The organism is Micromonospora sp. DT68, from assembly GCF_049847245.1.
Taxonomy (GTDB): domain Bacteria; phylum Actinomycetota; class Actinomycetes; order Mycobacteriales; family Micromonosporaceae; genus Micromonospora; species Micromonospora profundi.
The window spans coordinates 1-57156 of the sequence record NZ_JBNCNZ010000010.1; the positions used below are offsets into that span (position 1 = coordinate 1).

A 57156-nucleotide genomic window follows, 5' to 3' on the forward strand; every position below is an offset into this window, starting at 1 on the left:
CTTGTCGGCCTGCACGACCGCGACGGGCTTGCCATCCACCGGCGCGGCGGAGTGGGCGGCGATGGGGCCGGCGAAGATGCCACCGGCGAAGGCGAGACCGGCAACGGACAGCATGCTCTTACGGATGATCGTGTTCATGGGGGTAGCTCCTTCAGGGGTAGGAAACACCCGCCAACCCAAAAGGGGGATGGGCGCGCGGGTGTGAGCACCTCGTCCGGCGCTGCACAAAAACAAAGGGGGGAAGGTCGTTCACGGCGGCTGGGCGCGGGGGGCGCCTCTGGCGGCCGGTCCATGTGTAACCACCCGGGGGTCGGGGTCATTCCCGGGGCGGCCTATCCATTGGCTACCGCGTCGAGCCGGCTCCACGGTCCAGGCAGCGTCCCCGCGAGAGGGGGGCCTGCGGCCGGTGGTACTGCGACCGTCAGGGGTATGTAACCCGGCCGGGGCCGCCGCGATTCCGGCCTGGGGATGCCACCGGTCACACCCAGAAACCCCCGCCAATGGACATACCGCCCACATGTCCGCCGCAAGGCGTCGCCGAATCGGTCAGCCGGGCGGTGATCGACTCGGGTTCCTTGAAACCGGGGCATCCCTCGCAGTCGGACACACCGGTTTCAAGGAAGACGAGTTGACCATGCTGGCGAGGCTGTTCCAGCTGTCCTGCAAGCGCTGGCGCGGTCAATCCGCATGCTCGCGTCGACCGTGGGTGGCCAGCGAGCCGGTGGGCTGGGGTCGCGGGAGCGGCCGGACCCCGACGGCGAGGCAGAAGCCGCCGGGGGTCGGAGGCGACCCGTCGGCCGTTCGAGGACGTGTCGGAACCGCTGTGCGGCGGCGGCCTGGGCAAAGTGACCCGGGCGCCCGGCGCGAGCGACGGGGCGCTCTGCGGCGCTGATCTCGGGGCTTCCTCAAGGCGGGTAAATCGGTTGATTCGGCGGCGTTGGGGCCGGCACGCTGGGTGCTCAGCCACCCACAGCCGGAGGAACTCCGATGCGTCTGCTCCGTGATCTGTGGGGCACCTCTGCACGCCGTATGACGATGGTGGCGGTCCTGATCGTGCTCGGTGCCGCAGGTCAAGCTGGCGCGTCGGCGCTCGCGGGCGCGGTGCTCGTGCATCGCTCGGCCGGCTTCTTCACGGTGCTGGCCGCAGCGCTCGTCGCCGTGGTGATCAGCGACCTCGCGGTGAGCCTGCTGATGGCCGGTCTGACCGCCGACTGGTCCGCTGACGTGCGCCGCCGGCTCTGCCGGGTCGCCCTCGGGCAGGACCTGCCCACCCTGGAGACCACTCCGGTGGGCGAGTTGCTCGACCGCATCGACGGGGACGTCTACCAGGTGGCGTCGGCGGTCCGTAACCAGGGGACGCGGCTCGCCCAGGGGCTCTGCGTCGGCCTGCTGTCGATGGTCGTCGCGGTGGTCGTATGGTGGCCGGCCGGGCTCGCGATGCTGCTGCTCACTGTGGTGCTCGCGGTCGGACTGCGCCGGCCCACTGCGAAGATCGGCCCGGCCCGGATGGCCGAGGAGGAGGCCTGGTCGGATCTGGCAGCGGTGATGGAGGAGGCGGTGCACGGCCAGGACGACGTACGGACGAGTCTGGCCCGGCCGTACGTGCTCCGGCTGTACGCCCGGCGGGCCGCCGCAGTGCTGTCCCGGGGCCGTGTGGTCTGGGTGTTGTCCGCCCGGGTGGCCACGGCCGCCACCGCGACGATCCGGGCCGGCATCGGAGTGGTGGTGCTCGGCGGGGCGTGGGCGTTGGCCACCGGCCGGGTCGACGCCGCCCGGCTCACCGCCATCTGGCTGCTCGCCCTGGCGTTCGGCGCCACTGCGGAGCACGTCAGTCGCATGGTGCCGGAGATCCAGGAGGCCCTCGGCGCGTGGGCGCGGGTGCAACTGCTCCAGAAGGCCCGGCAGGAGCCCGTCGGCGGGGCCGCCCCGACCGAGGGTGACCTGCGGATCCGTGACCTGACATTCCGGTACGACGTGAGCGGTGAGGAGACGGGCCGGGGGGCCGCACTGCGGGGGCTCAGCCTCACCTTCGCGCGTGGCCGTTCGTACGCGCTGATCGGGCGTACCGGCTCGGGTAAGTCGACACTGGCGAAGGTGCTCACCAGGGCTGTCGACGTGCCGCCGGGAACGGTGTTCCTCGGCGGCACCGACCTGTGCGACCTCGATGTGGAGCAGTTGCGTCGCTGGGTGGCGCTCGTACCGCAGCGCACCGAGATCCTGGCCGGCACGCTCGTCGAGAACGTCGCGCTCTTCGACCCTGCGCTGCTCGACGCCGCCGCTCGGGCACTCGACGAGCTGGGTCTGGCCGGCTGGATCGCCGAGCTGCCGGACGGGCTGGCGACCCGGCTGGGGGAGGGCGGGCACGTGCTCTCCGCCGGTCAGGAGCAGTTGGTGGCGTTCGCCCGGATCCTGGTCCGGGAGCCGCACGTGGTGGTCCTCGACGAGGCCACCGCACGGCTGGACCCGGTCACCGAGGCACGGGTGCAGCGGGCCACCGAACGGCTGCTGCGCGACCGGATCGGGATCGTCATCGCGCACCGCCTCTCGTCAGTACGCCGCTGCGACGAGGTGGTGGTGCTTTCCGACGGCGCCGTGGTCGAGGCCGGCCCGCTGGAGACGTCGACGCATTTCGCCGAACTGCTGGCGACCAGTCACGCCGCCGCCTATGCGGCGGCGGCGCCGGCTGGCCGCAGCGGCGCCGGCACCGACCTGCTGGTCGGCCCCAACCCTGCTGATGCCTGGCCGACCGAGCCGGCGCTCGCACCGGCCGAGCAGGACGCGCCGCCTCGCGCCGATCCGCCGCCTTTGCCGCCCATGCCACCGGCGCGGACGCTTCGCGAGATCGCCCGGCTCTGCACGAACGATCCCCGGTACGGGCTGGCCGCGGTCGGGCTGTTCCTCGTGGTCACCCTGCTGGGGTTGGACGGCCCCGTGCTGCCCTGGCTCTGGGCCGATGTTGTCGACGGGACGGGCAGCCCGTACCTACCGGCGTTGGGGATCATGGCCGGGCTGCTGGTGACGCTGCCGGTGCCGTACTACACCCACGTCTGGTTCCCCGGGTGGTGGGTGCGGCAGATGTTGCGGATCGGCCTTCGTCTGGTCCACGGCCAGACCGGGGCGCGTCGGGTCAGCTCACATACCCCGGCCGAGGTGGTGGCGCAGGGTGGCGACACCGAGCGGGTGGTCCAGCTCGCCGACAACGTGCTGGACCAGGCCGTCGCGCTGGTGATGGTGGTCGCCATGACGGCTGTCACCGGCAGCGTCGTACCCGCGTTGTTCTTCCTCGGCACGATGGTGGTTTCCGGGCTTGCCGCGACGCTGTTCGGCCCGAAGCTGGAGCGCGCGGCCCGGGCGACTGTGGCGGCGCGGGCCTCCTTCGCCACCGCGCTGGTCTCCGCGCTGTCCGCGGCGCGGACGGTGAAGCTCGCCGGTGCGACCGCCGCGGTGCTGCGTCACCTGGCGGACCTGGACGTGCTGCGCAGTGACAGGCAGCGGCGGGAGATCTCGGTGCAGGTGTGGTCGCGCTCCACGCCGTCGGTGGCCAGTGGGCTGTTGCCGATCGGCGCGTGGGCGCTCTACCTGAGCGGCGGGCTCTCCGCCGGGGCGGTGCTGGTCGCCGTCTCCACACTGGGTGCGGCCCGCTGGTTCGCCTGGACGACAGCGTCGCTGATCTCCCAGATGCCCTCGGCGCGGGTCTGGACCCGACGGACGGTGGCGATGACCGGGACGAACGTGTACTCCGCGGGGGTCCCGGCGGTCGACCTGGCCGCCGGGACCGCGCCCGCGCCGACCATGCCGCCCCGGCATCCGCTGCGCCGGCTGGAGCTGCGCGGCTTCGGGGTGGTGCATTCCGACGGTACGGTCGCAGTCCGCAACGTGGACCTGACCGTGCAGCGTGGGCAGTTGGTGCTGGTCGTGGGGCCTGTCGGCGCGGGAAAGTCGTCGCTGTTGCGGGCGTTGGCCGGGATCGTGCACCACACCGGTGAGCTGACCTGGAACGGCGACCCGGTCACCGAGCCGGAGCTGTTCCTGCGCCCCAACCAGGTCGGCTACGTCGGCCAGCTGCCCCGGGTGCTGTCCGGCACGGTGGCCGACAACATCGCGCTCGGGCACCAGGTGGACGCTGCCGGGGCTGTCACCACCGCGCAGCTCGACCACGACCTGGCCGCAGCTGGTGGAGGGCTGGGGCTGCTCATCGGGCACAAGGGCACCCGGCTCTCCGGTGGGCAGTTGCAGCGGTTGGCGTTGGCTCGGGCGCTGGCACCGCGTACCGAATTGCTGGTGGCCGACGACGTGTCGTCGGCGCTTGACGTCACGACGGAGCTGGCGCTGTGGCAGGCGCTGCGGGCGCACGGGGTGACAGTGGTGGGGTCGACCGCGAAGCGGGCCGCGCTGGTCCGGGCCGACCACGTGGTGGTCCTGCAAGCCGGCACTGTGGCGGCCCAGGGCACCTGGCGGGACCTGGAGGGCGACTGGTCGCACCTGGCTGGCTGAACGGCCGGGTGGCTGCCGAACAACGGCAGCCACCCGGCCGGCGCAGCTCACGAGCCAGCGGGGTTCAGGGGGCGCCGGGTTCAGGAGGCGCGGGCGTACTGCGCCGGTCCGGTGTACGCGACGCCGAGCTTCGCGGCGGCCCGGCGGGGCCAGTACGGGTCACGCAGCAGCTCCCGGCCGAGCAGCACGAGATCCGCCTCGCCGCTGGCGATGATCTGCTCGGCGTGCTCGGGCTCCACGATGAGTCCGACAGCGCCTGTCGGTACGCCGGCCTCGCGGCGGATCTGGGCGGCCAGCGGCACCTGGTAGCCGGGGCCGACCGGGATGCGCTGGTCCACGCTGACGCCGCCGGAGGACGCGTCGACGAGGTCCACGCCGACACCTGCCAACTCGCCGGCGAGCACCACGCTGTCCTCGATCGTCCAGCCGCCGTCGACCCAGTCGGTGGCGGAGATGCGGGTGAGCACCGGCACGCTCTCGCCGACCGCTGCGCGTACCGCGCGGGCCACCTCAACTGTGAGCCGCATCCGGGCGGCCCGGTCACCGCCGTAGGCGTCGGTGCGGTGGTTGCTCAGCGGCGACAGGAACTCGTGCAGCAGGTAGCCGTGCGCGGCGTGGATCTCCACGGCGGCGAACCCGGCGGCGAGGGCCCGCTCGGCGGCTGCGGCGAATGCCTCGATGACCCCGGCGATGCCTGCCGCGTCGAGGGCTGTCGGCGTCCGGTAGTCGGCGGCGAACGGCTCCGATCCGGGGCCGACGGGCGTCCAGCCGCCCTCGACGTCCGGTACGCCGCCGCGCTCCGGTGCCCACGGCCGGTACGTGGAGGCCTTGAACCCGGCGTGCGCGAGCTGGACGGCCGGCACCGCGCCGTGGGCGGCCACGAACGCTGTCACGGGACGCCACGCGTCGACGTGCGCGCCGGACCACAACCCGGTGTCCTGCGGGCTGATCCGACCCTCGGGCAGCACTGCCGTCGCCTCGCTCAGCACCAGCCCGACCCCGCCGACCGCGCGGGTGCCGAGGTGGATGAGGTGCCAGTCGGTGGGCAGACCGTCGGGACCGGCGGAGTACTGGCACATCGGGGCCATGGCGATCCGGTTGGCCAGAGTGACCGCGCGCAGGGCCAGGGGAGTGAACAGGGAACTCATGAACTCATCCTCTCCGACACGACGACAAGCCCTCGGGGTGAGGGCCTGTCGCCGTGCGGGTGTGTCGGTCAGGCGGGGGCGGGGGCGGGGCTCAGATCGGGGCGCGTCTGCGCGACCGGCTCCGGGTCGGTCAGGTCCCGCCGGCCGGCGGCGTCGTACGCGGCCCTGTCGAGGGTGCCTTCGCGGGCGGCCACGACCGTCGGCACGAGCGCCTGCCCGGCCACGTTGGTGGCGGTCCGGATCATGTCCAGGATCGGGTCGATGGCCAGCAGCAGGCCGGCGCCGGCAAGCGGCAGACCCAGCGTGCTCAGGGTGAGGGTGAGCATCACGATCGCCCCGGTAAGGCCGGCGGTGGCTGCCGAGCCGACCACCGATACGAAGGCGATGAGCAGGTAGTCGGTGACGCCGAGGTGCACGCCGAACACCTGGGCCACGAAGATCGCGGCGAGTGCCGGGTAGATGGCGGCGCAGCCGTCCATCTTCGTGGTGGCGCCGAAGGGCACCGCGAACGAGGCGTACTCGCGGGGGACGCCGAGGCGCTCGACGGAGCGTTGGGTCACCGGCATGGTGCCGACCGAGGAGCGGGATACGAATGCCAGCTCGATCGCCGGCCAGGCGCCGGCGAAGAAGCGCAGCGGGTTGAGGCGGCCGGCGAGGACCAGCACCAGTGGGTAGACCACGAACAGCACGAGGGCGCAGCCGACGTAGACGGCTGTGGTGAACTTCGCGAGGGGGGCCAGCAGGTCCCAGCCGTACGAGGCGACGGCGTTTCCGATCAGGCCGAGGGTGCCGATCGGCGCGAGCCGGATGACCCACCAGAGCGCCTTCTGGACGATCTCCAGCAGGGAGCGGTTCAGTGCCACGAACGGCTCGGCGGCGTCACCGACCAGCAGCGCCGCGGCGCCGACCACGAGGGCGAGGAAGACGATCTGGAGGACGTTGCCCTCGACGAACGCGCCGACCGGGTTGGTCGGCACGATGCCGGTGAGGAAGTCGGTCCAGGAGCCGGTGTTCTTCGGCGGGGCTGCCGCACCGACGTCGAGGGTGACGCCCCTGCCCGGGTTGACGAGCAGGCCGAGGCCGATGCCGATGCTCACCGCGATCAGCGCGGTGATGCCGAACCACATGAGGGTCTTCACGGCGAGCCGGGCGGCGTTCGCCACGCCGCGCAGGCTGACCACGCTGACCACGATCGCGGTGAAGACGAGTGGCGGTACGGCCAGCTTGAGCAGCTGGACGAAGAGGCTGCCGACGGTGTGCAGGGTGCTCGTGAGCCAGCTCAGGTCATTGCTCCGGGCAACGAAACCGAATGCGACGCCGAGTGCCAGGCCAAGAAGTATCTGCACGGAGAAGGGAATCTTGCGCAGGCCAAAAGACATGAGAATGATCCAATTGTCGGGTCTGGTCGGGGTAGGCGCGGGAAGCGGCTACGCCGGACAGATGCCGCTGGCCTGTAGTCGGAGATCGACGTACAGGCGGACGGTGAGGCCCCAGACATTGGTCATCGATGACTGACAGTACGCCGATGGCGAGCCGCCGCAAGGAGCGCTGACCGTGACGCTCCCTACGGGCGTGAAGACCCGAACGGCGGAATAAACCTGCCCACTGCCAGCACGGTGGCGGTGACCATCGCCCACAGCACCGCGAGCGCGAGGACCAGCCGTTCCAGCACGCCCACAAGCGTTCCCCGGCCGACGACAAGCATGGCCAGCCCGATCGCCGCGCACAGCGGGAAGGCGAGCATCGCCGCGCGAGCCGCCAACCGGCGCACCGCCGACCCCGCCTGCTCGGACACGGCAAGCACCGCCATGGTGAGGACCACCGCCCCGGTCGCCACGATGCTCGCGCCACCATGCACCAGGTCGGCCACCGTGGCCCGCTCGAACGGCGGCAACGGACAGCCCTCCGAGCAGGTCACCGCCCCGGACACGGCGGTGGACACCGCGCCGGTGGCCAGCAGCGCCGGGGCCGCCACCCGCACCCCGGGCGGCAACGCCACGGCGAGCAGCAGCAACGCGCCGGCCAACGCCAGGATCCCGATCCGGTACGTCGAGGCGTACGCGCTGCCGGCGATGCCCGCCTCGCTCACGTACCCGGCGAGGCCCGGACCTGGACCGGCGACCACCGCTACCGTCACCGCTACCGCACCGGCAAGCGCGCCTCCGGCAGATGCCGACGCGGCGAGCCTGCGGGCGACGTCCGAGCGCGCGGGGGCGGCCTCGACGCTGGCCCGCGCCCGGTCAGCCACGGCCGTGCGGGGTGGTCCAACCGGACTCGTCAGGCCCCAACGGCACGATGCCGCTCGGGTTGATCGCCCCGTGGGTGCCGTAGTAGTGCCGCTTGATGTGGTCGAAGTCCACAGTCTCGCCGAAGCCAGGGGTCTGGAACAGGTCGCGGGCGTACGCCCAGAGCACCGGCATCTCGGTCAACTTGTTGCGGTTGCACTTGAAGTGCCCGTGGTAGGCGGCGTCGAAGCGGACCAGTGTGGTGAACAGCCGTACGTCGGCCTCGGTGATCGCGTCGCCCATCAGGTAACGCCTGTCGGTGAGCCGCTGCGACAGCGCGTCCAACCTGGCGAAGAGCGCCCGGAACGCCTCGTCGTACGCCTCCTGGGAGGTGGCGAACCCGCACCGGTAGACGCCGTTGTTGACGTCGGTGTGGATCTCGGCCATCAGCGCGTCCATCTCGGGGCGCAGTTCGACCGGGTAGAGGTCCGGTGCGTCGGGGGCGTGCAGTCGTCGCCACTCGGTGGAGAAGTCGAGCGTGAGCTGCGGATAGTCGTTAGTCACCACCCGGCCCGTGAGCGTGTCGACAAGCGCCGGCACTGTCACCCGGCCGGTGTAGTCCGGGTCGGTCGCCAGGTACGCCTCGGAGAGGAAACCCACGCCGAGGACCGGGTCGAAGCCGTCCGGGTCGAGGGCGAACGCCCAACCCCGCTCGTCACGGATCGGGTCGACGGTGCCCAGCGAGATCGCGTCGTCAAGCCCGAGCAACCCGCGCACGATCCTCGCCCGGTGCGCCCACGGACAGGCACGGCACCAGATGAGCCGATAACGACCGGCCTCCAGTGGCCAGCGGCCCTGGTCGTCGGGACCGCCGCCGGGCGGGGATGTCGACTCCGGGGTGACCCGACCGGTGAACCGGTTGGGCTGGCGGACGAACGCGCCGCCGCCGCTGGTCTCTGCGCTGAACTGGGGCCGGGCCATGCCGCAAACCTATCCGCTGCGAGCGCGGATATCCTGGCGGCCGGCAGCCCTCGCGACCCGGTGGGTGTGCCCCGCCCCCGCCGTCTGCACCCCCGAAGGACTCGCGATGACCGTGGCATACCTGGTGGCCGGTGTCCGTACCCCGATCGGCCGGTACGCCGGCGCGCTGGCCGGCGTCCGCCCTGACGACCTGGCCGCGCACGTGATCCGTGAGCTTGTGGCCCGCCACCCGTCGGTGGACTGGGCCCGCGTCGACGACGTCGTGCTCGGCTGCGCCAACCAGGCCGGCGAGGACAACCGCAACGTGGCCCGGATGGCGGCGCTGCTTGCCGGTCTGCCCGAGGAGGTGCCGGGCAGCACGGTCAACCGGCTCTGCGGTTCGGGGCTTGACGCTCTCGCCACCGCCGCCCGGTCCATCGTCGCGGGTGACGCGGAGATTGTGGTCGCCGGTGGGGTCGAGAGCATGAGCCGGGCGCCGTTCGTGATGCCCAAGGCCACGTCGGCGTACTCCCGCTCGGCCGAGGTGCACGACACCACACTTGGCTGGCGGCTCGTCAACCCGCTGATGCGTAACGGCTGGGGGGTCGACTCGATGCCGGAGACGGCGGAGAACGTGGCCGCCGAGTACGGCGTCGGCCGGGCCGAGCAGGACGCCTTCGCGTACCGCTCGCAGCAGCGCGCGGCACTGGCGCAGGCCGCCGGCCGGTTCGCCGAAGAGATCGTGCCGGTCACAGTGCCGGCGGGTCGTCGGGAGACCCGGCTGGTCGAGGTCGACGAGCACCCGCGGGAGACGTCGCTGGAGAAGCTCGCCGCGCTGCCGACACCGTTCCGCGACGGCGGCACTGTGACCGCCGGCAACTCGTCGGGCGTCAACGACGGCGCTGTCGCGCTGCTGGTGGCGAGCGAGGCCGCGGTGGCCCGCTACGGCCTGACCCCGCTGGCCCGCATCGGCGGCGCGGCGGCGGCCGGCGTGCCGCCCCGGATCATGGGGATCGGCCCGGTGCCGGCCACCCGCAAACTGCTCGACCGGGTCGGCGTCGAGTTGGGCGCAGTGGATGTGGTCGAGCTGAACGAGGCGTTCGCGGCGCAGTCCGTGGCGGTGCTGCGGGAGTTGGGCCTGCCGGTGGACGCCGAACACGTCAACCCGAACGGCGGGGCCATCGCGCTCGGGCACCCGCTGGGCGCCAGCGGTGCCCGGCTGGCGTTGACCGCCGCCCTGGAGTTGCGCCGTCGCGGCGGCCGGTGGGCGCTTGCCACAATGTGCATCGGCGTCGGTCAAGGTATCTCGCTGTTGCTGGAGTCGGCCGGCTGAGCGCGGAAAGAGCGTGAGGGGATCTCCCGAACGCGGGAGTCGGCGGCCTAGAGTGGTCCACACCACACAAAACGCGGGGTCGGCCGGTGGTCGCAGGGGCAGCCGGCGCCGAGCCGCCTCGCCCGCGGCGCTGAACTGGGGAGCACGCTGATGCCGGACGGACTGCCGACCGAGATTGACCTGACCAGGCCGAGCGCGGCCCGGGTGTACGACTACTTCCTGGGCGGGGCACACAACTTCGAGATCGACAGGCAGTTGGCCGAGCAGATCGCCAGCATGACCCCGAATCTCGCCGCCACCATGCGCTCCGGCCGGGAGTTCCTGCGCCGGGCCGTCCGGGCGCTGCTCGACGTCGGTATCGACCAGTTCCTCGACATCGGCTCCGGAATTCCCACCGTGGGCAACGTGCACGAGGTGGCCCAGGCCGCGAACCCGAAGGCCCGGGTGGTGTACGTCGACATCGACCCGGTGGCCGTCGCGCACAGCCGGGAACTGCTCGCCGGCAACGACCTGACCGGTGTGATCCACGCCGACCTGCGGGAGCCGGCGCGCATCCTCGAAGAGACCCGGCGGCTCGGGCTCATCGACTTCAGTCGACCGATGGGCATCCTGCTGGCCGGGGTGGTGCACTTCATCCCGGACGCCGACCGCCCCGAGGACATCCTGGCCACGCTGCGGGCCGCCGCCGCGCCCGGCAGCTTCCTTGTCATCTCGCACTCCACATTCGAGGACCAGCCGCAGGAGATGCTCGACGCCCAGCGCCTCTCCTCCCGGACCGACACCGAGATCACCCTGCGCTCCCGCGCTCAGGTCACCGGCTTCTTCGGCGACTGGACGGTGCTCGAACCGGGCGTGGTGCACATGCCGCTCTGGCGCCCCGACTCGCCGGCCGACGTGGACGAGCACCCGGAGCGGTTCGGTGCCTTCGGGGGCGTGGCCCGGTACGACCAGTCCGTCGGCTGATCCCGTGGCCGCCGTCCCGGACCCCACCGGGGTCGACGTCGGCCGGGCCGACGCCCAGGGGTACGCCGCCGACTGGGCCCGCGCGGTACGCCGCCTCGGTTTCGTGCCGCTCAGCGCGGCCGAGACCGAGCGGCTGCTGCTCGTACACACAGTGCGGCTGGCCCAGGCCGTGCAGGCCGAGCCGTTCTCGGTCCGTCCCGCCGAGGAGGTCGGGCGGGCGCTGGTGGAGGCCCACCTGACCGAGCCCCGGGCGCTGGAGTGGTCACTCACCGCCCTCGGTGACGACTTTCCCCGTCGGGTGTTGGCGGCCGACGACCGACCGGCCGACCTGAGGCGGAGGATCGCCGCGGTGCAGGGCGGGGTGGCCGCCGGGTTCGCCCGCGCGTTGCGCGACCGCACGTTCACCCAGCAGGAGCGGATCGCCCGGTCGGCGTGGCAGGCACGCGACGAGGTCGAGCAGGCGCTTCGCGACAGCGAGGCGCGGTTCCGTGCGGTCTTCACCGGCGCGGTCATCGGCATCGGCATCGCCGGGGTCGACGGTCAGATCCTCGACGTCAACCAGGCGTTCGCCGACATGCTCGGCTACTCCATCGAGGAGTTGTGCCAGACCAACGTGGCGTCGCTGGCCTACGCCGACGACGCAGCCGGCATGTGGGAGATCTACAAGGAGCTGATCGAGGGAAAGCGCGACTCGGCGCGGGTCGAGAAGCGCTACTACCGCAAGGACGGCAGCGTCGTCTGGACGGACCTTGCCGTCTCGTTGATCCGCTACGACGACGGTCGTCCCCGCTTCACCGTCGCCATGGTCGAGGACATCACCGAGCGGTACGAACTCCAGCAGCGGCTGCGTTTCCAGGCGTTGCACGACCCGCTGACCGGCCTGCCCAACCGGACGTTGTTCTTCGAGACGCTGGGTCGGGTCCTCGACACCGCGCGGCCCCGTCAGCGGGTCGGTGTGTGTTTCCTCGACCTGGACGGCTTCAAGGCGATCAACGACAGCCTCGGCCACGACCTCGGTGACCGGCTGCTTGTGGTGATCGGCCGGCGGCTGGCCGAGTGCGTGGCCGACCGCGGTCACCTCGTGGCCCGGATGGGCGGCGACGAGTTCGTCATCCTTGTCGACGGCGGGGACGGCAACGGCGACGCCGACGCGGTGGCCGTGGCGGAGGCGGCGCTTGTCGCCGTCGCCGCCCCGGTGCACGTCGGCGACCAGCAGTTGGCGGTCTCCGCCAGCGTGGGCATCGTCGAGTGCCCGGCCGCGGAGACCACCGCCTCGGAGCTGATGAAGGCCGCCGACACCACGCTCTACTGGGCCAAGGCCGCAGGCCGGGGCCGCTGGGCGGTGTACGACCCCGAGCGCAGCGCCCGCGACATCGCCCGGTCGGCACTTGTCGCAGGGCTGCCGGCGGCACTCGACAGGGGCGAGTTCGTGGTGCACTACCAGCCGATCGTGGCGCTGCTGGAGGGCACCATGCTCGCGGTGGAGGCGCTTGTCCGCTGGGAGCACCCGGAGCTGGGCCTGATCGGCCCGGACCGGTTCATCGGCCTGGCCGAGGAGACCGGCCTGATCGTCTCGCTCGGCGAGTGGGTGCTGCGGCGGGCCTGCCACGACGCCGAGCGGTGGCGGCGGGAATTCCCCGAGGCCCAGCTTGTGGTGAGCGTCAACCTGGCCGCCCGGCAGGCCGACGACCCGGCGATCGTCTCGACGGTGGCGGACGCGCTTGCCACCAGCGGACTGCCGGCCGAGCTGCTCCAGCTGGAGTTGACCGAGAGCGCGGTGATGGGCAGCGCCGGAGAGCCGCTGCGCAGCCTGCACCAGCTCGCGGCGCTCGGCGTCCGGCTGGCCGTGGACGATTTCGGCACCGGCTACTCCAACCTTGCGTACCTGCGCCGGCTGCCGATCCACTGTCTGAAACTGGCCGGCCCGTTCGTCGAGGGCATCCGCGCCGACGGGACGGACGTCGCGGCCGACCATCGGGACGAGCGGATCGTCGACGCGCTCGTCCGGCTCGCGCACGCCCTGGAGCTGTGGGTGACCGCCGAGGCGGTGGAAACCGCGGTGCAGGCCGAACGGCTGCGGGCGCTGCGCTGCGACACAGGTCAGGGGCGATACTTCGGCGCACCAGCGCCGGCCGACTCGATCACCGCGCGGCTGCGCGCCCGGGAGGTGACGCGGTGAGCGTGACGGACGCCTCCGCAGCGGTCACTGTGCTCGCAGGGTTGGCCATTCTGGCCGGGTTGGCGGGCGTTGTGGTGCCCGGCCTGCCGGCGTTGCCGCTGTGCTGGGGCGGCGTGCTGGTCTGGGCGATCTTCGGGGGCGCCGGCCCGGGTGGCTGGGCGGTGTTCGCCGCCGCGACGCTCGTCGCCGTCACTGGCACCGTGGTCAAGTACGCCTGGCCGGGGCGGAACCTCAAACGCACCGGTGTGCCCACGATGACGCTGCTCGCGGGCGGGCTGCTCGGGATCATCGGGTTCTTCGTGGTGCCGATCGTGGGCCTGGTGCTCGGGTTCGTCGGCGGGGTGTGGGCCGCCGAGCGGCTGCGTCTCGGTGACTCGCGGCTGGCCTGGCCGTCCACGAAACAGGCGGTCAAGGCCGCCGGCCTGTCCATGCTCGTCGAGTTCGCCGCCTGCACTGCCGTCGCCGCGCTATGGCTGGCCGGCCTCCTGGTGACCTGACCCTTGGGGGAAACGCCGGCATCGTATTGACCACAGTTGATCGGCGGGATGACACTTTGCCCACTCGCACGCGGAACCACCTCAGGGAGGTGTGCAGTGGCCACGACGCCCGTGCCGACCGCCGAGCAACCGATGGACGAGGATGCCCGCCGGCTCGCCGAACTCGGCTACAAACAGGAGTTGCGCCGCAAGTGGAGCGGCTTCTCCAACTTCGCCATCTCGTTCTCCATCATCTCGATCCTGGCCGGCTGCTTCACCACGTTCGGCCAGGCGTGGAACAACGGCGGGCCGGTGGCCATCTCCTGGGGCTGGCCGCTGATCTCCCTGTTCATCCTGATCATCGGCTTCTGCATGGCCGAGCTGGTGTCCGCGTACCCGACGGCCGGCGGCATCTACTGGTGGGCGGCCACAATGGGTCGTCCGGTGCACGGCTGGTTCACCGGCTGGCTGAACCTCATCGGGCTTGTCGCGGTCACCGCCTCGGTCGACTACGGCTGCGCGACGTTTCTCAACCTCACCCTGTCGGCGCTCTTCGACGGTTGGGCCGGCACGCTGCGCCAGGCGTTCATCCTCTTCGTGATCATCCTGGCGCTGCACGGGCTGATCAACGTCTTCGGGCACCGGATCATCGACGTACTCCAGAATGTCTCGGTCTGGTGGCACGTTGCCGGCGCGGCCGCCGTGGTGGCCATCCTGGTCTTCGTTCCGGACAACCACCAGAGCTTCCAGTTCGTGTTCACCGAGCGGTTCAACAACTCAGGCTTCGGTGACGGGGACGTCGGCGGGCTGACGTTCTGGTTCTACGTGCTGCCGTTGGGTTTCCTGCTCACGCAGTACACGATCACCGGCTTCGACGCCTGCGCGCACGTCTCGGAGGAGACCCGCGGCGCCTCGCAGGCCGCCGCGCGAGGGCTCTGGCAGTCGATCTTCTATTCGGCCATCGGTGGTTGGATCCTGCTGCTGGCGTTCCTCTTCGCGGCCACCGACGTGGAGGCGGTGAACGCGGCCGGCGGCTTCTCCGGCGCCATCTTCGAATCCGCCCTGACCCCGGTGTTCTTCAAGATCGTCATCATCATCTCCACGATCGGGCAGTTCTTCTGCGGCATGAGCTGCGTGACATCGATGAGCCGCATGACGTACGCGTTCAGCCGTGACCGGGCCGTGCCCGGCTGGCGGCTGTGGTCCAAGGTGGACCGCAACGGCACCCCGGCCAACGCGATCATCGGCGCCACACTTGCCGGGCTGGTGCTCACCCTCCCCGCGCTCTACGAGAGCCCCGCCGGCATTCCGATCGCCTTCTACGCCGTGGTGTCCGTCGCGGTGCTCGGGCTCTACCTGTCCTTCCTCATCCCGATCGCGCTGCGCCTGCGGATGGGGGACCGTTTCACCCCCGGCCCGTGGACGCTGGGGCGGAAGTACAAGGTGCTCGGCTGGATCGCTGTCATCGAGATCGCTGTCATCGCCGTCTACTTCGTGCTGCCGATCGTGCCCGCCGGGGTGCCCGGCAACGACGACTTCGCCTGGTCCGCGGTGAACTACGCGCCGCTGGCCGTGGGCGGGGTACTGCTGCTCGTCGCCGTCTGGTGGTACGCCTCGGCCCGGAAGTGGTTCACCGGCCCCGTGCGTACCGTCGAGGCGTCGCCCTCGCCGACGCGGGAGCAGCCCACTGTCGGTACCGAGGGCGGCTGACGGGTCGTCGGCCGGGCGGGGGTTGTCATACCCGTGTGCGAGTCTGCGGCACATGGCGACTTTCGTGCTCATCCACGGCGGCGGTGGCAGTGCGTGGGACTGGCATCTGGTGGTCCCCGAGTTGGTCGATCGGGGGCACGACGTGGTGGTGCCGGAGCTTCCGATCGACGACAGTTCGGCCGGGTTCGCCGAGTTCGTCGACACGGTCGTGGACGCGGTCGGTGACCGTGGCGACCTCGTGGTCGTGGGCCAGTCGTACGGGGGGTTCACCGCGCCGCTGATCGCCGCCCGGCTGCCGGTGCGACTGCTGGTCCTGCTCACCCCGATGATCCCGCGTCCCGGTGAGCGGCCCGGCGACTGGTGGGACAACACCGGTTACCGCAGCCCGCAAGGGCTCAGCGAGGAGGAGCAGTTCTACAGCGGGGTGCCGGCCGAGGTCGTCGCGGCGGCCCCGGCGCACGTCCGCGAGCAGGTAAGCGCGGAGTGGAACGAGCCGTGGCCGCTGGACGCCTGGCCGGCCGTGCCGACGAAGGTGCTCATCGCCCGCGAGGACAGGTTCTTCCCGGCGGCCTTCCTACGCAAGGTGGCCGCCGATCGTCTCGGCGTCGTCCCGGACGAGGTCGACGGTTGTCACGCCGTGGCGCTCAGCCACCCACGGCAGCTCGCCGACCGACTGACCGACTATCTGACCGGCGGGTCATGAGCTTGGAGTAGCCGCGGCGGGGGTCGCGAACCGGCGGCCCCCGTGTGAGGCGATCAGGGCGTCGGCCACGGTCGCGGCGTCCGCCGCGGCGACGTCGGCGGGGTATTCCGGCAGGAGGTCGTCCCAGACGGGCAGCCAGGAGCCGAAGAGCTGGGCCTGGCCCTCGGGTCGGGCGAAGAACCAGATGTGCAGGTGGGCCGCGCCGTCGCCGAAGCGGTAGACGTGCGCGCGGGAGATGTACGGCAGTGCCTGCACGTGGCGGGCGATGCGGGTGGTCAGCAGGCCCAGTTCGGCGGCGAGCTCGTCGGGGAGGTCGGTGAGGTCGTGATGGTCGCGCGGCCACAGCATCAGCACCAGCGGCACGCCCACGCCCGCGACCTGGGCCAGCCGCCAGTGGTCGTTGAACCAGATGCCCTCGTCGCGTTCCCGGCACGGCTGGCAGTCCGCCGGGTCCTCGCCGTGCCGAGCGGGCTCGGGCAGGACCGGTGGGCGCAGCGGCGCGACCCGCAGAGTGTCCTCTTCGAACGGGCTGATGTCCCACCCCGTCATACGCGCCAGGGGAAGCCGCCGCTCGTCGTCGGCAACGGCCAGCGCATGGTCGTGAAACTGATCCGGACTCAAGGCCATGGCGTGCAGGCTAGTACGACCAAGATCCTTTCGTTGCCCGCGAAGCGGGTCCCTCTCGAACGAAGCGACTACCGCGTTTGCCGGGGTGCCGGCCGGGGGCATTGACGGTGGTCCGGTTTGCCAGTAGACCTTGGTGATGGAGGGCCCGCCAATGAGGAAAGCTCCGCTCACGCTGGAACAACTGCGGGTCGCCGTCGCCGAGGGTGAAATCGACACCGTGGTGCTGGCCCTTGTCGACATGCAGGGCCGGTTGCAGGGCAAACGCTTCCACGCGCCCTACTTCCTCGACCAGGTGGTGGAGGGTGGCAGCGAGGGCTGCAACTATCTGCTCGCAGTCGACGTCGACATGAACACCGTCGACGGGTACGCGATGTCGAGCTGGGAGCGTGGTTACGGCGACTTCGCAATGGTGCCGGACTTCGCGACCCTGCGCCGGACGCCCTGGCAGCCCGGCTCCGCGCTGCTGCTCGCCGACCTGGCCTGGCTGGACGGCTCCGGCGACGTGGTCGCCTCACCTCGGCAGATCCTGCGCCGGCAACTGGCCCGGCTGGCCGAGCACGGGCTGACCGCGTACGCCGGCACCGAGCTGGAGTTCGTGCTGTTCCGCGACTCGTACGAGGAGGCGTGGCGGCGCGGCTACCGCGACCTCACCCCGGCGAACCAGTACAACGTGGACTACTCGCTGCTCGGCACCGCCCGGGTGGAGCCGCTGCTGCGCCGCATCCGCACCGAGATGGCCGGCGCCGGGCTGACCCCGGAGAGCGCCAAGGGCGAGTGCAACCTCGGCCAGCACGAGATCGCCTTCCGGTACGACGAGGCAGTGGCGTGCGCCGACCACCACGTGATCTACAAGAACGGGGCCAAGGAGATCGCCGCCCAGGAGGGCATGTCGATCACCTTCATGGCCAAGCCGAACGAGCGGGAGGGCAACTCCTGCCACATCCACTTCTCGCTGCGGGACTCCGGCGGCTCGTCGGCGATGCTCGGCGACGGGCCTGCCCACCTGTCGCAGACCGGTCAGCGGGTGCTCGCCGGGCTGCTCGCCACGATGCGGGAGTTCAGTCTGCTCTTCGCCCCGAACATCAACTCCTACAAGCGGTACCAGCCTGGGTCGTTCGCCCCGACGGCGCTGCGCTGGGGGGTGGACAACCGCACCTGCGCGCTGCGGGTGGTGGGGCACGGCCAGGGGATGCGTGTGGAGAACCGGGTACCCGGCGCCGACGTCAACCCGTACCTCGCGATCGCCGGCCTTGTCGCCGGCGCCCTGCACGGCATCGAGCGCGAGCTGGAGTTGGGCGAGGAGTGCACCGGCAACGCGTACGACGACCCCGAGGCCGAGCGGGTTCCGGGCACTCTCCGTGACGCCCTGACCCTCTGGGAGAACTCCCAGGTGGCCCGCGAGGCGTTCGGCGAAGAGGTGGTGGCCCACTACGCCAACCAGGCGAGAGTGGAGATCGCGGCGTACGACGCAGCGGTAACAGACTGGGAGCTAACCCGTGGCTTCGAACGCCTCTAACCCGCCCCCCGCCCGCGTCGATCATGGAGTTGTGGTGGGCAGAATGCGATCGAATGTGGCTTTCGCGAGGCACCACAACTCCATGATCGACGCGGCAGGGTGGGTGGGGGCGGCAGGGTGAGGGGTGGGAGCGGGTATGGCGTTGATTGTTGATCCGGCTTCTGGGGCGGGGATTCGGGACGTTGTCGGGGCGACACTCGCCGAGGTTGACTCCGCTGTTTCTCGGGCTGCTTCTGCTTTTGAGTCCTGGCGGGCTGTCGGGGCGGGGGATCGGGGGCGGTTGCTGCGGCGGTTCGCCTCCGTCGTCGACGCGCACCTCGACGAGCTGGCCGCGCTGGAGGTCCGCAACTCCGGGCACACCATCGGCAACGCCCGCTGGGAGGCCGGAAACGTCCGCGACGTGCTGGACTACTACGCCGGCGCGCCGGAGCGGTTGACCGGGCGGCAGATCCCGGCGCCGGGCGGGTGGGACGTCACATTCCACGAACCTCTCGGCGTCGTCGGGGTGATCGTGCCGTGGAACTTCCCGATGCCGATCGCCGCCTGGGGTTTCGTTCCGGCCCTTGCCGCCGGCAACACTGTGGTGCTCAAGCCCGCCGAGCTGACCCCGCTCACCGCGCTGCGGCTTGCCGAACTGGCCCGCGAGGCCGGCCTGCCCGACGACGTGTTCACCGTCATCCCCGGCGAGGGCTCGGTGGTGGGGGAGCGGTTCGTCACCCACCCGGCCGTCCGCAAGATCTGCTTCACCGGCTCCACCGAGGTCGGCACCCGGATCATGGCCGGCTGCGCCGCGCAGGTGAAGCGACTCACGCTGGAGTTGGGTGGCAAGAGCGCCAACATCGTGTTCGCCGACGCCGACCTGGAACGCGCCGCCGCGACCGCGCCGGGCGCGGTCTTCGACAACGCCGGCCAGGACTGCTGCGCACGGTCGCGGATCCTGGTCCAACGCCAGGTGTACGACCGCTTCCTCGAACTGCTCGAACCGGCGGTACGCGCGGTGCGGGTGGAGGACCCGTCCCGGGACACCGCCGAGATGGGTCCGCTGATCTCCGCCGCGCAGCGGGACCGGGTGGCCGGCTACCTGACCGGGGCGACAGTCGCGTTCACCGGGTCCTGCCCGGACGGCCCCGGCTTCTGGCACGCGCCGACAGTGCTGCTGGCCGACTCGCCCGCCGACCGGCACTGGCGGGAGGAGATCTTCGGGCCGGTGGTCTCGGTCCTCCCGTTCGACGACGAGGCTGACGCGATCCGGCTCGCCAACGACACCGAGTACGGCCTGTCCGGCTCGATCTGGACCCGGGACGTCGGTCGGGCGTTGCGCATGGCCCGCGCCGTCGACTCGGGCAACCTCAGCGTCAACTCGCACTCCTCGGTGCGGTACTGGACTCCGTTCGGTGGGATGAAGCGCTCCGGGCTGGGCCGCGAGTTGGGTCCGGACGCGTTGCACGCCTTCACCGACGTCAAGAACGTGTTCATCGCGACAGAGGAGTGACGCCAGTGCAGGGTCGGTTGCAGGACCGGGTGGCAGTGGTCACCGGAGCGGGCAGCGGGATCGGGTTGGCCACCGTGCGGCGGTTCGCCGCCGAGGGTGCCCGGGTCGTCTGCGTGGACATCGACGAGGCGGCCGGCGAGCGGGCCGCGCAGGAGTGCGGCGGCGAATTCGTGGCCGCCGACGTCGCCGACGAGACGGCGGTACGTGACCTCTTCGACGGTGTCGCCGAGCGGCACGGAAGCGTCGACATCGCGTTCAACAACGCCGGCATCTCCCCGCCGGAGGACGACTCGATCCTGGACACCGGGCTCGACGCGTGGGAACGGGTGCTGCGAGTCAACACCACGAGCGTCTACCTGTGCTGCAAGTACGCGATCCCGCACATGCGTCGGCAGGGCAAGGGCTCGATCATCAACACCGCCTCGTTCGTGGCGCTGATGGGCGCGGCGACGTCGCAGATCGCGTACACCGCGAGCAAGGGCGGCGTGCTGGCGATGACCCGGGAGTTGGGCGTGCAGTTCGCGCGGGAGGGCATCCGGGTCAACGCGCTCTGCCCCGGCCCGGTGGCGACCCCGCTGCTGCTGGAACTCTTCGCCGCCGACCCGGAGCGGGCAGCACGCCGGCTGGTGCACGTGCCAATGGGCCGGTTCGGGGCGCCGGAGGAGATCGCCGCCGCTGTGGCGTTCCTGGCCAGCGACGACGCCTCGTTCATGACAGCCGCGCAGTTCGTGGTGGACGGCGGCATCACCGGCGCGTACGTCACTCCGCTGTGAGGCGGCGCCTGCCGGTGTGACATACGTCGCCCCCGTGCGGCGACTCGGCCGGTGGGAGGATCAGCCAATGGGCAAGGTGTATTCGGAGATCGACGGTCGCCTGCGTGACTTCATCGCGGCCCAGCCGGTCTTCTTCGTGGCCACCGCGCCGTCCGGTACGGAGGGGCACGTCAACGTCTCGCCGAAAGGCATGCGTGGCACCTTCGTGATCCTCGGCCCGCACCGGGTGGCCTACCTCGACTACCACGGCAGCGGTGCCGAGACCATCGCCCACCTGCGGGACAACGGCCGCATCACGCTTATGTTCTGCGCGTTCGACGGGCCACCGAAGATCGTCCGGCTGCACGGTCGGGGCAGCAGCGTCGCGGTCACCGATGCCGACTTCGCCGACCGTCTGGCCGAGTTTCCCGCCCCACCGGACGTGCACGCCGTCCGGGCCGTGATCACCGTCGACGTGCAGCGCGTCAGCGACTCCTGCGGCTATGCGGTGCCGCTGATGGACTTCCGCGCCGAACGCGACCTGTTGCTTACCTCACACTCGCGGCGTACGACCGACGACCTGGTGACGTACCGGGCCACGAAGAACGCCGCAAGCATCGACGGATTGCCCGTTTTCTGAGTCGTCGGGCCACTTCCGTGCCGCCGGCCCGGCTCATGCCCGACCCGCACTGTCGGGTGTCCGACGGGCAGAGCGCAGCCAAACAGCGTCCACGGTTCGCCATGCGTTACGTTGCTGATCCTGCTGGGTACAAGTCGAGGCACGGTGCGGAAGATCAACGGCTGCGGGCACGGCCGGAGCAGGGGGCTGCATGAGCTCGGCGCAGGGGGGCGCGGACACGGGGCATTCCGTCACGGACGGCAATGAGATCCCCCTGCTGCTGGCTGCCGCGTTCGCCAACGGCGGCGAGTTGGGTGAGCGGCTGCGCGCCTTCGACTGGTCCACGGCGCCGCTGGGCTCGCCATCGGACTGGCCGACGGCGCTCTCCAGCGCCATCAGCATGATGCTGGCCTCCAGCGCGCAGATCGTCATGTTCTGGGGTGAGGACCAGCTCGCCTTCTACAACGACGCCTACCGGCCGACGATCGGCAGCAAGCACCCGGACGTGCTCGGCCAGCCGGCCCGACAGAACTGGGCGGAGACCTGGGAGGTGCTCGGCCCGCTGCTGGACGGTGTTCGACGTACCGGACGCTCCTACCGTGGCGAGAACCACCCGTTCCTGCTGGACCGGCACGGCTACGTCGAGCAGACCTACTTCGACGTCGCGTACGACCCGATCCGAGGTGCCGACGGTTCGGTCAGCGGCGTCTACTGCATCGTCAACGAGACCACCGGGCGGGTGCTGGGCGAACGTCGACTGCGGGCGCTGGCGGAGCTGGGCGCCGAGCTGGCCGACGTCGGCAGCGCGGCCGAGCTGGGCCGGACCGCCGCCGACGTGCTCGGTCGGCACCGGGCCGACGTGCCGTTCGCGTTGATCTACCAGGCCGACTCCACCGGCCGGTTCGTCCTGAGCGGCGCCACCGGCACCGACCCGGCCACGGTGGGCCTCACCGCTGACGCGTTCGCCCAACTGGTCGCCGACGGACCGACCACTGTCCGGGTGGCCGACCTGCTCGGCCAACTGCCCGCCGACGTGGCCGACGTCGCCCACGTCCTGCCGGTCACGGCGACGAACGAGACGGTCGGCGCGCTTGTCGTCGGCGTGAACCGTCGGCTGCCGCTCAGCGACGAGTACCGCGACTTCCTCGACCTGGTGGCCGCGCAGATCTCCCGGGCGGTGGGCATCCAGCGGGCGTACGAGCAGGAGCGGGCCCGTGCCGCCGAACTGGCCGCACTGGACCGGGCGAAGAGCAACTTCTTCGCCAACGTCAGCCACGAGTTCCGGACCCCGCTGACACTGGTGCTCGGCCCGCTTGAGGACATGCTTGCCGACCCGAGCATGCCCGCCACCTACACCGACCGACTCACCGTGATGCACCGCAACGCGCTGCGCCTGCTCAAGCTTGTCAACACAGTGCTGGATTTCTCCCGGCTGGAATCCGGTCGACTCGCCGCCCGCTACCAGCCCACTGACCTGGCCGGCTACACCGCGCGGCTCGCCAGCACCTTCCGCTCGGCCACCGACCGCGCCGGGCTGCGCCTGGTGGTGGACTGCCCACCGCTGTCGGCGCCGGTCTTCGTCGACCGGGACATGTGGGAGAAGATCGTCCTCAACCTGGTGTCGAACGCGTTGAAGTTCACCTTCGACGGCGAGATCCAGGTACGGGTCCGCGCTGTCGACGGCGCTGCCCGGCTCGACGTCACCGACACCGGTGTGGGCATCGTGCCGGCCGAGCTGCCGCACGTCTTCGAGCGTTTCCACCGGGTGCCCGGAGTGCGTGCCCGCACCCACGAGGGCACCGGGATCGGCCTCGCGCTGGTCCGCGAGTTGGTCGAGATGCACGGCGGCACGGTCGGGGTGACCAGCGAGGTCGACGAGGGCAGCACCTTTACGGTGACCATTCCGTTCGGGTCGGCGCACCTTCAGGCGGACCGGGTGGTCGGGTTCGCTCCGCTGCCGGCCGGCCAACCCGAGCAGGCCCGCCTCTACGTGGCGGAGACCGCGCTGTGGTCCGGCGCCGAGGCGGGTCCGGAGTTCGACAGTCAGCCTGCCTCGGGCATCCCTGCCGGCCGGATCCTCGTGGTCGACGACAACGTCGACCTGCGCGAGCACGTCACCCGGTTGCTCTCCCCGACCTGGGAGGTGGTCACCGCGAACGACGGCCTGGCGGCTCTGGAGCTGGCCCGCGAGGGTGGGTTCGACCTGGTGCTCACCGACGTGATGATGCCCCGGCTGGACGGGTTCGGGCTGGTCGGCGCGCTGCGCGCCGACGCGCGTACCCGTCACGTGCCGATCGTGCTGCTGTCCGCCCGGGCCGGGTCGGCGGAGGCGGTGGCGGGTCTCTCCGTCGGTGCCGACGACTACCTGACCAAGCCGTTCTCCGGGCAGGAGCTGATCGCCCGCGTACGGGCGAACGTCGAGTTGGGCCAGCTGCGCGGGCAGATCATCCGTCGCCTCCGGACGTTGGCCGACGCGGCGGTGGCGGTGAACACCGCCCGATCCACCGCCGACGTTCTCCAGGTCGCCGCCCGGCACGCGCTCAGCCTCGCCGAGGCCGCCCGGGTGGTGGTCACCTCGGCCGACGCCCGGTCCGAGTCGGACGCGGGTGGCGTCACGGCCACCGATCCGTCGTTCGTGGCCGAGCTGACCGGCACCGGTGGCGAGCAGCTCGGCGAGTTGCGCGTCTGGCGGGCGGCCGGTGACGACTCGCAGGCCGACGAGGCCGCGCTGAGCCAACTGGCCCGGCTGGTCGGGGTGCGGCTGGAGAACGCCCAGCTCTACGAGGCTGAGCACCACATCGCCACCACGTTGCAGCACAGCCTGCTGCCCAGGACGCTGCCCCAGATGCTGGGGGCGGTCCTGGCGAGCCGCTACCTGCCGGGCACCGCCGACGTCGAGGTCGGCGGCGACTGGTACGACGCGATCGCGCTTGAGGGCGACGAGTTGGTGCTTGTCATCGGTGACGTGGTCGGCAAGGGTGTGCAGGCCGCGGCGGCGATGGGGCAGTTGCGCAACGCGCTGCGCGCGTACCTGCTGGAGGGTTACGACCCGGGTGAGTCGCTGTCCCGGCTCAACCGGCTCGTCGGGTCCACCGAGGGTCGCTCCTTCGCGACAGTGGTCTGCCTGCTGTTCAACCCGCGCACCGGCCGACTGCGGTACGCCAGCGCCGGTCACCCGTCCCCCCTGCTGATCCGAGGAGACGACGTGGCGTTCCTGCATGACCGTGCACTCGGCCCACCTGTCGGCGCGCTTCCGAACGCGACGTACCAGACGGTCGAGGGGGAGCTGGCCGCCGGTGGTCGGCTGCTGCTGTACACCGACGGGCTGATCGAGGACCGGCAGGTCGGCATCGACGCCGCGCTCGCCCAACTGCGTGCCGACGCGGGCACGCCGGGCGAGCACGTGGCGGATCTGATCGACACTGTGGTCGACCGGGTCTCCGGGCGCGCGCGGCGCGACGACGTGGCGGTGCTCGCACTGGAGGCGGCCGAGCTGAACCGGTTCGCATTGCGGTTGCCGGCCGACCCGACCCGGTTGAGCGTGCTGCGCAAGCGCCTGGAGGACTTCCTTGTCGCGCACTCCGTGGGCGAGACCGACCTGTTCGACCTGACCGTGGCTGTTTCGGAGGCCGCCGCCAACGCCATCGAGCACCCGGTCGACCCTGCCGAGTCGGTGATCAGCGTCGAGGTGGCCATCGAGGACCGGACGGTGACCGCCACGGTGCGCGACAGCGGGCAGTGGCGCGAGTCGACCGACTCCGGGTTCCGGGGGCGAGGGCTGTCGCTGATCGGCGCCCTGGGCGACCTGACCGTGCGGCGTACCGACGAGGGCACCGAGGTGACGCTGCGCCGGCAGTTGCAGCCCTGACCGGGGGTCAGGCTTGTTCGAGCCAGCCCTGGTCGCCCAGGCCGGAGATCTCCAGCACCCGGCGGACCTGCCGGGACGGCAGCACTGACAACGTGCCGGTGAACTGCTGGGCGAGCCGGACCAGGGCGTGGATGGCGGCCGAGTCGAAGAAGGTGACAGCGCGCAGGTCGAGCGTGAGCCGCTGGGCGGGCTCGCGCAGCGCGGTCTGGAGCATGGTGTCGGCGGTCGCCATGTCGACCTCGCCGGTCACCACCACATGGAAGTGATCACCGTCGATTTCTCCGCTGGCGGAGAAGACAGGCGGTGCTCCTCCTTGATCCACGCAGACACCATGGCACAGGCGACACGACGGAGCAACAACCGGTACCGCGCCGCCGTGGCGCGGGTCACCGGTGGCCCGGCGATAGGCTTGGGACATGACCGAACGTCCGCCGCTGACGCCAGGCACGCTCTCGCCGTGGCGACCGGTGCCCGCCCACATTTCCCGCCCGGAATACGTGGGCAAGAAGCAGCCGCAGGAGTGGCGCGGCTCGCACGTGCAGACACCCGAGACCATCGAGAAGATGCGGGTGGCCAGCCGGCTCGCCGCCCAGGCGACACAGCTCGCCGGCGAGCACTGCAAACCCGGCGTGACCACCGACGAGATCGACCGGGTGGTGCACGAGTTCCTCTGCGACCACGACGCGTACCCGTCGACGCTCGGCTACCGGGGCTTCCCCAAGTCCTGCTGCACGAGCATCAACGAGGTCATCTGCCACGGCATCCCGGACTCCACGGTCCTTCAGGACGGCGACATCATCAACGTCGACGTGACCGCGTACATCGGCGGGGTGCACGGTGACACCGACGCCACCTTCTGCGTGGGCGAGGTCAGCGACGAGGCCCGGCTGCTCGTCGAGCGGACCCACGAGGCGATGATGCGCGGCATCCGGGCGGTCAAGCCGGGCCGGCAGATCAACGTGGTGGGCCGGGTCATCGAGTCGTACGCCAAGCGGTTCGGCTACGGAGTGGTCCGCGACTTCACCGGCCACGGCATCGGGGAGTCCTTCCACAGCGGGCTCTACGTGCCGCACTACGACAGTCCCCGCCCCACGGACATCATGGAGCCGGGAATGACCTTCACCATCGAGCCGATGATCACGCTCGGCACCTACCAGTACGACATGTGGGACGACGGGTGGACCGTCGTGACCAAGGACCGCAAGTGGACGGCCCAGTTCGAGCACACCATCGTGGTGACCGACGACGGCCACGAAATCCTGACCCTGCCGTGACCGACACCCCTGCGGCGCTCCGCGAAGCCCACCACGCGGACGTGTCCGGCGGCTGGCTGCGGCCGGCCGTCTTCGGCGCGATGGACGGGCTGGTCACCAACATCGCCCTCATCGCCGGCGTCGGCGGCGGTGGGGTGTCGCCGCGCAGCATCGTGCTCACCGGCTCCGCCGGCCTGGTGGCGGGCGCGATCTCGATGGGGCTGGGCGAGTACACGAGCGTGCGGTCGGCAAACGAGCAGATCGCCGCCGAGGTCGCCAAGGAGCGACGGGAACTGGAACGGCACCCCGAGGCGGAGGCCCGCGAACTGGCCGACGCGTGGGTGGCCCGTGGCCTGTCCCGGGACCTGGCCACCCAGGTCGCCGAGGCGGTGCGGCGTGACCCGGAAGAGGCGCTGCGGGTGCACGTCCGAGAAGAGTTGGGCGTCGACCCCGACGACCAGCCGAGCCCGTGGGCGGCGGCGTTCTCCTCGTTCCTGTTCTTCTCCGTGGGCGCGCTGGTGCCGCTGCTGCCGTACCTGCTGGGCGCCAGCGCCCTCTGGCTGGCGCTCGCCGTGGGCGGGCTCGGGCTGTTCGCCGCCGGCGCGGTGGTGGCGCGCTTCACCCGCCGGCCCTGGTGGACAAGCGGGCTGCGGCAACTGCTGCTGGGTGCCGCGGCGGCCGGGGCTACGTATCTGATCGGTTCGCTGATCGGCGTGCAGGGCGGGCTGTGACGCCGGTCAGCCGGTGAGCAGGTCGTCGACGGTGCCGTCCACCGGTCGGCCACGGGCAGCCAGCTCGTCGGCCTGCCGGGTCAGCACCACACCCACCTCGGTCATGTCCGCGCCAGCCAGACCGGTGCGTCGCACCGCGTCACCCGGGTCACGGAAGTAGGTGCGGCTCAGCAGGCCGGTCACCGTCGCCGCGGCCAGCCGCGCCTCACCGAGCATGAGCAGCGCCTGGTCGGTCTCGTACCACTCGGCGAGCCGGGCGGCCCGGGAATGCGCCGCACTGCCCCTGTACCACGACTGCCGGGCGGCGGTGCTGAACTCGCCCGGCCGGGCGCGGGCCAGCCGGCCCAGATGCTCGTCGCGCAACGTCCGCAGCCAACCCGTCGGGTCGTGCAGCGCCTGGGTGGTCACGTACCGGTCGGCGGTCAACGGCCACAGCGGGGAGAGCTGCCGGGCCTGCCCGAGGTAGTCGTCGGCGGCGGCCACCGTCAGGTCGACAAGCACCCCGTCGACCCGCCGGGTCGCCGGCCGTGGACCGGTGCCCGGCCGGTAGGTGACCACCAGCAGTCCCACCTCGCCGTCCCCACCGCCGTCGTCGTCGCCGTGCGCCAGGGGACCGTGCACCGCGATCGCCAGCACGTCGGCGGGGAAGCGCCGTCGGATCGCCTCGGCCACCCGCTCCGCGACCGTCCACCGTTGATCGTCGCGCACCCGGGGCTGATCGTCGCTCACGCTCATCCGGCGGCCCTCGTGGGTGTCCGTACGGCTCGCCGGATCGGCTGACTGCTCGCCCTCACCGCCGCCACCTCCGACTCGAACCCGAGGTCAGCCTAGCCAGCCGACCGTGGCTCGGCCGGCGCGCCGCGCCCGGTCGGCTCCAGCCGGAAGACCCGGATCTCCCGATCGCCGGCCCGCTCGACGTACGCGCGGTACGCCGGCCACTCGGTGACCAGCAGCTGCCACAGCCGGTCCCGTTCGACGCCGGTGGCCAGCACGGCGCGCACCGGGATCCGCTGGCCCCGCACGTCCACCTCGGCGGTCGGCTCGGCGAGCAGGTTCAGCGACCAGGCGGGCTGCTGCGTCTGCCCCCAGTTGGAGCCGATCACCACGTAGGCGTCGCCGTCGGGCACGTAGAGCAGGGGGTTGCTGCGCGGCTTGCCGGAGCGGCGGCCGGTGGTGGTGATGACGAGGGACGGGATCAGGCCGAGCGCGACCACCCGCCCACGGGTGAGCCGGCCGACGATCCGGTCGGCGGGCACCAGCAGGCGGGCGGCGGCACCGAACCAGCGGTGATGGCCGACCCGACGGGTGAGTGTTCCAAGCGCAGACACGCGGACCAGTCTGCCGGCTGCCGCGCCCCGGTGGCACCTCCGGACGGCCCAGGTTTCCACAGCGGTGAATCCCACCGACCTCGGGTCAGTCCAACCGCCGCTCGATCGGCAGCCGCGCGCGGGTGAACAGGCCCGCGCCGAGCATCGCCACCAGAGGCACCAGCACCAGGACGCCGAGCACCGGCCACGGCACCACGTACGGGTACGGGGCGGGTGCCGGCCAGGCCGCCGCGTACTGGCGGTTGACCGAGAACAGCACTATCGCCGCGGTGCCCAGCCCGGCCACGATGCCGAGCACCGAACCGAGACCCGCGATGACCCCGGCCTGGCAGATCGCCAGCATCCGGCGTACCGCCGGGGCCGCGCCGACCGCCGCGAGGGTGGACAACTCGGCCCGCCCCTCGGCGGCGGCGAGCGCTGTCGCGATCCCGGCGGCGCCCACTGTGATCAAGCCGGCCGCCGCGGCGAGCAGGAGAAGCACCGGTGAGATGTCGGTGGGGGCGGCGCCGGACTCGACGCTCAGCGAAATCGGCCCGAAGGGCCGCAGGACGGCGGTGAACCGCTCCTGCTGCTGTCTGTCCGGCGGCGTCGCGGTGCCGACCACCCAACCGGCGGACGACACGCGCAGGCCGAGGCTGCGGGCCGAGGGCTCGGACAGCAGCAGGCGGGACTCGCCCACGAACGCGGGCAGCGCGTACCCGGGGAAGTCCGCGGTTATCGGCGTTCCGCCGTCCGACGGCGTCATCCGTACTGTCACCCGGCCGTCGTGCACGTAGCGCGGGTCGGTCACCACCACGCCACCGGCCCGCAGCACCCCGGCTGCGGTGGCGGTCGCCGCAGGGTCGGCGCCGGTCAACAACGGCAGGGCCGTGCCGTCATCCACCCAGGACTGCACCCAGGGGACGAAGCGCGTCGTCTCGGAGACCTGGCAACGCGGGTCGGCCCGTGCCTGCCGGCGCTGCGACGCGGACAGGACAGCATCGGGCTGCCAGGGGCAGACCTGTGTCGGCGGCAGTTGCGGTGTGACGTCGCAGTAGCCGCTGCCCGCTTCGGCGCAGGCAACCGTCTGCACTGAGGCGACGGCGTCGGTGCCCAACGTCTCCTGTGCCGCGGCGGTCACCTGGGCCAGCGTGGGCCGCCGGGTCGAGTGCTCCGGGTTGACCAGCAGGTGGCCCGTCGGCAGTATCGGCTGGTAGGTGTCCGCTTGCCGGACGCGGTCGCTGGCCAGGTACCCGCCGAGGGCCACACTGCTGGCCACGGCGGCCATCACCGCGCAGATCGCCGGTGCGGCGGCGGCCCGGTTGCGGCTGGCGTCACGCAGCGCGATCCGGGGAGCCAGTGGCAGCACCCGGCCGAGCCTCGCCAGCACGCCGATCAGCGTGGGTGTGCAACACACCAGACCGAGTTCGCCGAGGATCAGGCCGGTCAGGATCACCGCCGCCGACGTCTGGGTGGCCCCGTACGCGGCGAGCGCCGCCCCGCCGCAGGTCAACACCACCCCCAGGGCCAGCCACCGGGTCCGGGACGTCGGCGGGGTACGCCGCCCGGCGAGCCCGGCCGCGACATCCTGGCGGGCGGCCGTCCAGGCCGGCGCGACCGCGGCGAGGACCCCGGCCAGCACCGCTACCCCAGCGAGCACCAGGAGCGCCGCCGGCCAGCAGCGGTACCCGCCGAACCGGGCGCTGAAGACGTACTGCTCCATCAGCGGGCGACCCGCGAACGCGGCGGCGACCCCGAGCAGCAGCCCGACGACGGCCCCCAGCACGCCCAGCACCACACCGTCGGCGAGCACGACCCGACGCAGTTGGGCGGAGTCCCCGCCGGCCACCGCGACCAGCGCCAGGTCCCGGCGTCGTCGGCGGACACCCACCGCGAACGCCGGCCCGACCAGCAGCACCACCTCCAGCAACCCGAGGCCGGCGATCAGCACCCCGGTGCTGAGGTCGTTGGAATCGGCTGGTCCGACGGACCCGAGCCACGTGCGGGTCCACCCGCCAGTGCCGTGGTGGTCGCGCGGCGCCCCCCCCACGCCGTTGTCGTTGAGCCGGGCCACCATCGCGGCGTCGACACCGCCGGGCACATCCACAAGCCAACTGCTGTCGAGAAGTGGCTCGTTGCGAGGTACGGCCGACGGGTGCAGCGCCACCGTCGGGCCGAGGTCGTCGGGAAACTCGACCACCCCCACCACCGTGTACGCCCTCAGCCCGTCAGCGGTGGCCACCACCGCGCCCAGGCGTACGTCGAGGCGGCGCAGCGCGGTCGGGCTCACCGCCACCTCGGCGGGCTCCCGAGGTGCCCTCCCCGACCGGAACCGCACAAGCCCCCGGGCCAGCGGGTCGGTGAGGTCGAGCACCCGGGCCTGGAAGGTCTCCTCCCCCTCGGGGCCCTGCACTGTCAGCGGCATCCGGCCGCGTACCTCGGTGAACCGGCTGCCCGGACCGAGCAACGCGCTCACCTCGGCGGCCGTGGCCGGATGGCTGGACGCCTCGGCGTCGCCGTTGCGGGGATACCAGCTCTCACCCCACTCGTCCTGATCGATCGGGGTGTCGGCGAACCACCGCAGTTCCGCGTCGGCGATCCCGAGGCGCCTGTCGATCTTTTCCTGCGCGGTCAACTCGGCCATGTCGTAGCTCACCGCGAGGAAGGACAGCACCAGCACCGGCAGGGCGATCATCGCGAGCACCAGGGCGGTACGTCGGCGCGCCCGCCGCGACTCCCGCCGGGCGATCCGCAACGCCGCCCGCCAGGATCCGGCCAGCTCGGCGAAGCGCCGCCGCCCCCGTGGTACGCGCGGCGGCACCGGCTGAGCGGGCGAAGCGTCGGTGACCGGGCCGGCTGCCCGCGTCGTCCGGCGGAGGGTCAACGGTCGCTGCCGGACAGCAGTTGCTCGACGCTGCCCAGCGGGGCCGTCGTGTCGACGAGCACCCCGTCGCGCAGGAACACCACCCGGTCGGCCCAGCCGGCGTGCCGCGCCTCGTGGGTGACGAGGATGCCGGCGGCGCCCGCGTCGACCCGGCGGCGCAGCAGGTGCAGCACCGCCTCACCGGTCTGCGAGTCCAGCGCCCCCGTCGGTTCGTCGGCGAGCACCAGCCGCCGCTCGCCCACAAGCGCGCGGGCGATGGCCACCCGCTGCTGCTGGCCGCCGGAGAGCTGGTCGGGGAAACGGTCGGCAAGGGCCGGCAGCCCCACCTCGGCCAGCGCGGCCAGGGCGGCAGTACGGGCCTTGCGCCCGCCCACGCCGTCGAGTTCCAGCGGAAGCGCGACGTTCTCCAGCGCGCTCAGGCTGCCCAGCAGGTTGAGTTGCTGGAAGATGTAGCCGATCCGGCGGCGGCGCAGCTGGGCCAGCCCGCGCGGGTCCAACGCCCCGAGCTGCTGCCCCTCGACCCGTACGTCGCCGCGGGTCGGGCGGTCCAGGCCGCCCGCGAGGGCCAGCAGCGTCGACTTGCCGGAGCCGGACGGACCCATCACGGCGACCAGCTCACCCGGCCGGACGACCAGGCTGACACCGCGCAGGGCGTGCACCGCCGCCGCGCCGGTCCCGTGGGTGCGGTGGACGGCGCGCAGCTCCAGCACCGCGTCGTCCGGGTCGCTCACCGGCGCGCCCCCTCGTCGGCCCATCGTGCCGCGTCCGGCGCCCCGTCGGCGCCCGGGCCGGGCAGCGGGGGCGGCGGGCCGGTGGGCCGGTGCCGGACGAGGCTGCTCTCGCAGTGGTCCAACCAGCGCACCTCCGCCTCGGCCTGGAACACCATCGAGTCCAGCACCAGCCGCCAGGGCAGGTCCTCCGGACGGTCGCTGGCGTACTTCAACCTGGTCAACTCCTGAAGGGCCCGCATCGTGGCGCTGCGCTGGGCCTGCACCACCGAGCGGACGTCCACCCCGGGGGTGGTCAGCGCCAACGCCAGCTTGATCGCCAGTTCGTCGCGGGGGCGGTCGTTGCGGCTGATCGGGGTGGCGAACCACAGGGCCAGGTCCGCCCGGCCGGCGTCGGTGATCTCGTACGGGCGCTGCCCCGCCTCGCTCTCCGGCAGCGGGCGCACCAGTCCGTCGCGTTCCAGCCGGGACAGCGTGGTGTAGACCTGCCCGATGTTCAGCGGCCACGTCGATCCGGTCGACTCCTCGAATGCGGCGCGCAGCTGGTAGCCGTACATCTGGCCGCGTTCGAGGAGGGCGAGCAGCCCGTGACGGATGGACATGGCAACGGAGTATGCATACCTGGTATGCGCACCGCAACCGGAGCGGATTCAGTTCAGCTCGGGCGACCGGGAAATGCGACAGTCAGCGGGGCGACGCCGGCGGTCTTGCGCCACCTGGTGGCGCGTACGGCGTACTCGACGAGGGCGGCCAGCGCCTGGTCGCGGTCGGCGCCGGTGGTGGACGCCAACGCGGCCCGCCAGTGCGCCGCCGTCCGCTCCTCCACCTCGACGGCAAGCCGCAACGCGCTGGCCCGGTCGGTGACGGCGAACGGCAGCGCGTACCCGGCCCGATCCGGTGGCACGGTGCCGCCGGTGGTGCTGAGCTGCACCACGAGCGCGTCGCGCCGACGCCGATGCGACGCCTCGGCCTGCCGTGCGGCGTCGCGTGCCGCCCCGGTGAGCCGGACGCCGATGCGCCCGTAGGCGTAGATGGCCGCGTACTCGGCGGAGAGGGCGGCGGCGAGCGCCTCCCCGGGGGTCGGCTGCCTCACTTCAGTGCCTCCTGGTGGGTGGCCCGCGCGGCGGCGATGGAGCCGAGCAGCGCCGCACGGTCCGCAGGTGCTGACGCGCAGGCGGCTGTCGCGGACTGCTGGGCGGTCTTCTCCAGCGCACGCAGGGCGGCCAGCGCGCCGGCCGGCTCTGCCGCCGGGGTGCTGCTCGGCGCTGCGGCGGGCGCCGAGGGGAGCGCGACGCCGATGACCCGGGCGAGTTCGGTGGCGTGCGCGGTGTGCGTCGCGGCGATGGGGTCGAGGCGGCCGGCCAGGTCCGGATGGGCCACGGCGACCTCCCGGTGTGCCGCGGCCAGCCCCAACGACTCGTCGACCATCGGCCGCAGCGGGTCCGGTGGCGGTGCCGGCTTGTCGTCCCGATCGAAAAGATCACAGCCGGTCAGCGGGGCCACGCCGCCGCCGAGCGCCAACAGCGCTCCGGCGCGCAAGAGCTTTCGCCGGGAATGTCCGGATGAATGGTTGCGCTGTGTCGTTCTGCCGATCCCCACCGGGCAAGTCAACACCATGCGTGCCGGTCCGCGGGCCACCGGCGTCGGTGCGCCGCCCGGTCCGGCGACCGGCGGGCGCGTTACGCTCTGCGCAGCCGCCGGCGCGTCCGCTCCGGTGGCGTGCCGGCATGGCGGGACGAGCGTCCCGATCGACCAGTGAAAGGGTGCGGAGATGACACAGCGTGGCCGTGCCACCAGGTCGACGGGTCGACCCCGCGACGGCGGTTCCCGCGACAGCGGTTCTCGTGACGGTGCTCCCCGCGCCTCGCGCGGCACCGCGGCTCCCCGTGGTGGCGGTGATCTGGCGGCGCGACGCACCCAGTTGCGGACCGTGATCGAGCCGGTGGTCAACGGCGCGGGCTACGACCTGGAGGACCTGTCGGTCTCCCGGGCCGGCCGCCGGCACGTGGTGCGGGTGATCGTGGACGCCGACGGCGGGATCGACCTGGACGCCGTCGCCGACGTCTCCCGCGCGGTCTCGGCCGCGCTGGACGCGGCCGAGGAGTCCGGCGGCGACATCCTCGCCGGGGAATACCAGCTCGAGGTCAGCTCGCCGGGCGTGGACCGGCCGCTCACCCTGCCCCGGCACTGGCGGCGCAACGTTGGCCGGCTCGTCAAGGTCACCGTCCGGGGCGCGGTCGCGTTGCCCGGCCAGCGCGCCGAGCCCTCCGGGGGTCGCCAGCTGACCGGCCGGGTGGTCGCTGCCGACGACGAGACAGTGCAGCTGGAGACCGACTCCGGTCGCGACTCCTTTACGTACGCCGAGCTGGGGCCGGGCCGGGTGCAGGTCGAGTTCACCCGCCTCGCCGAGCTGGGTGAGCCCGACGACACCGACGTCGACGACGAGTTCGACGACGCCGACGACACCGACGACACCGACGATTCAGACGACATCGACGACGAAGATGATGTGGAGGACGAGGAGAGGTGAACATCGACCTCGCGGCGCTACGCGCACTCGAGCGCGAGCGGGAGATCCCGTTCGACACGATTCTCGCGGCGATCGAGACCGCGTTGCTGACCGCCTACCGGCACACCGACGGCGCCGAGCCGCACGCCCGGGTGGAGATCGACCGCAAGTCCGGCGCTGCCCTCGTGTACGCGCAGGAGATGGACTCCGACGGCAGCCTGGTGCGGGAGTGGGACGACACCCCGCACGACTTCGGCCGGATCGCCGCCATGACCGCGAAGCAGGTGATCCTCCAGCGGCTGCGGGAGGCCACCGACGAGGTGCACTTCGGCGAGTACGTGGGCCGCGAGGGTGACTTGGTCACCGGCGTGGTGCAGGCCCACGAGACGCGGATCGAGAAGGGCATCGTCAGCGTCGACCTGGGCAAGCTGGAGGGCGTGCTGCCGCAGTCCGAGCAGGTGCCCGGCGAGCGGTACGCCCACGGCGAGCGGATCCGCTGCGTTGTGGTGCACGTGGCCAAGGGCATGCGCGGGCCGCAGATCACCCTGTCCCGGTCGCATCCGGCGCTTGTCAAGAAGTTGTTCGCGCTGGAGGTTCCGGAGATCGCTGACGGCACCGTGGAGATCGGCGCGATCGCGCGTGAGGCAGGTCACCGTACGAAGATCGCCGTACGCTCGACCGTCCCCGGGGTGAACGCCAAGGGCGCCTGTATCGGCCCGATGGGTCAGCGCGTCCGGGCCGTGATGAGCGAGCTGCACGGCGAAAAGATCGACATCATTGACTGGTCGGACGACCCGGCCACCTTCGTCGGCAACGCGTTGTCGCCGGCCAAGGCCCTGCGGGTCGAGGTGGTGGACCTGGCCGGCCGGGCCGCCCGGGTGACCGTCCCGGATTTCCAGCTCTCCCTCGCCATCGGCCGGGAGGGGCAGAACGCCCGCCTCGCTGCCCGTTTGACCGGTTGGCGTATCGACATCCGGTCCGACGCTGAGCAGGCCGCGCCTGCCGCGCGTGGCGGAGCTGATCAGGTACCGGAGCCGGGCAGCGCGATCTCGGGCAGCTAGGGGTAGACTTCCTCCAGTGGTACGACGCGCGCAGCCGGAGCGCACCTGTGTGGGTTGCCGGAAGCGCGCGCCGGCCAGCGAATTGCTGCGGGTCGTCGCGATCGGGGACGAGGCTGGCTACAGCCTCCGGCCTGATCCGTTCCGCAGGCTGCCGGGTCGGGGAGCGAACATGCACCCGGATCCGGCCTGCTTCGCGCTGGCGGTGCGGCGCCGCGCCTTTGGGCGAGCGCTGCGCATCACCGAGGTCCTCGACCACGGTGTGCTGGCAGAGCACGTCGATGCGCCAACCACTACGTCCGGTCAGCCCGACCGGGCGAGGGTCGCTAGCAGGGTAGGACGACCGACATGAGCACACGATGAAGTCCCTGAAATGACCAGGCTTCAAGTGCACGAGTGAGGTCGCTGCGGGTGCTGCCCGCACGACCTCGGAGTGAGGAGTGCAGTGGCAGGCAAGGCCCGCGTACACGAGCTTGCAAAAGAGCTCGGGGTCGAGAGTAAGACCGTTCTCGCCAAGCTGAAGGAAATGGGCGAGTTCGTGAAGTCCGCGTCCAGCACCGTCGAGGCGCCCGTCGCCCGACGACTGCGTAACGCATTCGTCGCGTCGACCGGTGCTCCGGCACCGGCCGCCCCGTCGGCGCCCGCGTCGGCGCCGGCTTCGACCCCGAGTCCCACGCCGTCCCCGACCCCGGGCGCGCCCCGGGTCTCGGCCAAGCCGATGCCGCCCCGGCGGCCGGCCGCGCCGGCACCCGGTCCGAAGCCCAAGGGGCCGGTTCCCGGTGCGCCGCAGACGGTGACCCCGGTCGCCAAGCCGGCGAGTGCCCACGACATCGAGGTGGCGGCCGCGGAGGCGCGTGCCGCCGCGCTGAAGGCTGAGCAGGAGGCCGCGGTCAAGGCCGCGCAGGCAGCCCGCCAGCAGCAGCGGGACAACCCCGTTCGCCGGGAGCCTCCGGCAGACGGCGGTAACCGGCCCGGTCCTCGGCCGGGTCCCGCGGCGATGCCGCCCCGTCCCGGTTCGCCGGCAGCTCGTCCGAGCACGCCGGCTCCCGGTCCGGGTGCCCGGCCGGGCGGTCGCCCGCCGGCGCGCGGCGCCGGTAACAACCCGTTCGGCATCCAGGGTGGCCAGCAGCAGCGGCCCCCGGCCGCCGGTGCGGGTGGCCCTCGGCCCAACACTCCGGCGGGCATGCCGCCGCGGCCGAGCCCGAACTCCATGCCGCCGCGGCCCAGCCCGGCGTCCATGCCGAGCCAGCGTCCGGCTGCCGGTCGCCCCGGTCCCGGTGGCGCCGGTCGTCCCGGTGGCGGCGCAGGTCGTCCCGGTGGCGGTGGCGGCGGTTTCCGTGGCGGTCCCGGCGGCGGTGGCGGTGGCGGCGGTTACCGCGGCGGCCCCGGTGGCGGCGCGGGTGCCGGCGGTGGCGGTGGCTACCGTGGCGGTCCCGGCGGCGGTGCGGGTGCTCCCGGTGGCGGTTTCCGTCCGGGTGGTCCGGCCGGTGGCGGCGGTCGTCCGGGTGCGGGCGGTCGTGGCCGTGGCGGCGGCGCCGCGGGTGCTTTCGGGCGTCCGGGTGGTCGGCCGACGCGCGGTCGCAAGTCCAAGAAGCAGCGCAGACAGGAGTTCGACAACCTGTCGGCTCCGACCATGAGCTCGGGTGCTCCCCGGGGTCAGGGTCAGGTCGTCCGGCTCTCCCGTGGCGCCTCGCTGTCCGACTTCGCGGACAAGATCAACGCCAACCCGGGTTCGCTGGTCCAGGAGATGTTCAACCTGGGCGAGATGGTGACCGCGACCCAGTCCTGTTCTGACGACACCCTGCACCTGCTGGGTGAGCACCTGGGCTTCGACATCCAGATCGTCAGCCCGGAGGACGAGGACCGCGAGCTGCTCGCGCAGTTCAACATCGACCTCGACGCGGAGGTGGCCGAGGAGCGTCTGGTCAGCCGTGCGCCGGTGGTGACCGTCATGGGTCACGTCGACCACGGTAAGACCAAGCTGCTCGACGCCATCCGTAAGGCGAACGTCGTGGCCGGTGAGGCGGGTGGCATCACCCAGCACATCGGTGCCTACCAGGTCCACGTCCCGCACGAGGGCGAGGACCGGGCGGTCACCTTCATCGACACCCCGGGTCACGAGGCGTTCACCGCCATGCGTGCTCGTGGCGCCCAGGTCACGGACATCGTGATCCTGGTCGTCGCGGCCGACGACGGTGTGATGCCGCAGACCATCGAGGCGTTGAACCACGCCAAGGCGGCCGACGTGCCGATCGTGGTCGCGGTCAACAAGGTCGACAAGCCGGAGGCCAACCCGGACAAGGTTCGCCAGCAGCTGACCGAGTACGGCCTGGTCGCCGAGGAGTACGGCGGCGAGACCATGTTCGTCAACGTGGCAGCCAAGCCGGGCATCGGCATCGAGGAGCTGCTCGAGGCCGTCCTGCTGACCGCCGACGCGTCGCTGGAGCTGACCGCTCCGATCGACGGGCCGGCGCAGGGTGTGGCCATCGAGGCGCACCTGGACAAGGGCCGCGGTGCGGTGGCGACGGTGCTGGTGCAGAAGGGCACCCTGCGGGCGGGCGACTCGATCGTCGCCGGTGGGGCGCACGGCCGGGTCCGGGCCATGCTCGACGAGAACGGCAACCAGCTCTCCGAGGCTGGGCCGGCGCGTCCGGTCATGGTGCTGGGTCTGACCGCGCCGCCCGGCGCGGGAGACACGTTCCTCGCCGCGGCGGACGACCGCACGGTGCGGCAGATTGCCGAGCAGCGGCAGGCACGGCGGCGGGCGGCGTCCTTCGCCAACTCCCGTGGTCGGGCCACCCTCGAGACGCTCATGGAGCAGCTCAAGGAGGGCGAGAAGACGTCGCTCAACCTCATCCTCAAGGGCGATGTCTCCGGTTCGGTGGAGGCCCTGGAGGACGCGCTGTTCAACCTCGACATTCCCGAGGAGGTCCAGCTCAAGGTCCTCGACCGGGGCGTCGGCGCGATCACCGAGAGCAACGTCATGCTCGCGAGTGCCTCGTCCGAGCCGGTCACGATCATCGGCTTCAACGTGCGGGCCTCGAACAAGGTCCGCGAGATGGCCGACCGCGAGGGCGTGGAGATCCGGTACTACACCGTCATCTACCAGGCCATCGAGGAGATCGAGGCAGCGCTCAAGGGCCTGCTCAAGCCGGAGTACGAGGAGGTCGAGCTGGGCAGCGCGGAGATCCGCGACGTCTTCCGCTCGTCCAAGATCGGCAACATCTCCGGTTGCATCGTCCGGTCGGGCATCATCCGACGCAACGCGAAGGCTCGGCTGCTTCGGGACGGGACGGTCGTGGCGGACAACCTCACGATCACCTCGCTCAAGCGGTTCAAGGACGACGCCACCGAGGTCCGCGAGGGCTTCGAGTGTGGTCTGACCCTGGGTGGTTACAACAACGTCCAGGTCGGCGACGTCATCGAGACCTTCGAGATGCGGGAGAAGGTTCGCGCCTGATCCGGCAGTGACACGCTGATCAAGGGGTTTACGCCGACCGGCGTAAACCCCTTGATCATGCGGGGTGGGTTGCCGGTATCGTCCGTGGCGATGTTCACCGGAACCGCGGTCTTCGACCTGCTGCTGCCAGGCGACTCCAGGTCGCTCAAAGCCAAGAGATCATATGTACGGCCGATCGTGGCGGCCCTGCGCCGCTTCGAGGTTTCGGCCGCCGAGGTGGGTGCGCTCGACCTGCAAGGTCGGGCAGAGATAGCGGTGGCCGTTGTGGCCGCCGAGGCGGTACACGTCCGCGAGGTGCTCGACTCTTGCGAGCATCTGGTTGCCGCTCGCCCCGAGGTCGAGTTGCTGTCGGTTCGACGCCGGCTGTACGGCCTCGACGACGACTGATTGCGTGCGGCGCCTGGCGTGAACCAGGAACGCCGGCCGCGCCCGGCGTGACCAGAATTACGGCAGCGCCGGGCGTGAACAGGAGTGCCGGCGGTGCCGGGCGACCGGTGCGGGCCGCGAAGGTAGTGTTCGAGATGTTGGCCGGTCGGCCGGCGGCCACGGTCGCCGGTCGACCGGGAGCAGGACGCCGTGGAGGTGGCGAGATGTCTGATCCGGCCAAGGTACGCCGGCACGCCGAGCGGGTGCGTGAGCTGGTCGCGTCGGTGGTGCGGAGCCAGATCAAGGACCCGCGGCTCGGCATGATCACCATCACCGACGCCCGGATCACAGCGGATCTGCGGGACGCGACGGTGTTCTACACGGTGCTCGGTGACGCGGTGGCCCAGGCGGACACCGCTGCGGCGCTGGAGAGCGCCAAGGGGATGCTGCGCAGCACCGTCGGCAAGGCGCTCGGGCTGCGGCACTCGCCGACGCTGACGTTCGTCCTCGACGACGTACAGGACCAGGTCAAGCACATCGACGACCTGCTCGCCGCCGCCCGCAACGCCGACGCCGAGGTGCAGCGCCTCGCAGCCCAGGCCAAGTACGCGGGTGAGCCGCAGCCGTACCGGGTCGACGAGGACGAGGACGACGCCGACGAGGCCGACGAGGCCACAGACACCCCCCGGGGTGGGGAAGCGCGGTGACCGGCGCCGCCGGCACCCAGCTCGCCGCAATGACCGGCACCGGCCCCGCCGAGGCGGACTGGGCCGCCGCCGAGGCGCTGATCCGCGACCTCCCGGCGACCGGCCGGGTGCTGCTGATCTGTCACGTCAACCCGGACGGCGACGCGCTGGGCAGCATGCTCGGCTTCGGTCTGGGCCTGCGCCAGCTCGGCGTACACCGGTTGCAGGCGACCTTTCCCGGGCCGCCGGAGGTCCCGGAGCCGTTCCGGGGTCTGCCCGGCCTGGACCTGCTGGTCCCGGCGGGCGCGGCGGACCCGGCCCCCGATCTGGTCATCTGCTTCGACGCGGCCAGCGAGTCGCGCCTCGGCGAGCTGGCCGGGCGACTGTCGGCGGCGGGCGCGTCGCTGGTGCTCGACCACCACGCCTCAAATCCCGGCTTCGGGACGGTGAACCTGATCGACGCGAGCGCCGCGGCGACGTCGGTGGTGGCCGAGCAGTTGTTGACCCGGCTGGGCGTACCGCTGGACCGGGCCGTCGCGGAATGCCTGTACGTGGCCCTCACCACGGACACCGGCTCGTTCCGGTTCGAGGCGACCACCCCGGCGGTGCACCAGTTGGCCGCCCGGTTGCTGGCCACCGGCATCTCGCCCGGTGACATCTCCCGCCAGGTCTTCGACACCCGGCCCTTCGGCGCCGTGCGGCTCTTCGGTGAGGTGCTCGGCAGGGCCCGGCTGGAACCGGCCGCCGCCGACGGGCGAGGTCTGGTGTGGACCTTCGCAACCCTCGACGACCTGGCCCGTCACGACCAGCGGCCGTACGTGCTGGAGGCGCTCATCGACTCGGTGCGCTGCACCGCCGAGGCGGACGTGAGCTGCGTGCTGAAGCAGACCACTCCCGACACCTGGGCCGTGTCGATGCGCAGCAAGGGCGCTGTCGACGTCAGCCGGGTGGCTGTGGTGCTGGGCGGGGGCGGGCACCGGCTCGCGGCGGGGTTCACCGGTCGGGGCACCGTCGAGCAGGTGGTCGCGGCGATCCGGGCCGAGCTTGGCGCGGCGCTCATCGATACGGCCCGCTGACCTCGAAGATCAGGGTCAGCTCCGGGGGGTGTCGGTCTTCCGGCACTCAGGTTGACCGGGAAGAATTGCGGGATGGAGCAGCCGCACGACCTCACCATGGAGGCCCCCCGAGTCTGGGACCGGCCCGCCGTGTCCGTCCCGGTTCTTGTCTGCCTGTCACTCGTCGGTGGCCGGTTCCCGTCGTTCTCGACCGAGGCCAATCTCTACACGCTCGGCACCGGCGGGGTGCTGATCTGGCTCGGTCTGAGCAACCGCGTGCCACGGCGGCCGGCGCCGCGTCGGCTGGGTGCGGGGGCGGCCTGGTGGGCGGTGCCGGCGGTGATCTTCGGCGTCTTCGAGGGTGCCACCTTCGTGCTGGCAGTCGGCGATGACTTTCCCACCTTCTCGCGGCTTGCCGATCCGCTGCTGGAGGACCAACTGACCCGCTCGGCTGCCTGGTTTGCCTGGCTGGCCGCGTTCTGGGGGCTGGTGCGGCGATGATGCGGGCGTTGGCTATCGGCGGTTTCCTCGTGGCGCTCGTGCTCTTCGGCGTGGTCGAGTGGCTGGCACGCCGGGAGGGCTCCAGGATCCCCACAATGGGTGAGGTCTGCGCGTACGTGATGCGCTACGAGGTGGGTCCGGTACCGGTGGGCCGGATCGGTCTGTTCGGTTTCTGGTGGTGGCTGGGGTGGCACTTCCTGGCCCGCTGAGCAGGGTCGTGCGCCGTCCAGATGGCGGGAACCCTAAGCAGTTGGTCGACCTGAACGATAACTTGGGAGACGGCCTGCGGCGCGTTGCGGCGCAGGTCGTGGGTGGTGGCGCCACACCTCGCGCTGCCCTCCTCCAGGGTCAGACCGACCCGGGCTCACGCGGCCCAGCCGGCTGTTCCGGTAACCCCGGACTGCCGTGGGGCGTTCAGTACGACCGCCCGTGAGGGTCGCCGCGTGTCGGCGGCTCGCACCCTGGAAGGAGCGCCACCATGCCGAACAAGCCCAAGCCCGAGACCACCGACGACGCCCGCGAGCAGGCTCGCCGCGCACTGCAGACCTCGATGGACACCCGTCAGTGACCCGAAATGACCGGCGGTGACGACGTCGATGTAGTCATCGACAGCGTCACCGCCCGTCCCTTCTGATATCCCACTCGTTGCCGCCGGCCGACATGACTGCCGGGGGCGGCCGGGTCCCCCGTATTTCCCGGCCACCCGCAGGAGCCGCTCAGGACAGGAACTTGTCCAGGGCGGCTTCGATCGTTCCGGAGTCCGGGGCCGCGTACGCCCTCATCGTGGACTTGTCGTAGGAGATGACGCTCGGGCACCGGGCTGCCGGGGCGGTCACGGTGCCGCCGTCGCCGATCTTCTCGGCGGTCTTGGCCGCGTAGAAGGTCAGTGTGTAGCGCGACGAGACGTAGTCGACGGTGACCTGCTTCTGCGAGCTGTCCTTGTACTGGCACTTCTTCGGCGTGCCCTGGCTGCCCTCTTCGAACTTCAGGCAGCCGACCACCGACACGCTCTCGTACTCACTGCTCTTGGCGTAGTACGGCTTGGTCGAGCCGACGAACTTCGACGACCAGAACGTCGGCCGGTCCGGGTTGTTCGAGAACGTGTACGCCTTGGCGCCGGACGGGCCGTTGTAGGGGGCCGCGTTGAGGATCTGGCTGCCCTCGCAGACGTTCGACAGGTCGCTGGAGAACCGGGCTGTCATCGAGTTGTTGTCGTTCGACGGAGCCGACTGGCCGGGCGTGGGGGTGGCCGCCGGGTCCGGCGAGCTGCCGCCATCAGTGCCCGGGGTAGGGCCGGCAGATGCGACGGTCGAGGGCTCGTCGTCGCCGCCGTAGGCGACCAGGAGCCCGATTCCGGCGCCGCAGATCGCGAGGATCAGGACCACCGCGCCGGCGACCAGGCCGATGACCAGGCCCTTGTTCGACTTCTTCGGCGGCGGAACAGGGACGCCGTACTGCGGCGGGGGCATCGGGGCGCCGTACTGCGGAGCCGGGGCGCCGTACTGCGGAGCCGGGGGCTGCTCGTAGGACGGATACCCGCCCTGCTGCGGGGCTGGCGGCCCGCTCCAGGGTGTGACGTTGGGGTCGGGCTGCTGCCCTTCGTGCGGGGGATAGTTGCTGCTCAATGTAGGCCCTATCGCTGTCAAAATGTGAACCACGGGAGTGGGAGTCCCGACCAGGGTAATGACCTCCGCAAGTGGGACGCTCTCGGTCCCACCTCCGACGGCCTCGATACCTCGCCGTTCACACCGAGCGAGAAATGCGTAAGCGATCACTGCTCTTGTGCTCCTTACAAGGGGCGTGCCAGGATCGGCGGCGATGAACCAGCCAGTCCTCACCGGCACCGCGACGGCCACCAACGAGCCAGCCTCGCCGCGTCGGATCGCCGCGCTCGCCCTACCGGCCCTCGTCGTGCTCGCCGCCGAGCCGCTCTATGTGCTCGTCGACACGGCAGTGGTCGGGCACCTCGGCCGGGTGCCGCTCGCCGCGCTCGCCATCGGCGGCACTGTGATGACACTCACCGCCTGGGTCGGCACCGTTGTCGCCTACGGCACCACAGGCCGCTCAGCCCGCCGCTTCGGCGCCGGCGACCGGGCGGCAGCCGTTGCCGAGGGAGTCCAGTCGTCCTGGCTGGCGCTCGGCGTCGGACTGCTGATCGCGGTCGGGATGCAGTTCGGCGGGGGCGCGCTCGCGCGTACCCTCGCAGGCGGTGGCGGCGAGGTGGCCGACGCCGCCGCACACTGGCTGCGGATCGCGGCCCTCGGCGCCCCCGGCCTGTTGCTCGCCGCCGCCGGCAACGGCTGGCTGCGGGGCGTGCAGGACACCCGCCGCCCCCTGCTCTTCGTGCTCGGGCCCAACCTGCTCTCCGCGCTGCTGTGCCCGCTGCTTGTCTATCCCGTCGGGCTGGGCCTCAACGGATCGGCGATCGCCAACGTCGTCGCTCAGACGCTCTGCGGGGTGCTCTTCGCGGCGGCGCTGATCTCCGAGCGGGTGTCGCTGCGACCCCGACCACGGGTGATCCGCCAGCAGTTGGTGCTCAGCCGGGACCTGCTGATCCGCGGCGTGGCGTTCCAGGCCAGCTTCCTCTCCGCGACAGCCGTCGCCGCCCGCTTCGGCGCCGCCGCCGTCGGCGCGCACCAGATCGCCCTGCAACTCTGGTTCTTCACAGCGCTGGTGCTCGACGCGTTGGCCATCGCCGCGCAGTCCCTGGTGGGCGCCGCCCTCGGCGGTGGGGACGACGGGGGCGCGCGGGCACTTGCCCGCCGGATCGGGCTGCTCGGCGGCGTCTGCGGCGTCGCCTTCGCGCTGCTCATCGCCGCCGGCGCCGGCGTCGTACCGTCGTGGTTCACCTCCGACCCGCAGGTACGCGAACAGGCCATGGTGGCGTGGCCGTGGTTCGTCGTCATGCTGCCGCTGGCCGGGGTGGTGTTCGCCCTCGACGGCGTGCTGATCGGCGCAGGCGACGTCGTCTACCTGCGCAACCTCACAATCGTGGCTGCGGTGGGCGGTTTCCTGCCGGCCATCTGGCTCGCCTACTGGCTCGAGCTGGGGCTGGGCGGCATCTGGGCCGGCCTCACCCTGTTCGTGGTGATCCGCCTGGTCGCCCTGCTGCTGCGGTTGCGCGACGGCAGGTGGGCGGTGGTCGGGGCCGTCCGTTGACCGGGGCCCGCGTCTGGCAGGCTTGGGCGATGTGAGCACCGATGGTCTGATCGTGGTCGACAAGCCCGGCGGCATGACGTCGCACGACGTGGTGGCGCGGATCCGCCGGCTGGCGAAGACCCGGCGGGTCGGGCACGGCGGCACCCTCGATCCGATGGCCACCGGCGTGCTGGTCATCGGCGTCGGCCGCGCCACCCGGCTGCTGACCTACGTGATCGGCGCCGGCAAGAGCTACACCGGCACCATCCGGCTCGGCCAGGCGACAGTCACCGACGACGCCGAGGGCGACGTGATCGCCACCACTCCCGCCGGCCAGGTCACCGACGATGCCATCCGGGCCGCCCTGCACGCGCTCAGCGGCGAGGTCGACCAGCGCCCCAGCGCCGTCAGCGCCATCAAGATCGACGGGCAGCGGGCGTACAAGCGGGTCCGGGACGGCGAGAGCGTCGAACTTCCGGCCCGGCGGGTCACCATCTCCCGGCTTGACGTGCTGGAGATCCGCTGCGGCACACCGGACGTGGTGGACGTGGACGTGGCCGTGACGTGCTCCTCGGGGACGTACATCCGGGCGATCGCACGGGACGCGGGCCTGGCGCTCGGTGTCGGTGGGCACCTGACCGCGCTGCGCCGTACGGCGGTGGGTGGCTTCACCCTCGCCGAGGCGGCCACCCTCGACGAGCTGGAGCAGCGCGCCCCGGACGTGGTGAACCTGCCACTGGACGCGGCTGCCGACAGGTTCTTCGCGCGGCGGGAGGCGACGCCCGACGAGGCGCGGGTGCTCGCCCACGGCGGGCCGCTGGACCCGGCCGGCCTCACCGGCCCGTACGCCGTGTTCGGCCCGGCCGGCGGCCTGATCGCTATCGTCAGCGAGCGGGACGGTCGGGCCCGCGCGGAGATCGTGCTCGCCCCGGCCTGACGGCGGAAAGCAGGCTGGCGCGGCGCGGGGCCGCCTGGCCAGTGGTTAATAAGGGGCCCTTCCTCTACACCAGGCGTTAAGAAGGGGCCCTTCCTTGCAGGGGAGGAATGGCATGCAGCGGTGGCGGGGGTACGACGCGGCGCCCGGTGGCTGGGGGCGCTCGGTCGTCACCATCGGCGTTTTCGACGGCGTGCACAAGGGGCACCAGGCGACCATCGGGCACGCCGTGACCCGGGCGCGGGAACTGGGCGTGCAGTCGGTGGTGGTCACGTTCGACCCGCACCCGGCCGAGGTGGTCCGGCCCGGCTCCCACCCGGCGGTGCTCACCGAACCGGCCCGCAAGGCGGAGTTGATCGAGGCGCTCGGCGTGGACGTGCTCTGCGTGGTGCCGTTCACCCCGGAGTTCTCCCGGCTGCCGCCCGAGCAGTTCGTGCACGACATCCTTGTCGAGCACCTGCACGCGGCACTTGTGGTGGTGGGCAGCAACTTCCGCTTCGGGCACCGGGCTGCCGGAGACGTGGCGCTGCTGGAGCGGCTGGGTCAGACCTTCGGCTTCGGCGTGGAGGACGCCCCACTCGTCACGCAGGACGGCACCGTCTTCTCCTCCACGTACATCCGTTCCTGTGTCGACGCGGGTGACGTGGGCGCGGCGGCAGCCGCGCTGGGCCGTCAGCACCGGGTGGAGGGAGTGGTGGTCCGTGGCGACCAGCGCGGCCGGGTGCTGGGCTTCCCCACCGCCAACCTGCTCTGCCACCGGTACGCGGCGGTTCCCGCCGACGGGGTGTACGCGGCCCGACTGATCCGCCGGGGGCAGCGCGAGCCGCTGATGTCGGCGGTGTCGGTGGGCACCAACCCGACGTTCTCCGGCCGGGAGCGGCGGGTGGAGGCGTACGCGCTGGACTTCGACGGTGACCTCTACGGCGAGCGGCTGGCGTTGGACTTCGTGGCACACCTGCGCGGTCAGGTCCGGTACGACTCGGTGGAGCCGTTGATCGCCCAGATCGAAGAGGACGTCGCACGCACCCGACGCGCGTTGAGCTGATCATCGCGGGAGGATCGCGCCGCTCCCGACGAGCCCTTCACCGGGCGGTTCCGCCGGGGGCTGGTAGTCTTGCCGGGACGTCGGGTGACCGGCGTGGGGCCTCGCGTGCCTGCTCGACGCCGCGGGTGCGAGGTACCGGTCCGTTACCGGTCCAGCTGGACGACGGACACCCACTTGATCAACCCATCGAAACAGGGAGAACATGGCGCTCGACCAGGAAGCCAAGGCCAGCATCCGCGCGGAGTACGCGACCGCCGAGGGCGACACCGGTTCGCCGGAGGTCCAGGTAGCGGTCCTCACCAAGCGGATCGCCGAGCTGACCGAGCACCTGAAGGTGCACAAGCACGACCACCACAGCCGCCGTGGGCTGCTGCTGCTGGTCGGCCGTCGCCGTCGGCTGCTCAACTACGTCCAGAAGAAGGACATTGCCCGCTACCGGTCGCTCATCGAGCGGCTCGGCCTGCGCCGGTGACGTGACGGGGGAGTGGCCGACCGGCCGCTCCCCCGTACCGCGTCCCACCTGAAGAACACGGGCCGCGCGACCACCCGACAGGGAGCCGGTCAGCGTACCGGTCTCCGGTAGTGGCCCCCGGGAATCCCGGCATCATGCCGGCCACCCGGGCGCTTCGATCGAAGACCGGCCGGCTGAGCAGCTCCCCGATGTCGTGGGCCCACGACGCGAAGGAGCACTACAGCACATGACCGAGACCAAACTCGGCACCGAATCCCGCACCGCCGTGATCGACAACGGGTCCTTCGGCACCCGCGAGATCACCTTCTCCACCGGTCGGCTGGCCCGCCAGGCCGCCGGTTCCGTCATCGCCCAGCTGGGCGAGACGGTGGTCCTCTCCGCCACCACCGCCGGCAAGCAGCCGAAGGAGCAGTTCGACTTCTTCCCGCTGACCGTCGACGTCGAGGAGCGGATGTACGCCGCGGGTCGCATCCCCGGCTCGTTCTTCCGCCGTGAGGGTCGGCCCAGCGAGGACGCGATCCTCACCTGCCGGCTGATCGACAGGCCGCTGCGCCCGTCGTTCGTCAAGGGCCTGCGCAACGAGGTCCAGGTCGTCGAGACCATCCTCGCGCTCGACCCGCAGCACCCGTACGACGTCGTGGCGATCAACGCCGCCTCGATGTCGACGAAGCTCTCCGGCCTGCCGTTCTCCGGCCCGATCGGTGCGACCCGGGTCGCGCACATCGACGGCCAGTGGGTCGCCTTCCCGACCCTGGAGGAGCTGGCTCGCGCCACCTTCGACATGGTCGTGGCCGGCCGCACGCTCGAAGACGGCGACGTCGCGATCATGATGGTCGAGGCGGAGGCCACCCCGAACGCCGTCGCCCTGATCTCGGCCGGCGCGACCGCCCCCACCGAGGAGGTCGTGGCGAGCGGCCTGGAGGCCGCGAAGCCCGCGATCCGTGAGCTGTGCCGCGCGCAGAGCGAGCTGGCCGAGGTCGCCGCCAAGCCGGTATCCGAGTTCCCGGTGTTCCTGGACTACCAGGACGACGTGTACTCCGCCGTCGCCGACGTGGCCCGCGCCGACGTGGCCGAGGCGATCACCATCGCCGGCAAGGCCGACCGCGAGGAGGCCCTGGACCGGGTCAAGACGCGCGTCGCCGAGGAGCTCGGCGCCCGGTTCGAGGGCCGGGAGAAGGAGCTCAGCGCCGCCTTCCGGTCGCTTACCAAGTCCGAGGTGCGCAACCGCGTGCTGCGCGAGCAGGTCCGCATGGACGGCCGTGGCCCGCGTGACATCCGTACTCTGACCGCCGAGGTCGGCGTGCTGCCCCGGGTGCACGGTTCGGCACTGTTCGAGCGGGGCGAGACCCAGATCCTTGGCGTCACCACGCTGAACATGCTCCGCATGGAGCAGATGGTGGACACGCTGTCCCCGGAGAACCGCAAGCGCTACATGCACAACTACAACTTCCCGCCGTACTCGACAGGTGAGACCGGCCGGGTCGGCTCGCCGAAGCGTCGCGAGATCGGCCACGGCGCTCTCGCCGAGCGCGCGCTGATCCCGGTGCTGCCGTCGCGCGAGGAGTTCCCGTACGCCATCCGGCAGGTCTCCGAGGCGCTCGGCTCCAACGGCTCCACCTCGATGGGTTCGGTCTGCGCGTCGACGCTGGGCCTGCTCTCCGCGGGTGTGCCGCTCAAGGCGCCGGTCGCCGGCATCGCGATGGGGCTCATCTCCGACGAGGTGGACGGCAAGACCCAGTACGTGACCCTCACCGACATCCTCGGTGCCGAGGACGCGTTCGGTGACATGGACTTCAAGGTCGCCGGCACACCGGAGTTCGTGACCGCGCTCCAGCTCGACACCAAGCTCAACGGCATCCCGTCGGACGTGCTGGCCGCTGCGCTCCAGCAGGCCAACGAGGCCCGGCAGGTCATCCTCGGCGTGATGAAGGCGGCGATCGAGGCTCCGGCCGAGATGTCGGACTACGCGCCGCGGGTCACCACCGTCAAGATCCCGGTCGACAAGATCGGCATGGTGATCGGCCCGAAGGGGCAGACCATCAACGCGATCCAGGACGAGACCGGCGCCGAGATCTCCATCGAGGACGACGGCACGATCTACGTCGGCGCCACCAACGGCCCGTCGGCCCAGGCGGCCGTCGACCGGATCAACGGGATCGCCAACCCGACGCTGCCGAAGCAGGGCGAGCGGTTCCTCGGCACGGTGGTCAAGACCGCCGCGTTCGGGGCGTTCATCTCGCTGCTGCCCGGCCGTGACGGTCTGCTGCACATCTCCAAGGTCGGCGACGGCAAGCGGGTCGAGCGCGTCGAGGACTTCCTCAACGTCGGTGACCGCGTCGAGGTCGAGATCGCGGACATCGACGCCCGCGGCAAGATCTACCTGGACAAGGTCCGCCCGGAGGGCGCCGAGGCGCCCGCCGCCGGTGAGGCCGCCGGTGGCGACCGGCCGGCCAGCCGCGACCGGGGCGACCGTGGTCCGCGGGACCGGGGCGACCGCGAGCGTGGCGGCGACCGGGGCGGCCGTGGCCCGGAGCGCGGCGAGCGTGGCGAGGGCGGCGGCAACGGCGGCGGCGAGGGTGGCGAGGGCGGCGAGCGTCCGCGCCGCCGGACCCGGCACAGCTGACCTCCGCACATCGCAAAACCCACCCCTCGTCGAGCCGGGAGCAACACGTGAGTCGGGCCTTCAGTGCGCCGTTTCCACCGGATCGACGGGGGGTGGCCTCTACTGGCTGGCAAGCCAGTGAGTCGAGCCGAGCCCGGGACACCGGGACGGGCCGCTCCGGCGGCTCCGCCCGCGCGGTGACCCGGACCATCAGCGACGACCCGCTGGGCGGCACGGTACGACGTACCGTGCTGCCCAGCGGTCTGCGTGTGCTCACCGAGGCGATTCCGGCGATGCGCAGCGTGTCCTTCGGGATCTGGGTGGCGGTGGGCTCGCGGGACGAGACCCGTCCCCAGGCCGGCGCCGCGCACTTCCTGGAGCATTTGCTGTTCAAGGGCACCCACAAGCGCACCGCCCTTGAGATCTCGTCGCAGATCGAGGCGGTGGGTGGCGAGACCAACGCCTTCACCACGAAGGAATACACCTGCTACTACGCCCGCGTGCTGGACGAAGACCTGCCGCTGGCGATCGACGTGATGTGCGACCTGGTCGCCGACTCCCTGCTCGAGCCGGCCGACGTGGAGACCGAGCGTGGCGTGATCCTGGAGGAGATCGCCATGCACGACGACGAGCCCGGTGACGAGGTACACGACCTCTTCGCCCGAGCCGTCTACGGCGACCACCCGCTGGGCCGGCTGATCTCCGGCACCGAGGAGACCGTCACGCCGATGACCCGCCGGCAGATCCAGAACTTCTACCGGGGGCGTTACACCGCGCCGCAGATCGTCATCGCCGCAGCCGGCAACCTCGACCACGGCACGGTGGTCAAGCTGGTCCGCCAGGCGGTGCGCGGCACACCACTGGACAGCGACCCGGCCGCGCCGGCACCGCACCGCGCGGCCACCCCTGCGGTACGCACCAAACCGGCCACCACAGTTGTCGAGCCGAAGGAGACCGAGCAGGCGCACGTCATCCTCGGCTGCCCCGGCATCGACCGCATCGACGAGCGGCGTTTCGCCCTCGGGGTGCTCAACAACGTGCTGGGCGGCGGCATGTCCAGCCGCCTGTTCCAGGAGATCCGCGAGCAGCGCGGCCTCGCGTACTCGGTCTACTCCTACGCCAGCCAGTACGCCGACAGCGGCCTGTTCGCCGTCTACGCCGGCTGCGCGCCCGGCAAGGTGGACGAGGTACTGGCCCTGACCCGCGCCGAGCTGGCCCGGGTCGCCGCCGACGGGCTGACCGAGGCGGAGGTGGCCCGGGGCAAGGGGATGAGCAAGGGCTCGTTCGTGCTCGGCCTGGAGGACACCGGCTCCCGGATGAGTCGCCTCGCCAAGGGTGAGCTGCTCTACGGCGACCTGATGCCCGTGGACGAGCTGCTGCGCCGCGTCGACGAGGTCACTGTGGCCGACGTCAACACACTCGCCGCGGAGCTGCTGGCCCGACCGATGTCGCTCGCAGTGGTCGGCCCGTTCGGCACTGGCGACTTCGCCGCCTGACGCACCTCGGCGCGACCGAACGGGTGCCGTCGTCCAGGCGTGCTCCCGGATGGTGGGTGCGTACCCCGTCCGGCAGGACGCTCACGTCCCGATTGGTAGGTTGTGCCCCGTGACGGACACGCAGGTGAGAAACCCGAACGAGCCGCTGCGCGTCGGCGTGCTCGGCGCCCGGGGTCGGATGGGCATCGAGGTCTGCAAGGCGGTCGACAGCGCCGACGACCTCGAACTGGTGGCAGCTGTCGACCAGGGCGACGACCTCTCCGCCGTCTCGGACGCAGGCGCCCAGGTGATCGTCGACTTCACCACGCCGGACGCCGTCATGGACAACCTCCGCTGGTGCGTCGAGCACGGCATCAGCGCTGTCGTCGGCACCACCGGCTTCACCGAGCAGCGGCTGGAGCAGGTACGCGGCTGGTTGGCCGGCAAGCCCGACGTCAGCATGGTGATCGCACCCAACTTCGGCATCGGCGCGGTGCTGATGATGCAGTTCGCCGCGCGAGCCGCCCGCTACTTCGAGTCCGTCGAGATCATCGAGCAGCACCACCCGCGCAAGCTGGACGCGCCGAGCGGCACCGCCACGCACACCGCACGGCAGATCGCCCAGGCCCGCGCCGAGGCCGGCCTCGGCCCGGTGCCGGACGCCACCACGGACGAGGTGCCGGGCGCGCGGGGCGCCGACATCGACGGGGTACGCGTGCACGCGGTACGCGCCACCGGTCTGGTCGCCCACCAGGAGGTGCTGTTCGGCACCACAGGTGAGACGCTGACGATCCGGCACGACTCGTACGACAGGGTGTCGTTCATGCCCGGTGTGCTGCTGGCCGTCCGCGAGGTGCGCAACCGTCCCGGCCTCACCGTCGGCCTGGACGCTTTGCTCGACTGACCGGAGATCTTGGACAGTTTCCGTTCTCGCGTAACGGAAACTGTCCAAGATCTCGCTGCCCGGGCTGGGTAGCATCCGTCGATGATCGATGATGGACACGTGGATCGGCTCGGACGACGGGTCACACTCAGGCCGGTCGACGACGACAACTGGCGGGCGGTGGCCGATGTCGCCCCCCGTGACGACCAACGCCGGTTTGTGGCCGCGCTGGGCGCGCGCTACCTGCTGCTGAGCACCCGTTCCGAGGTGTGGAACTCCCTGGCCGTATACGCCGACGAGATAGTCGTCGGGCACGTCATGTGGGGCGTGGACGACGACGGCTCGCACTGGATCGGCGGAATGCTGATCGACGCCGTCGAGCAGCGCCGCGGCGTGGGCCGCGCGACGGTGCGTACCCTGGCCGCCTGGCTGTCCGCTCGGGAGGGAACCCCGCTGGTCCGCCTCTCCTACCACCCGGACAACACAGGGGCCGCTGCCCTCTACAGCTCCCTGGGCTTCCAGCCCACCGGCGACACCGATGACGAAGAGTTGATCACCGAACTCCGCCGTTAACGCCAAGCCCTCGCGGTTTCCGTTACTGCTCCAGGACGGAGAGGACGTTGCCTGCCGGGTCGGTGAACCAGGCGATCGTCGGCCCGTGCCCGCGCATGATCCCGTTCTCGTCCTGCGGCATCCCGTCGTAGCGGGCGAAGCGCACTCCACGCGCGGTCAACTCGTCGACCGCCCGGTCCACGTCGTCGACCGGAAAGTTGAGCACCGTGTAGGTCGCCGGCGCGTGGTCACGCTTCGGGTAGACCAGGATGGGCCGGTCCCCTGCAATGTGCAGGGTCAGCAGCCCGCCCATCGCATCGTCGCGCGTGACGCGCAGGCCGAGGGTGTCGCCGTAGAACCGCTGGGCCTCGTCTACGTCATCCACCGAGAACCCGCTGAACGCTCTGGTGTCTGTGAACACTGTGCCCCCTCGCTGTGGGGCGCTGTCGCTGCCCCTCCTGACCCCGACCGTAGGCGACCCGTCCGACATCAGGGGGTAATCCGGCGGGCGCGCCGTCTCAGTCGTCGGCCGGCACCTTCTCGGCCGGGACGCCCACGTGCAGGCGTACCTGTGGCACCAGCATGTCGTCGACATCCAGCGCGCGGGCCGCGCCGTCGGCCTCCCAGCCGGTGCTGGTCAGGAACTTCCGGGTCGCCTCGTCACCCTCGAACGCCCAGGCCACCGCCCGGCTCAGGCCGTCCTCGCGCCACAGGTCGACCGCCGCGGCGAGCAACCGGCTGCCGTGTCCACGCCGACCCCAGCGCGGCTCGACCAGCAGGTCGGTCACCGCCGCCACGTCCGGGCCGAGCGCGTCGGCCGGCTCGCCCGGCGCCAGCGCCTCGGCGTCGGCCGGGCCGGAGGCGGCGAACCCCACCAGATACGATTGCTCGGCCTGTTCGACGGCGACGAGCACCCGGTGCGCGCCCGAGGGCGGCTCCAGCACCGCGGCGCTCCACCGCCGGGCGAGGAACGCCTCGTCCAGGTTGTCGAGCACGTGCCGAGGAAGGATCCGGCGGTACGCGACCCGCCAGGTCGCGAGCTGGATGCGTGCGATTTCGCCGGCGTCCTCGGGACGCGCCGGGCGGACGTACCCGAGAGCCATGGGACGGAAGCCTACGCAGGGCCAGGGAGGCGACGGTGGCGCAGGGTGCCAAGAAGACGGCCGCGCAGGTCGCGGTCGTGGTGGTGCTCGCCGCGGCGGTCACCGCGTTCCTCGCCGTGGCGGCCGTCCGGCACGGCTTTTTCGACCTCAAGGTCTACTACGGCGCGCTGACCTGGTGGGTGCACGACGGCGGGGAGATCTACGACTTCCTCAAACCGGGCACCCAGTACGGCTTCACCTACCCGCCGTTCGCCGCGCTGGTCATGGTGCCGATGGCGTACCTGCCGTGGACCGCCGCGATCATCGTGAGCGTGTCGGCAAGTGTGGTCACCACCACGCTGCTGATCTGGTGGCTGGTAGACCCGATCGCCCGCCGCGCAGGCTGGACGCGCTGGTTTGCCCTGGCCGTGGCACTCTGCCTGGCCGCCGCCTTCGAGCCGATGCGGGAAACCGTCAACTTCGGCCAGGTCAACACACTGCTGCTCTTCCTGGTGGCGGTGGACCTGCTGCGGCTCCTGCCGACCGGCAACCGGTGGGCGGGCGTGGGCATCGGCCTGGCCACGGCGATCAAACTGACCCCGGGCATCTTCATCGTCTACCTGCTGGTCACCGGGCGGTGGCGCGCGGCGCTGACCGCCAGCGGCACCGCAGCCGGTGTCACACTGCTGGCCGGGGCGCTCTTTCCGAACGCGTCGAGGGAGTTCTGGACCGAAGCGCTGTGGAACACCGGCCGGGTGGGCGAGCTTGCCTTCGTCTCCAACCAGTCGCTGCGCGGGGTGGTGGCCCGACTCGACCCGCAGCACCCGAGCACCCTGTTGTGGCTGCTGCTGGTGCTCGCGACCCTGGCGCTCTGGGCCTGGCGGTCCCGGGCCGCCGTCGCGGCCGGTGACGAGGCGACCGGCCTGGCGCTCACCGGCGCGGTGATGTGCCTGGTCAGCCCCGTCACCTGGGTGCACCACCTGGTCTGGTTGCTGCCCGCCCTGATCCTGCTCGTCGACAACGCGATGGCCGCGCCCGCAGGCCGCCGCAGGCGGGTCCTGCTTGTCGCCGCGACCATCGGGTACGCGCTGCTGATCAGCCGTACGGTGTGGTTCTGGGAGAAGGACTTCACAGGCGTCGACGGTTTCCTGGGCAGCAACGCGTACGTCTGGATCAGCCTCGCTCTGCTGGCCTTCCTGCCGATCCGCCGGTGGCTGACCCCGCCCGGGTCAGCCGTCGAGGCGTCCGGCGTACCGCAGCTCGACCAGCCCGACCGGCCCACGCCCGCCGGCGAGCGGCACCTGATAGGTCGCCTGCTCACCGTCAGGTGACAACCCGGCCCGCTCGCAGAACCGGCGTGCCCGAACGTTGTCCGCCAGAACCCACAGTCGATAGTCGGTCCAGCCCCGCTCGCCGAGCCCGGCCCGCGCGGCGGCGAACAGCGCAGCGGCCGTCCCGTCACCCCAGAACGCCGGCTCGACGTAGAGCGCCAGCACCTCGCCGACGGCCGGGTCCAGGTCGTCGCGGTCCTGGTTGCGACGGTACGGCCCGAACGTGGTGAAGCCGACGACCAAGCCGTCCGCCTCACCGAGCAGCGTGGTGAACGGGTGCTCCGGGTCGGCGGTGCCGACGGCACGGCGGCGCTGCGCCCAGGCCGCCACGTTGAGCCGTGCGAGCACCTCGTCCGGCATGAAACCGGCGTAACCCGCCTGCCAGCCGTGCACGTGCACCCGGGCAACCGCGTCGGCGTCGTCCGGCTCCTCCCGGCGGATCGTCAGCATTGCACCGTTCTATGCCCAGTGACGGTCCGAGTCCACTTCCCGCACCGACGTCGTACCCATGATTTAGGGTCGCCGACGATGGCCGCACCGGAATCACTCTCGCTCGCACAGGCCCGGCGGGTGGCGCTCGCAGCCCAGGGCTTCGCCGACCCGGCGCCGACCGGCGTGCCCACACGCCGGCACCTGCGCCGGGTCCTCGACCGGGTCGGTCTGATCCAGATGGACTCGGTGAACGTGCTGCAACGCGCGCACTACCTGCCGCTCTACAGCCGCCTCGGTCCGTACCCGACCGCGCTGCTCGACCAGGCCGCCTACCGCCGGCCGCGCGAGCTGTTCGAATACTGGGGTCATGAGGCGTCGCTGGTACCCGTCGGGCTGCACCCGCTGCTGCGCTGGCGGATGGCCCGCGCCCACAGCGAGTCCTGGGGAGGCATGCGACGCATCGCAGTGGAGCAGCCGGAGCTTGTCGCCTGGGTACGCGACGAGGTGGCCGCCCGTGGCCCGCTGACCGCTGCCGAGATCGAGCACGACGCGCCTCGCGAGACCGGCAACTGGGGGTGGAACTGGTCGACCGTGAAGCAGGCGCTGGAGTTCCTGTTCTGGGCCGGCGAGGTGGCAGCCGCGGAGCGCACCACGTCCTTCGCGCGCCGCTACGACCTGCCCGAGCGGGTCCTCCCGCCGGCCGTGCTGGCCGCGCCCACCCCGACCGACGCCGAGGCGTACCGGAGTCTGGTGGCCCTCGCCGCGCGCTCGCTGGGCGTGGCGGCCGAGCCGGAGCTGCGCGACTATTTCCGGCTGCCCCTGGCCGGCGCCCGCCAGGCCATCGCGGAGCTGGCCGAGGCCGGTGAGCTGGTGCCGGTCACCGTCGCGGGCTGGCGACAGCCGGCCTGGCTGCACGCGTCGGCCCGACTGCCCCGCTGGGCCCGGGGCAACACGCTCGTCAGCCCGTTCGACCCGCTGGTCTGGGAGCGGGCCCGCACCGAGCGGCTCTTCGACTTCACCTACCGCATCGAGATCTACGTGCCGGCGCCGCAGCGGATCTACGGCTACTACGTGCTGCCGTTCCTTCAGGGCGACCGGTTCACCGCCCGGGTCGATCTCAAGGCCGACCGCAAGGCGGGGGTACTGCTGGTGCCGGCCGCGTGGGTCGAGCCCGGCGCCGACCCGGGGGAGACCTCGGTAGCCCTGGCGGCCGAGCTGTACCGGCTCGCCGACTGGCTGGGGCTGAGCGCGGTGGCACCGCCCGCAGCTGGCGACCTGGCAGGCCCGCTCACCGCCGCGTTGGCCAGCGTGTCCGGTGTACCGTGAGCGCGTGACGAGCGTTCCCGGACCGGTCGACCAGCCGAACCCCGCCCCCGGGGCGGTCCACACGGTGTCACCCGAAGCCGCAGGCCCGGTCACCCCGGGCGCCGCTGACCCGGCTGGTTGGCCGGCGGGTCCTCCGGCGGGCTACGGCTACCCGACACCTGAGCCGGACCGATTCACCCGGTTCGTGGTGCGGCTATACGAGCGTTCGCCGCGCTGGGCGGTGCCGTTGGCCGCAGTCGGTTGCGTCGCCGCAGGCATGGGCTATGCGCTGCTGAGCAACC

51 protein-coding genes (1 of these 51 only partly in view) are annotated in these 57156 nt (G+C 71.7%); 34 read left to right on the forward strand and 17 right to left on the reverse strand.

What is annotated here, in order from left to right; genetic code table 11:
* Nucleotides 1–987 precede the first annotated feature (987 nt).
* Nucleotides 988–4494 carry an ABC transporter ATP-binding protein gene (locus ACPXB1_RS19085; RefSeq protein WP_355597901.1) on the forward strand — a complete coding sequence of 1169 codons (3507 nt, stop codon included), beginning with the start codon at nt 988–990 and terminating at the stop codon, nt 4492–4494.
* 80 nt (nt 4495–4574) lie between these two features.
* Here the strand turns inward: ACPXB1_RS19085 and ACPXB1_RS19090 are convergent, their stop codons facing one another.
* The 4 genes from ACPXB1_RS19090 to ACPXB1_RS19105 all read right to left on the reverse strand — a co-directional run bounded on the left by ACPXB1_RS19090 (nt 4575) and on the right by ACPXB1_RS19105 (nt 8848).
* Complete coding sequence (locus tag ACPXB1_RS19090) at nt 4575–5642, reverse strand: NADH:flavin oxidoreductase/NADH oxidase (protein WP_355628481.1); 1068 nt, start codon at nt 5640–5642, stop codon at nt 4575–4577.
* Between the two features lie 68 nt (nt 5643–5710).
* Entirely contained in the window at nt 5711–7009 is a 1299-nt protein-coding gene (locus ACPXB1_RS19095) for a dicarboxylate/amino acid:cation symporter (protein WP_355597909.1), read from the reverse strand.
* Nucleotides 7010–7206: 197 nt separating this feature from the next.
* The gene (locus ACPXB1_RS19100; RefSeq protein ID WP_355628484.1) at nt 7207–7890 is read right to left on the reverse strand and encodes a DUF998 domain-containing protein; all 684 of its coding nucleotides are present in this window, start codon (nt 7888–7890) and stop codon (nt 7207–7209) included.
* A complete protein-coding gene (locus ACPXB1_RS19105; protein ID WP_355597895.1) occupies nt 7883–8848 on the reverse strand; it encodes a glutathione S-transferase family protein in 966 nt (321 codons plus the stop codon). Before ACPXB1_RS19105 ends, ACPXB1_RS19100 begins: the two co-directional genes overlap by 8 nt.
* Before the next feature lie 106 nt (nt 8849–8954).
* On the opposite strand from ACPXB1_RS19105, the gene pcaF reads away from it, so the two are divergent.
* The 6 genes from pcaF to ACPXB1_RS19135 all read left to right on the forward strand — a co-directional run bounded on the left by pcaF (nt 8955) and on the right by ACPXB1_RS19135 (nt 16191).
* Entirely contained in the window at nt 8955–10160 is a 1206-nt protein-coding gene (gene pcaF, locus ACPXB1_RS19110; RefSeq protein WP_355597893.1) for a 3-oxoadipyl-CoA thiolase, read from the forward strand.
* Between the two features lie 150 nt (nt 10161–10310).
* On the forward strand, nt 10311–11123 hold the full coding sequence (locus ACPXB1_RS19115) for an SAM-dependent methyltransferase (protein ID WP_425735601.1): 813 nt from the start codon (nt 10311–10313) through the stop codon (nt 11121–11123).
* A 4-nt stretch (nt 11124–11127) separates the two neighbouring features.
* The gene (locus tag ACPXB1_RS19120; protein ID WP_355597889.1) at nt 11128–13302 is read left to right on the forward strand and encodes a putative bifunctional diguanylate cyclase/phosphodiesterase; all 2175 of its coding nucleotides are present in this window, start codon (nt 11128–11130) and stop codon (nt 13300–13302) included.
* Nucleotides 13299–13799, forward strand: coding sequence for a DUF456 domain-containing protein (locus tag ACPXB1_RS19125; protein WP_425735602.1), 501 nt, complete (start codon nt 13299–13301; stop codon nt 13797–13799). The genes ACPXB1_RS19120 and ACPXB1_RS19125 overlap by 4 nt, the downstream gene beginning before the upstream one ends.
* Before the next feature lie 96 nt (nt 13800–13895).
* Entirely contained in the window at nt 13896–15488 is a 1593-nt protein-coding gene (locus tag ACPXB1_RS19130; protein ID WP_355597885.1) for an amino acid permease, read from the forward strand.
* Nucleotides 15489–15540: 52 nt separating this feature from the next.
* A complete protein-coding gene (locus tag ACPXB1_RS19135; protein ID WP_355597883.1) occupies nt 15541–16191 on the forward strand; it encodes an alpha/beta fold hydrolase in 651 nt (216 codons plus the stop codon).
* Here ACPXB1_RS19135 and ACPXB1_RS19140 read toward each other — a convergent pair.
* Entirely contained in the window at nt 16186–16818 is a 633-nt protein-coding gene (locus tag ACPXB1_RS19140) for a hypothetical protein (RefSeq protein WP_355628493.1), read from the reverse strand. The genes ACPXB1_RS19135 and ACPXB1_RS19140 overlap by 6 nt on opposite strands.
* A 151-nt stretch (nt 16819–16969) precedes the next feature.
* Here ACPXB1_RS19140 and ACPXB1_RS19145 point away from each other — a divergent pair, with 151 nt between their 5' ends.
* From ACPXB1_RS19145 to ACPXB1_RS19165, 5 genes are all read left to right on the forward strand, one after another.
* The gene (locus ACPXB1_RS19145; protein WP_355597879.1) at nt 16970–18334 is read left to right on the forward strand and encodes a glutamine synthetase family protein; all 1365 of its coding nucleotides are present in this window, start codon (nt 16970–16972) and stop codon (nt 18332–18334) included.
* 136 nt (nt 18335–18470) lie between these two features.
* The gene (locus tag ACPXB1_RS19150; RefSeq protein WP_355597877.1) at nt 18471–19826 is read left to right on the forward strand and encodes an aldehyde dehydrogenase family protein; all 1356 of its coding nucleotides are present in this window, start codon (nt 18471–18473) and stop codon (nt 19824–19826) included.
* Between the two features lie 5 nt (nt 19827–19831).
* Complete coding sequence (locus ACPXB1_RS19155) at nt 19832–20599, forward strand: 3-oxoacyl-ACP reductase (RefSeq protein WP_355597875.1); 768 nt, start codon at nt 19832–19834, stop codon at nt 20597–20599.
* Between the two features lie 67 nt (nt 20600–20666).
* Nucleotides 20667–21218 carry a pyridoxamine 5'-phosphate oxidase family protein gene (locus tag ACPXB1_RS19160; protein WP_355597873.1) on the forward strand — a complete coding sequence of 184 codons (552 nt, stop codon included), beginning with the start codon at nt 20667–20669 and terminating at the stop codon, nt 21216–21218.
* 190 nt (nt 21219–21408) lie between these two features.
* Nucleotides 21409–25065 (forward strand): SpoIIE family protein phosphatase, encoded by a 3657-nt coding sequence (locus ACPXB1_RS19165; RefSeq protein WP_355628496.1) that lies wholly within the window; start codon nt 21409–21411, stop codon nt 25063–25065.
* 7 nt (nt 25066–25072) lie between these two features.
* Here ACPXB1_RS19165 and ACPXB1_RS19170 read toward each other — a convergent pair whose 3' ends face one another.
* Nucleotides 25073–25387: an STAS domain-containing protein gene (locus ACPXB1_RS19170; RefSeq protein WP_355597869.1), complete on the reverse strand. Its 315-nt coding sequence runs from the start codon at nt 25385–25387 to the stop codon at nt 25073–25075.
* A gap of 94 nt (nt 25388–25481) precedes the next feature.
* On the opposite strand from ACPXB1_RS19170, the gene map reads away from it, so the two are divergent.
* Both map and ACPXB1_RS19180 read left to right on the forward strand, forming a co-directional pair.
* Nucleotides 25482–26339: a type I methionyl aminopeptidase gene (map, locus tag ACPXB1_RS19175; protein WP_355628499.1), complete on the forward strand. Its 858-nt coding sequence runs from the start codon at nt 25482–25484 to the stop codon at nt 26337–26339.
* On the forward strand, nt 26336–27049 hold the full coding sequence (locus ACPXB1_RS19180; protein ID WP_355597865.1) for a VIT1/CCC1 transporter family protein: 714 nt from the start codon (nt 26336–26338) through the stop codon (nt 27047–27049). Before map ends, ACPXB1_RS19180 begins: the two co-directional genes overlap by 4 nt.
* A 6-nt stretch (nt 27050–27055) precedes the next feature.
* On the opposite strand, the gene ACPXB1_RS19185 is transcribed toward ACPXB1_RS19180, so the two are convergent.
* From ACPXB1_RS19185 to ACPXB1_RS19215, 7 genes are all read right to left on the reverse strand, one after another.
* The gene (locus ACPXB1_RS19185; protein ID WP_425735603.1) at nt 27056–27784 is read right to left on the reverse strand and encodes a nucleotidyltransferase domain-containing protein; all 729 of its coding nucleotides are present in this window, start codon (nt 27782–27784) and stop codon (nt 27056–27058) included.
* A gap of 92 nt (nt 27785–27876) precedes the next feature.
* Nucleotides 27877–28377, reverse strand: coding sequence for a nitroreductase family deazaflavin-dependent oxidoreductase (locus tag ACPXB1_RS19190; RefSeq protein WP_355597861.1), 501 nt, complete (start codon nt 28375–28377; stop codon nt 27877–27879).
* Between the two features lie 85 nt (nt 28378–28462).
* Nucleotides 28463–31177 (reverse strand): FtsX-like permease family protein, encoded by a 2715-nt coding sequence (locus ACPXB1_RS19195; RefSeq protein WP_425735604.1) that lies wholly within the window; start codon nt 31175–31177, stop codon nt 28463–28465.
* Between the two features lie 59 nt (nt 31178–31236).
* A complete protein-coding gene (locus tag ACPXB1_RS19200; protein ID WP_425735605.1) occupies nt 31237–31995 on the reverse strand; it encodes an ABC transporter ATP-binding protein in 759 nt (252 codons plus the stop codon).
* Nucleotides 31968–32570 carry a PadR family transcriptional regulator gene (locus ACPXB1_RS19205; protein WP_355628508.1) on the reverse strand — a complete coding sequence of 201 codons (603 nt, stop codon included), beginning with the start codon at nt 32568–32570 and terminating at the stop codon, nt 31968–31970. The genes ACPXB1_RS19200 and ACPXB1_RS19205 overlap by 28 nt, the downstream gene beginning before the upstream one ends.
* Nucleotides 32571–32623: 53 nt before the next feature.
* Nucleotides 32624–33061, reverse strand: a complete 438-nt coding sequence (locus tag ACPXB1_RS19210; protein WP_355628511.1) for a ferritin-like domain-containing protein — start codon at nt 33059–33061, stop codon at nt 32624–32626.
* Nucleotides 33058–33585 (reverse strand): hypothetical protein, encoded by a 528-nt coding sequence (locus ACPXB1_RS19215; RefSeq protein ID WP_355628513.1) that lies wholly within the window; start codon nt 33583–33585, stop codon nt 33058–33060. Before ACPXB1_RS19215 ends, ACPXB1_RS19210 begins: the two co-directional genes overlap by 4 nt.
* 154 nt (nt 33586–33739) lie before the next feature.
* On the opposite strand from ACPXB1_RS19215, the gene rimP reads away from it, so the two are divergent.
* From rimP to ACPXB1_RS19260, 9 genes are all read left to right on the forward strand, one after another.
* Complete coding sequence (gene rimP / locus ACPXB1_RS19220; protein WP_425735606.1) at nt 33740–34498, forward strand: ribosome maturation factor RimP; 759 nt, start codon at nt 33740–33742, stop codon at nt 34496–34498.
* Entirely contained in the window at nt 34495–35538 is a 1044-nt protein-coding gene (nusA, locus tag ACPXB1_RS19225; protein ID WP_355597850.1) for a transcription termination factor NusA, read from the forward strand. The genes rimP and nusA overlap by 4 nt, the downstream gene beginning before the upstream one ends.
* Before the next feature lie 16 nt (nt 35539–35554).
* On the forward strand, nt 35555–35887 hold the full coding sequence (locus tag ACPXB1_RS19230; RefSeq protein WP_355597848.1) for a YlxR family protein: 333 nt from the start codon (nt 35555–35557) through the stop codon (nt 35885–35887).
* A gap of 93 nt (nt 35888–35980) precedes the next feature.
* A complete protein-coding gene (infB, locus tag ACPXB1_RS19235; RefSeq protein WP_355597846.1) occupies nt 35981–38995 on the forward strand; it encodes a translation initiation factor IF-2 in 3015 nt (1004 codons plus the stop codon).
* A gap of 90 nt (nt 38996–39085) precedes the next feature.
* Nucleotides 39086–39382: a DUF503 domain-containing protein gene (locus tag ACPXB1_RS19240; RefSeq protein ID WP_355628522.1), complete on the forward strand. Its 297-nt coding sequence runs from the start codon at nt 39086–39088 to the stop codon at nt 39380–39382.
* A gap of 203 nt (nt 39383–39585) precedes the next feature.
* A complete protein-coding gene (gene rbfA / locus ACPXB1_RS19245; RefSeq protein WP_167945423.1) occupies nt 39586–40068 on the forward strand; it encodes a 30S ribosome-binding factor RbfA in 483 nt (160 codons plus the stop codon).
* A 29-nt stretch (nt 40069–40097) separates the two neighbouring features.
* Complete coding sequence (locus ACPXB1_RS19250) at nt 40098–41123, forward strand: DHH family phosphoesterase (RefSeq protein WP_355597905.1); 1026 nt, start codon at nt 40098–40100, stop codon at nt 41121–41123.
* Nucleotides 41124–41195: 72 nt separating this feature from the next.
* Nucleotides 41196–41603: a hypothetical protein gene (locus ACPXB1_RS19255; RefSeq protein ID WP_355597842.1), complete on the forward strand. Its 408-nt coding sequence runs from the start codon at nt 41196–41198 to the stop codon at nt 41601–41603.
* Nucleotides 41603–41812 (forward strand): DUF6186 family protein, encoded by a 210-nt coding sequence (locus ACPXB1_RS19260; protein WP_197281407.1) that lies wholly within the window; start codon nt 41603–41605, stop codon nt 41810–41812. The genes ACPXB1_RS19255 and ACPXB1_RS19260 overlap by 1 nt, the downstream gene beginning before the upstream one ends.
* A gap of 507 nt (nt 41813–42319) precedes the next feature.
* Here ACPXB1_RS19260 and ACPXB1_RS19265 read toward each other — a convergent pair.
* Entirely contained in the window at nt 42320–43228 is a 909-nt protein-coding gene (locus tag ACPXB1_RS19265; protein ID WP_355597840.1) for a hypothetical protein, read from the reverse strand.
* Nucleotides 43229–43421: 193 nt separating this feature from the next.
* On the opposite strand from ACPXB1_RS19265, the gene ACPXB1_RS19270 reads away from it, so the two are divergent.
* From ACPXB1_RS19270 to ACPXB1_RS19305, 8 genes are all read left to right on the forward strand, one after another.
* A complete protein-coding gene (locus ACPXB1_RS19270) occupies nt 43422–44762 on the forward strand; it encodes an MATE family efflux transporter (protein ID WP_355597838.1) in 1341 nt (446 codons plus the stop codon).
* A gap of 31 nt (nt 44763–44793) precedes the next feature.
* On the forward strand, nt 44794–45678 hold the full coding sequence (gene truB / locus ACPXB1_RS19275; protein WP_355597836.1) for a tRNA pseudouridine(55) synthase TruB: 885 nt from the start codon (nt 44794–44796) through the stop codon (nt 45676–45678).
* 112 nt (nt 45679–45790) lie between these two features.
* Nucleotides 45791–46720, forward strand: a complete 930-nt coding sequence (locus ACPXB1_RS19280) for a bifunctional riboflavin kinase/FAD synthetase (protein ID WP_355597834.1) — start codon at nt 45791–45793, stop codon at nt 46718–46720.
* Between the two features lie 202 nt (nt 46721–46922).
* Nucleotides 46923–47192: a 30S ribosomal protein S15 gene (rpsO, locus tag ACPXB1_RS19285; protein ID WP_030337594.1), complete on the forward strand. Its 270-nt coding sequence runs from the start codon at nt 46923–46925 to the stop codon at nt 47190–47192.
* A gap of 226 nt (nt 47193–47418) precedes the next feature.
* Complete coding sequence (locus ACPXB1_RS19290; RefSeq protein ID WP_355597832.1) at nt 47419–49815, forward strand: polyribonucleotide nucleotidyltransferase; 2397 nt, start codon at nt 47419–47421, stop codon at nt 49813–49815.
* Between the two features lie 47 nt (nt 49816–49862).
* Nucleotides 49863–51290 carry a M16 family metallopeptidase gene (locus ACPXB1_RS19295; protein ID WP_355597830.1) on the forward strand — a complete coding sequence of 476 codons (1428 nt, stop codon included), beginning with the start codon at nt 49863–49865 and terminating at the stop codon, nt 51288–51290.
* Between the two features lie 100 nt (nt 51291–51390).
* A complete protein-coding gene (dapB, locus tag ACPXB1_RS19300) occupies nt 51391–52173 on the forward strand; it encodes a 4-hydroxy-tetrahydrodipicolinate reductase (protein WP_425735607.1) in 783 nt (260 codons plus the stop codon).
* Between the two features lie 81 nt (nt 52174–52254).
* Nucleotides 52255–52725: a GNAT family N-acetyltransferase gene (locus tag ACPXB1_RS19305; protein ID WP_355597826.1), complete on the forward strand. Its 471-nt coding sequence runs from the start codon at nt 52255–52257 to the stop codon at nt 52723–52725.
* Between the two features lie 22 nt (nt 52726–52747).
* Here the strand turns inward: ACPXB1_RS19305 and ACPXB1_RS19310 are convergent, their stop codons facing one another.
* Both ACPXB1_RS19310 and ACPXB1_RS19315 read right to left on the reverse strand, forming a co-directional pair.
* Entirely contained in the window at nt 52748–53125 is a 378-nt protein-coding gene (locus ACPXB1_RS19310; RefSeq protein WP_355597824.1) for a VOC family protein, read from the reverse strand.
* A gap of 97 nt (nt 53126–53222) precedes the next feature.
* Nucleotides 53223–53807, reverse strand: coding sequence for a GNAT family N-acetyltransferase (locus ACPXB1_RS19315; RefSeq protein ID WP_355597822.1), 585 nt, complete (start codon nt 53805–53807; stop codon nt 53223–53225).
* Between the two features lie 35 nt (nt 53808–53842).
* Between ACPXB1_RS19315 and ACPXB1_RS19320 the strand changes: the two genes are divergently transcribed.
* Nucleotides 53843–55117, forward strand: a complete 1275-nt coding sequence (locus tag ACPXB1_RS19320) for a glycosyltransferase family 87 protein (protein WP_355628528.1) — start codon at nt 53843–53845, stop codon at nt 55115–55117.
* Here ACPXB1_RS19320 and ACPXB1_RS19325 read toward each other — a convergent pair.
* Nucleotides 55016–55567, reverse strand: a complete 552-nt coding sequence (locus ACPXB1_RS19325) for a GNAT family N-acetyltransferase (protein ID WP_053656397.1) — start codon at nt 55565–55567, stop codon at nt 55016–55018. The genes ACPXB1_RS19320 and ACPXB1_RS19325 overlap by 102 nt on opposite strands.
* Nucleotides 55568–55645: 78 nt before the next feature.
* Here ACPXB1_RS19325 and ACPXB1_RS19330 point away from each other — a divergent pair, with 78 nt between their 5' ends.
* Nucleotides 55646–56875 (forward strand): winged helix-turn-helix domain-containing protein, encoded by a 1230-nt coding sequence (locus tag ACPXB1_RS19330; RefSeq protein WP_355597818.1) that lies wholly within the window; start codon nt 55646–55648, stop codon nt 56873–56875.
* A gap of 4 nt (nt 56876–56879) precedes the next feature.
* Nucleotides 56880–57156: the 5' end (the start) of a DUF2752 domain-containing protein gene (locus tag ACPXB1_RS19335; RefSeq protein WP_425735608.1), read on the forward strand. It continues 329 nt past the right edge of the window; the window shows 277 of its 606 coding nt (coding positions 1–277); the start codon lies at nt 56880–56882; its stop codon lies off the right edge, out of view.

What these genes read in the sequence shown, in the direction of transcription:
- ACPXB1_RS19085 (WP_355597901.1), top strand. Translation starts at nt 988, where the DNA reads ATGCGTCTGCTCCGTGATCTGTGGGGCACCTCTGCACGCCGTATGACG.
- ACPXB1_RS19090 (WP_355628481.1), bottom strand. Translation starts at nt 5,642, where the DNA reads ATGAGTTCCCTGTTCACTCCCCTGGCCCTGCGCGCGGTCACTCTGGCC.
- ACPXB1_RS19105 (WP_355597895.1), bottom strand. Translation starts at nt 8,848, where the DNA reads ATGGCCCGGCCCCAGTTCAGCGCAGAGACCAGCGGCGGCGGCGCGTTC.
- pcaF (WP_355597893.1), top strand. Translation starts at nt 8,955, where the DNA reads ATGACCGTGGCATACCTGGTGGCCGGTGTCCGTACCCCGATCGGCCGG.
- ACPXB1_RS19115 (WP_425735601.1), top strand. Translation starts at nt 10,311, where the DNA reads ATGCCGGACGGACTGCCGACCGAGATTGACCTGACCAGGCCGAGCGCG.
- ACPXB1_RS19135 (WP_355597883.1), top strand. Translation starts at nt 15,541, where the DNA reads ATGGCGACTTTCGTGCTCATCCACGGCGGCGGTGGCAGTGCGTGGGAC.
- ACPXB1_RS19140 (WP_355628493.1), bottom strand. Translation starts at nt 16,818, where the DNA reads ATGGCCTTGAGTCCGGATCAGTTTCACGACCATGCGCTGGCCGTTGCC.
- ACPXB1_RS19145 (WP_355597879.1), top strand. Translation starts at nt 16,970, where the DNA reads ATGAGGAAAGCTCCGCTCACGCTGGAACAACTGCGGGTCGCCGTCGCC.
- ACPXB1_RS19150 (WP_355597877.1), top strand. Translation starts at nt 18,471, where the DNA reads ATGGCGTTGATTGTTGATCCGGCTTCTGGGGCGGGGATTCGGGACGTT.
- ACPXB1_RS19160 (WP_355597873.1), top strand. Translation starts at nt 20,667, where the DNA reads ATGGGCAAGGTGTATTCGGAGATCGACGGTCGCCTGCGTGACTTCATC.
- ACPXB1_RS19165 (WP_355628496.1), top strand. Translation starts at nt 21,409, where the DNA reads ATGAGCTCGGCGCAGGGGGGCGCGGACACGGGGCATTCCGTCACGGAC.
- map (WP_355628499.1), top strand. Translation starts at nt 25,482, where the DNA reads ATGACCGAACGTCCGCCGCTGACGCCAGGCACGCTCTCGCCGTGGCGA.
- ACPXB1_RS19185 (WP_425735603.1), bottom strand. Translation starts at nt 27,784, where the DNA reads ATGAGCGTGAGCGACGATCAGCCCCGGGTGCGCGACGATCAACGGTGG.
- ACPXB1_RS19200 (WP_425735605.1), bottom strand. Translation starts at nt 31,995, where the DNA reads ATGGGCCGACGAGGGGGCGCGCCGGTGAGCGACCCGGACGACGCGGTG.
- ACPXB1_RS19205 (WP_355628508.1), bottom strand. Translation starts at nt 32,570, where the DNA reads ATGTCCATCCGTCACGGGCTGCTCGCCCTCCTCGAACGCGGCCAGATG.
- ACPXB1_RS19215 (WP_355628513.1), bottom strand. Translation starts at nt 33,585, where the DNA reads ATGGTGTTGACTTGCCCGGTGGGGATCGGCAGAACGACACAGCGCAAC.
- rimP (WP_425735606.1), top strand. Translation starts at nt 33,740, where the DNA reads ATGACACAGCGTGGCCGTGCCACCAGGTCGACGGGTCGACCCCGCGAC.
- ACPXB1_RS19240 (WP_355628522.1), top strand. Translation starts at nt 39,086, where the DNA reads ATGTTCACCGGAACCGCGGTCTTCGACCTGCTGCTGCCAGGCGACTCC.
- rbfA (WP_167945423.1), top strand. Translation starts at nt 39,586, where the DNA reads ATGTCTGATCCGGCCAAGGTACGCCGGCACGCCGAGCGGGTGCGTGAG.
- ACPXB1_RS19250 (WP_355597905.1), top strand. Translation starts at nt 40,098, where the DNA reads ATGACCGGCACCGGCCCCGCCGAGGCGGACTGGGCCGCCGCCGAGGCG.
- ACPXB1_RS19255 (WP_355597842.1), top strand. Translation starts at nt 41,196, where the DNA reads ATGGAGCAGCCGCACGACCTCACCATGGAGGCCCCCCGAGTCTGGGAC.
- ACPXB1_RS19260 (WP_197281407.1), top strand. Translation starts at nt 41,603, where the DNA reads ATGCGGGCGTTGGCTATCGGCGGTTTCCTCGTGGCGCTCGTGCTCTTC.
- ACPXB1_RS19270 (WP_355597838.1), top strand. Translation starts at nt 43,422, where the DNA reads ATGAACCAGCCAGTCCTCACCGGCACCGCGACGGCCACCAACGAGCCA.
- ACPXB1_RS19280 (WP_355597834.1), top strand. Translation starts at nt 45,791, where the DNA reads ATGCAGCGGTGGCGGGGGTACGACGCGGCGCCCGGTGGCTGGGGGCGC.
- rpsO (WP_030337594.1), top strand. Translation starts at nt 46,923, where the DNA reads ATGGCGCTCGACCAGGAAGCCAAGGCCAGCATCCGCGCGGAGTACGCG.
- ACPXB1_RS19290 (WP_355597832.1), top strand. Translation starts at nt 47,419, where the DNA reads ATGACCGAGACCAAACTCGGCACCGAATCCCGCACCGCCGTGATCGAC.
- ACPXB1_RS19305 (WP_355597826.1), top strand. Translation starts at nt 52,255, where the DNA reads ATGATCGATGATGGACACGTGGATCGGCTCGGACGACGGGTCACACTC.
- ACPXB1_RS19315 (WP_355597822.1), bottom strand. Translation starts at nt 53,807, where the DNA reads ATGGCTCTCGGGTACGTCCGCCCGGCGCGTCCCGAGGACGCCGGCGAA.
- ACPXB1_RS19325 (WP_053656397.1), bottom strand. Translation starts at nt 55,567, where the DNA reads ATGCTGACGATCCGCCGGGAGGAGCCGGACGACGCCGACGCGGTTGCC.
- ACPXB1_RS19330 (WP_355597818.1), top strand. Translation starts at nt 55,646, where the DNA reads ATGGCCGCACCGGAATCACTCTCGCTCGCACAGGCCCGGCGGGTGGCG.